Raw genomic sequence first — 57099 nt, forward strand, 5'->3', positions numbered from 1 at the left:
CACGGCGACAGCAGGGTGATGGTGGTGGTGTGTTTGGAGACAGCCAGTTTACCAGCACCCTGTCTGTCAACTTCCACTTTCCCAGGATCCCGCGAAGAACCTAAAAAAAGCCGACCCCGGGGGTCGGCTTTTGCACGGTGCGAGTGGGCGGGTCGCCTTAGAACTCGGCGGTGCGGGGAGTACGGGGGAAGGGGATCACGTCGCGCACGTTGCCCATGCCGGTCACGTAGACCACCAGGCGTTCGAAGCCCAGACCGAAGCCGGAGTGCGGCACGGTGCCGTAGCGACGCAGATCGCGGTACCACCAGTAGTCTTCCTTGTTCAGGCCCATCTCGGCCAGACGGGCATCCAGCACCTCGAGACGCTCTTCACGCTGGGAGCCGCCGATGATCTCGCCGATCCCCGGAGCCAGTACGTCCATGGCGGCAACGGTCTTGCCGTCGTCGTTGAGGCGCATGTAGAAGGCCTTGATGTCTTTCGGGTAGTTCTTCACCACCACCGGGGACTTGAAGTGCTCCTCGGCCAGGTAGCGCTCGTGCTCGGAGGAGAGATCGATGCCCCAGGAGACCGGGAACTCGAAGCTCTTGCCGCAGTTTTGCAGCACGTCGATGGCGTCGGTGTAGTCAATCTGGGCGAAGTCGGAGGCGACGAAGCGCTCCAGACGGCCGATGGCGTCCTTGTCCACGTGCTGGGCGAAGAACTCCAGATCGTCGCGGCGCTCGGTCAGCACGGCGTTGAAGACGTACTTCAGCATGGCTTCGGCCAGGGCGGCGTTGTCTTCCAGATCGGCGAAGGCCACTTCCGGCTCCACCATCCAGAACTCGGCCAGGTGGCGGCTGGTGTTGGAGTTTTCGGCGCGGAAGGTCGGGCCGAAGGTGTAGACCTTGGACAGGGCGCAGGCGTAGGTTTCGACGTTCAGCTGGCCGGACACGGTCAGGAAGGTCTCCTTGCCGAAGAAGTCCTTGTCGTAGTCCACCTTGCCTTCGGGGGTGCGCGGCAGGTTTTCCATGTCCAGGGTGGAGACGCGGAACATCTCGCCGGCCCCTTCAGTGTCGGAGGCGGTGATGAGGGGCGCCGCGATCCAGAGGTAGCCCTGTTCGTGGAAGAAGCGGTGAATGGCCTGGGAGAGGCAGTTGCGCACCCGGGTCACGGCACCGACGATGTTGGTGCGGGCACGCAGGTGGCCCTGCTCGCGCAGGTACTCGATGCTGTGGCGCTTGGCAGACATGGGGTAGGTGTCCGGATCTTCGACCCAGCCCACCACCTTGACCTCGGTGGCCTGCAGTTCGAACGCCTGGCCGCTGCCCTGGGACTCGACCACGGTGCCGGTCACTTCGACGGAGCAAGCTGTGGTCAGACGTTGCACTTCATTCTCGTAATTGGCCAGGGTATTGGGGGCGACGGCCTGCACCGGATGGAAGCAGGAGCCATCGGAAACGGCCAAAAATGAGATCCCCGCCTTGGAATCGCGGCGGGTCCGGATCCACCCTTTCACAGTCAGGGTGGTGCCGACCGAATACTTACCGGCCAGCACATCAACTACGGATGCGTGCGTCATCGAAATATTGTCTCCAGCTTGTTCTTGCAGCGCTATTTGCAACACTAGGGGTCTGGCCCGGGCGCAGTTGGCCCACCATGGCAGACTAAGCCGTTCATCTTACCCGCGCAGGTTTGATAAACAAGCAAAAATGTCGGACCCTTGCGGGGATTTCCCCATGCATCGTGCATGGATCATGGCGGCTGGACGGGGGTGAGGGTGAAGGAGCGCAGGCGGGGGCCGGATGGCTGGATACGGGTGTTGCAGGGGCTGGTGATCCTCTGCTGGGGCGGCTTTGTCGCCCTGCTCTCCCTCTATCACTTCGCCCGGCCAGAGGTGGCTTACGGCTTTCTGGTCTATGGGGGCGTCAAGGTGCGCCAGAGCTGGGACCCCCTGCTCACCCCCTGGCTGGAGCGCGGGCTCTGGGGTTGCTGCCTGCTGACCCTAGTGGTGCTGGTGCTGGCCCGTGGCCGCAGCCGTCGGCAGGAAGATGCCCGCCACGTCAATCTCTTCATCCTGCTGCTGATCCTGGTGGCCTGCCTGCTGCTTTACTACCGGGGCTGAGGGCCGTCGCCGTCATCCTTCCCCTGAGAGGCGGGGCGCTTGCCTATCTGGCGCTCCACGCTGTCGAGCATCTGGTTGTAGGCGAGCGCCACCCGGCCAATCTCGTCCCCTTCATCCCCCTCCAGCCTGTGGCCGAAGTCGTTGCGATCGGTGGCCTCCTCCATGGAGCGGGTCAGCTGGTTGAGGGGGCGGACTATCCAGGTGCGGATGACCCAGAGGGTGAGCAGGAGTCCCAGCCCGAAGATGAGGGTGAGGCTCAGGGCCGAGGTGAGGATGTTCTGCTCCACCCGGGTAAACAGGGTGTCGAGGGAGTAGTCAAAACGCACCGCCCCCAGCACGGTGTTTTCCGGCACCTGGTGGCAACTGGTGCAGTCGGTACCGCGAAAATCCTTTCTGGCCAGCAGCGGGCGGGTCACCACCAGCCGGCTGTGCATGCCGTCATGCTCTACCTCCAGGCTCCCCTTGCCCGCCAGCGCCAGGGCATCAAACCTGTCCTTCGGGGCTTCGTCGTCACGGCCCGGCCCGTACTGCTTGTTGACCGCCGCCCCGCGCACGATGCGGGCATCTTCCACGTGGGCGTGATCGAGAAACTTGGCGCGCAGGGTGTCGCGGGCGTCCATCTTGCCGGTCAGCATCAGCATGTTGAGGCCGTCGAAGTAGGCCTCGGTCTGCTCGCGGCTCTGTTCCTTGATGAGGGTCAGGATGAGGTCACGCTCGCGCACCGCCTGATAGGCCGCGGAAAACACCAACACCATGGAGAAGATGAAGAGCAGGAAGAAGTTGATCTTGGCAGCAATGGAGAGGCGCATGGGACTGGTACATCTGTTGGGTAAAACCCGCGCAGTCTACTCTCCTCGCCGGACGGGTTTTGGTGTCTTGCTCACATTCTGATGAAAAAGCGCCAAAAGGCCCTGCGTTCTCATGCAGGGCCCGTTCAGCCGGACTCAATATTCGCCGCTGGTGATGGCCTCGTGGATGGCGCCGGTCAATACCCGCAGCTCTTCAGGGGTGATGACGAAGGGGGGCATCAGGTAGATGAGCTTGCCAAAGGGACGGATCCAGGCGCCCAGCTCCACGAACTTGCGCTGGATGCGCGCCACGTCCACCCGCTCCTTCATCTCCACCACCCCGATGGCGCCGAGCACCCGCACATCCGCCACCGCCCGGTGCAGGGTCAGCTCCACCAGTTCGGTTTTGAGTTGGTGTTCGATGGCTTGCACCCGCGCCTGCCACGGGGAGGCGAGCAGCAACTCGATGGAGGCGTTGGCTACCGCACATGCCAATGGATTGCCCATGAAGGTGGGGCCGTGCATGAAGACGCCCGCCTTTCCGTCACACACGGTGCGAGCCACATGCTCTGTAGTGAGCGTGGCCGACAGCGTCAGGTAGCCGCCGGTGAGCGCCTTGCCCAGGCACATGATGTCGGGGCTGATCCCCGCCCAGTCGCAGGCAAAGAGCTGGCCGGTGCGGCCAAAGCCGGTGGCGATTTCATCTGCTATGAGCAGCACGCCGAACTCGTCGCACAGGGCGCGCACCCACTGCAGGTAGCGGGGGTGGTAGAAGCGCATGCCGCCGGCCCCCTGGACGATGGGTTCGAGCACGATGGCGGCAATTTCCTCGTGATGATCCGCCACCAGGGTGGCCAGCTCCACCACGCTCTGCTCGTCCCACTGGGCGTGGAAGCGGCAGCTTGGCGCTTCGACGAAATGGTGCTCGGGCAGGAAGCCCTGGTAGAGCTCGTGCATGCCGCCATCGGGATCGCACACGCTCATGGCGCCGAAGGTGTCGCCGTGATAGCCGCCCCGAAGGGCAACGAATTTGGCGCGGGGCGTCCCTTTGGCATGCCAGTACTGCTGGGCCATCTTGAGGGCCACCTCCACCGCCACCGAGCCGGAATCCGCCAGAAAGACCCGATCCAGCCCCTTCGGGGTGATTTCCACCAGTTTGCGGCAGAGCTCGACCGCCGGGGCATGGGTCAGGCCGCCAAACATCACGTGGGACATCTTGCCGAGCTGGGCGGTGGCGGCCGCGTCCAGTTCCGGCACCTGATAGCCGTGAACGCAGGCCCACCAGGAGCTCATGCCATCCACCAGCTCGCGCCCGTCCGTCAGGGTGAGGGTTACCCCTTTGGCGCTGGCCACTTCATAGCAGGGCAGGGGATGGGTGAGGGAGGTATAGGGGTGCCAGACGTGGTGCAGGTCGAATTCTTGGTTGGTCATTTAATGTTCTGTTGTCAATTGATTTGATCTGGTCGGTGTTGACAGTCTACGCGTGCTCTCTACACTAGCCAACAATTTCAGCCACTTGGCTTCGCGCACGCCCTGGCGTCGCGCTGTCCAGCTGGCGGGTCTTGCGGCGAACGCTCTCTTGAGCGCGGCGCAGGATCCCACCAATAACAACCGGAAGCCATGTATGAATGCTCTCACCGCGGGCGCCCACGCCCTTCGTCACGACTGGACCCTGACCGAGGTTCAGGCCCTGTTCGCCCTGCCATTCAACGATCTGCTGTTCCAGGCCCAGACGGTGCACCGCGCCCATTTCGACCCGAACGAGGTTCAGGTAAGCACCCTGCTCTCCATCAAGACCGGGGCCTGCCCGGAAGATTGCAAATATTGTCCCCAGAGCGCTCGCTACCACACCGGGCTCGAGACCGAGCGGCTGATGGAGGTGGAAAAAGTGCTGGAGCGGGCCCGGGAGGCCAAGGCCAACGGCTCGTCCCGCTTCTGCATGGGGGCGGCCTGGCGCAACCCGAAAGAGAAGGACATGCCCTATATCCTGCGCATGATTGAAGAGGTGCGCGGGCTCGGTATGGAGACCTGCATGACGCTGGGGATGCTGACCGCCGATCAGGCGGCGCGTCTCGGGGCTGCGGGGCTCGATTACTACAACCACAACCTCGACACCTCGCCGGAGTTCTACGGCGACATCATCACCACCCGCACCTATCAGCACAGGCTCGACACCCTGGAGCATGTGCGCGGTGCCGGCATGAAGGTCTGCTCCGGCGGCATCGTCGGCATGGGGGAGCAGGCGAAAGATCGGGCGGGCCTCCTGATGGCGCTCGCCAATCTGCCGCGCCACCCGGAGAGCGTGCCCATCAACATGCTGGTCAAGGTGAAGGGAACGCCCCTGGAGAACCAGGAGAACCTGGACCCGTTCGAATTTATCCGCACCATCGCAGTGGCGCGCATCATGATGCCGGCCTCCCACGTGCGCCTTTCCGCCGGGCGGGAGAAGATGAACGAGCAGATGCAGGCCATGTGCTTTATGGCGGGGGCAAATTCGATATTTTATGGCTGCAAGCTGCTGACCACTCCCAATCCGGACGAGAACAGCGACATGCAGCTGTTCAAGCGCCTCGGCATTCGCCCCGCCCAGCGGGCCCAGAAGCCGGATCAGGTTCAAGAGGAAGAGCTGCTGGCCGAGGTGAGTCGCCAGAGCGAGTCCAGCGAGCTCTTCTACGACGCCACTCGTCCCCGCGCAGAAGCCGTCCGTACATGATGACGCCTGTTGTCACCGGCCCCTTTGCACTGGGGCAGGCCCTGGCCGAGCGTGAGCAGGCCGCCCTGCTGCGCCGCCGCACCCCGGTAGAGGTCGCGAGCGGCGGGCGGATCCGGGTCGGGGGGCGGGACTACCTCAACGTCTCTGGCAACGACTACCTGGGGCTCGCGGGCCATACCGCCATCAAGGCCGCCTTCGCGGCGGGCGTGGCGCAATATGGCGCGGGCGCGGGCGCCTCGCCCCTGGTGACCGGCTACAGCCGCGCTCACCAGCAGCTGGAAGAGACGCTGGCCGACTGGCTCGGGGTGGAGGCGGTGTTGCTGTTCAACTGCGGCTTCTCCGCCAACCAGGCGGTGCTCAAGGCCCTGCTCGGCAAGGAGCATCTGCTGTGGCAGGACAGGCTCAACCATGCCTCCCTGCAGGAGATGGGCAGCCAGCTCCCCTGCAGGATGAAGCGCTTCGGCCACAACGACATGGCGGCCCTTGAGCGTCAACTCGAGCCAAACCGGGGCCTGATCGTCTCGGAAGGGGTGTTCAGCATGGACGGGGATCAGGGGCCCTGGGCTGAACTTGCAACACTCGCAGCCCTAAGCGGCAACTGGCTGATGATCGACGATGCCCACGGTATTGGGGTGCTTGGGGCCGAGGGGCGCGGCACCCTGGCGGCCCAGGGGGTGAACCCGGCCAGCGTGCACATCCAGATGGGGACCTTCGGCAAGGCGCTCGGGGTGGCCGGCGCCTTTGTGGGTGGCAGTCGCGAGCTGGTGGAGTACCTGGTCAATTTTGCCCGCCACTATGTCTACAGCACCCATATGCCCCCCGCCCAGGCGTGCGCCGTGCGCCAGAGCATCGAGCTGGTACGCGTAGCCAACGAGGCCCGTGCCCACCTGGCTCGCCTTGTCGCCCGGTTCCGGCAGGGGGCGCAGGCGCTCGGCTGGCGGCTTGGGGCAAGCGATACCCCCATCCAGCCGCTGCTGGTGGGGGAGAGCGTCGCTGCTCTGCAACTGGCCGAGCGGCTGCGGGAGTGCGGTGTCTGGGCCGGCGCCATCCGCCCACCCACGGTGCCGCTCGGCACGGCGCGCCTTCGCATCACCCTGTGCGCCGCCCATGGCGAAGATGACGTGGATCGCCTGCTCGAGGCCCTGGGACCCCGCCCATCCACTGACGAGAGAGGGGGCACCCATGGTGCATGAGCGTTTCCAGTCGGTGGACAAGGCACAGCTCGCCCGCCGCTTCGGGGCGGCGGCCCGCCACTACGACGCCCACGCCCGCTTCCAGCAGGAGGTGGGGCAGTCGCTGCTGGCGCGCATGGACGAGGGGGGCGTGAAAGAGGTGCGCTCAGGGGCCGGGCTGGATCTGGGCTGCGGCACCGGTTTCTTCCTGCCTGCCCTGGCGCCGCGCTGCGAGACGCTGACCGGGCTGGATCTCGCTCCCGGCATGCTGGCCCAGGCGGCCCTTCGCGGCAGCGGAGCCCGCCTGGTGTGCGGCGACGCGGAGGGGCTGCCCTTTGCCGACCAGAGCCTGGACTGGGTTTTCTCCAGCCTGGCCCTGCAGTGGTGCGAGCGGCCGGCCCAGGCCTTTGCCGAGCTCAACCGGGTGCTCAAACCCGGTGGCCAGGTCTTCTTCTCGACCCTGCTTTCGGGGTCACTGTGGCAACTGCGGGAGGCCTGGCGGGCCGTGGATGGTCGTGACCATGTCAATCGCTTCCTGACGTTGCCCCAGTTGCAGCAGGCGGCCCGTGACGGGGGCTTCGAGGCCCCGGCACTCTGCCCGCTGACCTGGTCCCTCGCCTACCCGGCGCTCAGCGGACTGCTGCGCGACCTCAAAGGGATAGGTGCGAGCCAGGTCAACGACGAGCGGTCTGCGGGCCTGGGTCATCGCCAGCGCCTGGTGCGACTGGGGGAGGCCTACGAGCGCCACCGTCAACCGGACGGCCTGCTGGCCGCCAGCTACGAGGTCTGCTTCGGGCGCCTGGTGCGGCGCTGACACAAAAAGACCCGGCGCACCCACCCCTTCAGCGGCAGGACGCGCGCCTGCCTTTCACCATGGATATCGGGGTGCCTCTGCGCCCCTGCACTGCATCGAGGAATCATCATGGGGACATCCTATTTCATCACGGGCACGGACACCGACGTGGGCAAGACCCTGGTGGCTCGCACCCTGTTGCTGGCGCTTGCCGCCAGAGGCATTCGCTGCGCCGGGTACAAACCGGTGTCGGCGGGCTGCACCCGCACCCCGGAGGGGCTTCGCAATCTGGATGCCTTGCTGTTGCAGCGGGCGGCCACGGTTGCGCTGCCCTACGAGCAGGTCAATCCCTATGCCTTCGAGCCGCCCATCGCCCCCCATATCGCCGCCCGTGAGCGGGGGGTGAGCATCCCCTTCGAGGGGCTGTCCGCCGGCTTGCGGGAGATTGAGGGAGCTGGGGCCGATCTCGTCATTGTCGAAGGGGCGGGGGGCTGGTTCCTGCCGTTGGATCATCAGCGTCTGCTCTCGGAGTGGGTCGCCCAGGAGCGGCTGCCGGTGATCCTGGTGGTGGGGGCCAGGCTGGGCTGCCTCAACCATGCCCTGCTCACCGTCAGCGCCATTCGCCAGCAGGGGTTGACCCTGGCGGGCTGGGTCATCAACCGGGTGGATCCGCACATGAGCCGCTACGAGGAGAACCTGGACACCTTGAAAGCCATGTTGCCGGCCCCATTTCTGGGGGAGCTCCCCTTCGTGGACGCGGTGAATGAGGTGGATTTGCACCACTGTCTCGATGTGTCGCCCTTGCTCTGAGGCCAGACATTCAGCAAACATTCATCGAGTCTGTCTATTATCTGGGGCAAGTGTGGTATCGGTCGCCCCTGGGGCGCCCCGAACCATGCATCCATATCTCACAAGGAGTCAATATGAAGCGAATTATGCTATTCCTGGTGACCAACCTGGCCGTCATGCTGGTGCTGGGGGTGGTACTCAATATCCTGTTCTCGGTTCTGGGGATCAACAAGTCCAGCATTTCCGGTCTGTTGGTATTCTGCGCCGTGTTCGGTTTTGGGGGTTCCTTTATCTCCTTGCTGATGTCCAAGTGGATGGCCAAGCGCAGCTATGGCGTCCAGGTCATCGAGCAGCCCCGCAACGAGACCGAGCACTGGCTGGTGAGCACTGTTGCCCGTCAGGCCCGTGAGGCTGGCATCAAGATGCCGGAAGTGGGGATCTACGACTCCCCCGAGATGAACGCCTTTGCCACCGGCGCCCGCCGTGACGACTCCCTCGTCGCCGTCTCCTCCGGTCTGCTCTACAGCATGAGCCGCGACGAGGCGGAAGCCGTGCTGGCCCACGAGGTGAGCCACGTGGCCAACGGCGACATGGTGACCTTGACCCTGATCCAGGGGGTGGTGAACACCTTCGTGATGTTCTTCGCCCGCATCGTGGCCGGCGTCATCAGCAACTTCTTCAGCTCCAACAACGAGGAAGAGAGCAGCAGCACCGGCGGTTTCGCCTACATGATCACCGTGTTCGTGCTGGAGATGGTGTTCGGCGTGCTCGCCTCCATCATCGTCATGTGGTTCAGCCGTCAGCGCGAGTTCCGTGCCGACGCCGGTGCCGCCAAGCTGGCCGGCCGCGACAAGATGATTGCCGCGCTCCAGCGTCTCGCCCGCGGTGCCGAGCCGCAGATGGAGGGTTCCATGATGGCGTTCGGCATCAACGGCAAGCGCTCCATGAGCGAGCTGTTCATGAGCCACCCGCCCATCGAGCAGCGCATCGCCGCCCTGCGTGGCTGATAGCCAGTCATCTAAAGAAAACGGCTGCCCTCGGGCAGCCGTTTTGCATTCCGGGGACGGGGTTTTGCCCCCCGATCACCCTATTTGATCACCAGATCCGTCAGGGGCACGGCGCAGCAGGCGAGGATCTTGCCCTCGGCACGCTCGGCGGCGCTGATGGCGGGGGCATCGGGGTGATCCACCTCGCCCGAGACCAGAGTCTGCTTGCAACTGCCGCAGATGCCGGCACGGCAGCTCCAGGGCAGCTCTACCCCCTGCTTGTTGGCCTGATCCAGCACGGTGCCCTGGTTGTTGCCCGCAAACACCCGCTCGCCGATACGCAGTTGCACCGCCTGATGGGGGCGGGCCACCGAGAGCAGGGCCCCGCCAAAGCTCTCCTGGCGGATGCGCCCGGCCGGTACGCCGAGGGCGGTCAGCCGGTTGGCTGCATCGGCCATGAAGCCGTGAGGGCCGCAGATGAACACCTCCCGCTCCTGCAAACCTCGGATCCGGCCCAGGTGATCGTCTTTCAGACGGCCGCTGAGCCCCTGCCAGTGTTTGTCAGGCTGGCTCAGGATCAGGGTGAGGGTCATTCCCTGCTGCGCCATGGCGTGCAGCTCGCTGGCGGCAGGAATGTCTGCCTCGCTGCGGCACAGGTGCATGAAGTGGACGTCATCGAGCTCCCCCCGTAGTGCCAGAGTGCGGGCAATGGAGAGCATGGGGGTGACACCGGATCCCGCCGAGAGTAGCAGCAGCCTGCGCTCGGACCCTAAGTGAAACTCGCCGGCCGGGGGGGCGGCCAGCAACCGGTCGCCCACTTTCAACTCATGGTGCAGCCAGGGGGAGAGGCGGCCATCGGCCAGCTTCTTGACGCTGATGCTGTAACGCTCGGGCCGCTCCGGCGTGGAGCTCAGGGTGTAGCGGCGTTGAACCCGTGTGTTTTTGATATCGAGGCTGATGGGCAGGTGCTGGCCAGGCAGGTAGTCGGGCAGGGGCTCGCCGTCGGCGGCCTCGAACCAGAAGGTTTCCAGATCCCGGGCCAGGGGTTCCCGGGCGACGCACACCAGCTCCCGCTTTTTCGGGGCCGCGTTGGGGTAGACCGGCGCCCGGGCCTGCTCCAGCACCTCGATCTCGCTGCCCGCTTCAATCCACCCCTCGTTCAGGGCCACCAGATTCTGGCCGAAGTAGACCTCACCATCTTCGCCACGGCGGTAGCGGGTGAGGGTGGCCAGCGGCTCTTTCAGGGCATTGAAGCGCTCCGTGCCTGCCTCCACCGTGGTCATGATGCAGCGGCTGCACGGCTTGTCCACCCGAAACTCCACCTCGCCGATGCGGATCCGTTTCCAGCCGTCCTCCTCGAAGGGGCGGGTGCCGCTCGCCACCAGGTTGGTACGAAATTGGCTCATCTGGTGCAAGGCATCGGATCTCAGGTTGAGATCCTCAAGGGAAGCCTGGCTGATGAGCAGCAAGGGGTAGCCGTCCGCAAAGCTCACCCGGGTGCCGGTCTTCTCCCGAAAACGATCGGATGCCTCCCCGAGCCAGAGCAGGCGCACCGGCTCCCTCGCCACCCGGCTCAGCCACTCATCGGCGTCGGGCCCGGTGTGCAGGGCGGTAAAGCGATCCCCCCAGACTCCGGTGTGCTGAGGGGCGCGACTGAACGCCGCCTCCATGAGGGCAAGGGGGGGCAGACCCGGATAGCGCAGTTGCAGCCCCCCCTCGACGGGGGTGGCCACCACCTGCTGCAACTGGGGATGGGTGCGGGCGGTGATAAAGGTGCCATCCGGTTTGACCACCATGTAGCGGCGATCCCCGGCAAGTCCCTCCTGGGTCACCCGGGCGCGCTCCAGCGGCATGCCTGCCGTCGATTTGATGGGGTAGAGATGTATGCTGGCGAGGGTCGGCATGTCCTGGTCCTTGTGCTGTGGCGATTCCTGTGAAGAGGGGAAGATAACGATTCCTGTCCCGGGCGGCAATCTTCTCCTGCTGCCCATGTCGAGGGCGGCGAGGGGGCTCGGGCGACAGGCCCGAATGGCTGCGGGGTGTGACGGGGATCCGGTTGTGAAGGGGGCGACCCATAAAGCGCAACATTTATTGATCCTGATCCACCATGTCGTACAAAAAACGGCCCATCATCGGGCCAGCTTCCAGTTTCTGACGCTTTCGCTTCTTCCCTCTCCGGCCACCGTCTGCCCAGGCAACACGGTATCAAGCGCATTCGGATGGGGCCTGTCACACAAAAAGAAGAAAGCAATGTATGAGCAAACAACTGGATATGACCCCACAGCCGGATCTCTCCCAGAAAACGGGAACAGGCCCGGTCCGCACCCGGCTGCCCGTCTGGCGGCCGGCCCTGCCACCTTGCAACCACGCCTGCCCGGCTGGCGAGAACATCCAGGCCTGGCTCGCCCTGGCCGAAGCGGGCCGCTTTGAGGCGGCCTGGCAACGACTCATCGAAGAAAATCCCCTGCCTGCGGTCCACGGGCGGGTCTGCTATCACCCCTGCGAAACGGCCTGCAACCGTGCCCAGGTGGATGATGCCGTCTCCATCCACGCCATCGAGCGCTTCCTTGGCGACGAGGCGCTGGCCCGGGGCTGGCTGCCTGTGCCACCTGCCCCTGCCAGCGGCAAGAAGGTGCTGGTGATCGGTGCCGGTCCCTCCGGCCTCTCCTGCGCCTGGCACCTCAATCGGCTCGGCCATCAGGTGGAGATCCGCGAGGCAGGGCCGCTGGCGGGCGGCATGCTGCGTTTCGGCATTCCCGCCTACCGCCTGCCTCGCGATGTGCTGGATCGGGAGGTGGCCCGCATCGTCGCGGCCGGTGTCACCCTTACCCTCAACCACAAGGTGGAGGATGTGCTGTGCGAGCGCGACCAGGGGGGCTTTGACGCCGTCTTCATGGCCATCGGTGCCCATCTGGCAAAGCGGGTCGATATTCCGGCCCGGGAGGCGGGCAAGATCCTCGATGCGGTGAGCTTCCTAGAACAGGCGAGTCTGGCCGAAGAGAAAGGACTGCCACCGCCAAAACTGGGACGGCGGGTGGCCATCTACGGCGGCGGCAACACCGCCATGGATGCGGCCCGTACCGCTCGTCGCCTCGGGGTCGAGGAGGCGATGATCATCTACCGCCGCGACCGGGACCATATGCCGGCCCACGCTTTTGAAGCCGATGAGGCCGAGGAGGAGGGGATCAAGATCAACTGGCTGCGCACCATCCGCCAGCTCGACAGTACCAACATCGAGGTGGAGGTGATGGCGCTGGATGCTGAGGGCAAGCCGGTGCCCACCGGCAAGTTTGAAACCCTCGAAGCAGACTCCCTCATTCTGGCGCTGGGTCAGGAGGTCGACCTCTCGGTGCTGGAGAGCATCCCCGGCGTGCGGGTCAACAAGGAGGGAGTAGTACAGGTTGGCGAGAACCTGATGACGGATGTGCCGGGCCTCTTTGCCGGTGGCGACATGGTGCCCTCCGAGCGCACCGTCACCATCGCCACCGGCCACGGCAAGAAGGCGGCGCGCCATATGGATGCCTGGCTGCGCGGTCGCCTCTACCACAAGCCGCTCTCCTATTCATTGGTGGGGCCCGAGCAGTTGCAGCTCTGGTTCCAGACCCATGCGCCGGCCAGCAGCCAGCCGGTCAAACCGCCCTCGGCGCGGGACGACTTTGGCGAGATCATCGGCGGACTGGATGAGGTGGCCGCCCGCTACGAGGCGGCGCGTTGTTACTCCTGCGGCAACTGCTTCGAGTGTGACGGTTGCTATGGCAGCTGCCCCGAGCAGGCCATCGCCAAGCTGGGGCCGGGTCTGGGGTATCAGGTGGATGCCGAGCGTTGCACCGGCTGCGGTGCCTGCCACGACCAGTGTCCCTGCCACGCCATCGAGCTTCGCCAACCGGAGGAGTCCCAATGAAACATGAATTGATCATGGTCGACGGCAACGAAGCCGCGGCCCGGGTGGCGTACCAGCTGAGCGAAGTGTGTGCCATCTACCCTATTACCCCGAGCTCGACCATGGCCGAACTGGCCGATGCCTGGGCGGCACAGGGGCAGACCAACCTGTGGGGCAACATCCCCACCGTGGTAGAGATGCAGAGCGAAGGAGGAGCGGCTGGCACGGTACACGGCGCCCTGCAGGCGGGGGCGCTCGCCACCACCTTCACCGCCAGTCAGGGACTGATGCTGATGCTGCCCAACATGTACAAGATCGCCGGTGAACTGACTTCGGCGGTGTTCCATGTGGCGGCCCGATCCTTGGCGGCGCAGGGGCTGTCGATCTTTGGCGACCATCAGGACGTGATGGCGGCGCGCAGCACCGGCTTTGCCATGCTCGCCTCCGGCTCGGTGCAGGAGGCGCAGGACCTGGCCCTGGTCGCCCACAGTGTCACCTTGCAGTGCCGGGTGCCCTTTATCCACTTCTTCGACGGGTTCCGTACCTCCCACGAGGTGAACAAGATCACCGCGCTGCACAAAGATGAGATCCGGGCGCTGATCGACAACGACTGGGTGCGGGCCCACCGTGCCCGGGCGCTCAACCCGGATCATCCGGTGATGCGTGGCACCGCCCAGAACCCGGATACCTATTTCCAGTCCCGCGAGAGCGTCAACCCCTTCTACGAGGCGGTGCCGGCCCGGGTGCAGCAGTGCATGGAGAGCCTCGGTGAGCTGACCGGCCGCCACTACCGGCTGGTGGAGTATCACGGCGCCCCGGATGCCACCGACGTCATCGTGCTGATGGGCTCGGGGGCCGCCACCGCCCGCACGACGGTGGATTGGCTCAACCGGCAGGATCGCAAGACCGGGGTGCTGGTCATTCGCCTCTATCGCCCCTTCCCGGTACAGGCGCTGCTCGATGCGCTGCCCGCGAGCGTGCGGCGCATGGCGGTGCTGGATCGCACCAAGGAGCCGGGTGCCGGTGGCGAGCCGCTGCTGCTGGATGTGCAGAGCGCGCTGATCGACGGTTTGCAGCGCGGCCTTATCAAGCGGCTGCCCTGGCTGAGCGGCGGTCGCTACGGCCTCTCTTCCAAGGAGTTCACCCCCGCCATGTGCGCGGCCGTGTTTGAGGAGCTGGCCTCCGATGCGCCGCGCCCCCGCTTTACCGTGGGGATTGTGGATGATGTGTCGGGCCTCAGTCTGGCCTGGCACCCCATCGGCGATCTGGAGCCCGCCAGTCGGGTGCGGGCGCTCTTCTTCGGCCTCGGTGCCGACGGCACGGTGGGCGCCAACAAGAACAGCATCAAGATCATCGGCGAGCTGGAGGGCTTCCACGCTCAGGGCTACTTCGTCTACGACTCCAAGAAGTCGGGCTCGCGCACCGTCTCCCACCTGCGCTTTGGCCCCGAGCCCATCGATGCCCCCTGGCTTGTCGAGCAGGCGAGCTTTATCGGCTGCCACCAGTGGGGCTTTGTCGAGTCAGTGGATCTGCTGGAGCATGCCGCCGAAGGGGCGACCCTGCTGCTCAATGCTCCCTATGAGCCTGAGCGGGTCTGGGCCGAGCTGCCCGAGCGGCTGCGTGCCCGCATCCGCGCCCTCGATATCCGGCTCTATTGCATCGATGGGGATCGGGTGGCCGAGCGCAACGGCATGGGCAATCGCATCAACACCATCATGCAGACCTGCTTCTTCGCCCTGGCTGGCATCTTGCCGCGGGATGAGGCGATTGCGCTGATCAAGGAGAGCATCGAGAAGAGCTATGCCCGCAAGGGGCCCGAAGTGGTCGAGCGCAACTTCGCGGCGGTGGACGACACTCTGGCTCATCTCCATCAGGTGGCCATCCCGGCCGGTGAGGAGCAGATCAGCGACTATCCGCTGCCACTGGCACCGGGTGGCAGCGAATTTGTCCAGCGGGTCACAGGCCCGATGCTGGCGGGGCGCGGCGATCGCATCCCGGTCTCCATGCTGCCGGTGGATGGCACTTACCCCACCGCCACCAGCCGCTTCGAGAAGCGGGATATCGCCTGCGAGATCCCCATCTGGCACTCCGATATCTGCATCCAGTGCGGCAACTGCGTCTTTGTTTGCCCCCATGGGGCGCTGCGGGCCAAGTTCTACCATCAGGACTGGCTGGCAACGGCCCCCGAGGCAGCGCAGTCGGTGCCCGTCACCGCCAGGGGTTTCCCCGACAGCCGCTACACATTGCAACTCTATCCGGAGGATTGCACCGGTTGTGGCCAGTGCGTGCAGGCTTGTCCGGTGCGGGCCGGAGCGGATGCCCGCCATCAAGGCGAGAGTGCAGAAGGAGAGAGCCATGAAGGCGAGCGTGCCATCGTCATGATGGACAAGGCGCCCCATCTGGCTGGCCAGAAACAGGCGCTGTGCTGGTTCGAGAGCCTGCCGTGGCCTGCCCGCGAGCGGGTGGACTTCTCCACCGTGCGCGGCACCCAGTTCCTCGAACCCCTGTTCGAGTTCTCCGGTGCTTGCGCCGGCTGTGGCGAGACCCCCTATCTCAAGCTGCTGACCCAGCTGTTTGGTGATCGCATGCTGGTGGCCAACGCCACCGGTTGCTCCTCCATCTACGGCGGCAACCTGCCGACTACCCCCTGGGCCAAAAACGGTGAAGGGAAGGGGCCGGCCTGGTCGAACTCATTGTTTGAGGACAACGCCGAGTTCGGCTTTGGTTTTCGCCTCACCGCCGATCAGCACCACGGTCAGGCAGTGGCAGCCTTGCAGGCGATGAAGGGGGAGATCGGGGAAGCGTTGGTCGAGTCGCTGATCAGCGCCCCGCAGCGGCTGGAGTCGGAGATCCGCGCCCAGCGGGGCCGAGTGGCGCAAGTGCGGGAGCGGCTGGAAGAGGTGAAATCCGGCAAAGCTCGCGAACTGCTCTCCTTGATTGATCAGCTGGTGCGCCGCTCGGTCTGGATAGTGGGCGGCGATGGCTGGGCCTATGACATCGGCTCGGCGGGGCTCGATCATGTGCTCGCCTCCGGCCGTGATGTGAACGTGCTGGTGATGGATACCGAGGTCTACTCCAACACCGGCGGTCAGATGTCGAAATCGACCCCGCTCGGTGCCGTCGCCAAGTTTGCGGCGGGGGGCAAGACCCTGGCCAAGAAGGATGTAGCCTTGCAGGCCATCTCCTACGGCAACGTCTATGTTGCCCGCATCGCCTTTGGGGCCAATCCGCAGCAGGCGCTGCAGGCCTTGCGTGAGGCCGAAGCCTATCCGGGCCCGTCCCTTATCATCGCCTACAGCCACTGCATCGCCCACGGCCTCGACATGGAGCAGGGATTGGCCCAACAGAAGCGTGCGGTCGATTCGGGCCACTGGCCGCTGATGCGCTACAACCCGGTACTGCGCAGCGCCGGGCAGAACCCCTTCAGCCTCGACAGCCTGCGCCCCTCCATCCCCCTTGCCGAATATCGGCAGCAGGAGACCCGTTATAGGGTGCTGGCCCAGAGCCATCCACAGGAGGCCGAGCGGCTGATGCAGGTGGCGCAACAAGTGGCGTGGCAGAAGTGGGCCACCTACGAGGAGATGGCCACCCGCGAGGCCAGCCATTTCCATCCGCCGGTGTGATCATGGGATGAAACAGGTAAGACAAAGCGGGCCATTGGCCCGCTTCGTTTTCCGGTGCCAAGGGAAGTGGCCGTTGCCGCGCCTTGGGGCGGCCAACAAAAAGCCCGGCGTCGGGCCGGGCTGGCAGGATAAGTTGCTTATCCAGGTATTCGTCGAGGCGTCTAGTGTGGATGTTGTTTGAGGATGTCGTATATCTCCTCTTTCAGTTTAAGTTTCTGTTTTTTCAGATCCTTCACCTCGGAGCTGTAGTCGCTGGCGTGGTGTTTCTCCAGCTTTCTGATCTCCGCATCCAGGTCGTTGTGCAAGTCAAACTTCTTCTGGAAATGGACATCACTGCTCTTCAGTTTCGAGATGAGATCTCTGTACTCCGGAAACATGTAATGAAGCCTCCTTGTTGTCGTTTGATTGTGCCTGCAAGACCAAAGTACCCCTTACTGCCGGGGAGAAACGTGATCCCGATCCAATTCGGGGCCACGGATTTGCTGCATGGGAAGGGCGATTTTTAACTGTTTGAATTACAAGATGATTGCCTGCTGACCCAGGGGCAGCAGAGGAAAGAAGCGGGATCCGCTTCACATTCGGGAGAGGGGGTCTGCAACGGGGCGGGCAACAGAAAGGGGCGCGAGGCCCCTGACTGGAAACGGGTGAGCCGTTTACTCTTTTTTCTTTTTCTTCTCGGGCAGGGGCTTGCCGTCTCTGGCAATCACCTTGCCTGCCTCGAAACCGATCTGCGCCGCCAGCTCTTCCAGATCCGGCGCCTTGGCCTCGTTGCCGATGGCGTACTGGTAGTTGGCGATGGAGATCTTCTCCGCCACCGGTGTGCCCGGCACGATGGGTTCGCGCCAGCCCTGACCGATGTGGGCCACCAGGGTGCCGTTCATGATGAGCTCGCCGACGATCTCCTGGGTGGGGATGCCCTTGCCGTAGGTGAGGCCCTGCGGGTGCTTCTTGCCAACCAGGGGCTCTTGGCTTGCGGGCATCAGCTTGGTGCGGATCAGCCACTTGGGCGATTTGGTCTTGCCCACCGCCTTGCCGGTCTGGTACTCGTTGATCTTGATGGTCTTGATCATCTGGGCCGTGAACTCCTTGGTCAGGGCCTTCTGGGCTTCGCTGGTCTCGTCGATGACGATGGGGGCCACATACCAGGTCTGGGGAGCCTGCGCCTTGGGAGTCGCCGGGGCGGTTTGCGCCATGGCGAGCGGGCTGAGCAGGATGGCCGTCAACAAGAGTCCGATTTTCTTCATGGTGATTCCGCTTATGTTTCGACAAGAATTTTGTTTTGCCAGCGACGACTGCGCCAGCGCCAGAACATGGCCAGACCGCGCACCCACTCGTCGCAGGTGAGGGCCAGCCAGATGCCTACCAGGCCATAGCCCTGCATGATACCAAGGAAATAGGCCAGGGGAACGGCAATGCCCCACATGGAGACGAGCGCCATGTAGAGTGGGAAACGGGCATCCCCGGTGGCGCGCAGGGCGTTGATCACCACCAGATTGAAGGTGCGACCGGGTTCGAGGATGAGGCTGATGAGGAAGAGCTGCGCCACCTGGGTGATGATGTCGGCGTCGTCGGTGAACAGGCTGATGATGGCGCGGCCGTTGAGGGCGGCGGCGATGGCGATGGCGGCGGTGACGATGAGGCCGAGTTTCAGGCTCTTCATCAGTTGGCGATAGGCCTGATCGAAGCGTCGGGCCCCCGCCAGGTGGCCGATGATGATCTCGTTGCCAAGGCCGATGGAGAGGCCGAACAACAGGATGAACAGGCAGATCTGGAAGAAGTAGGACTGGGTCGCCAGCGCCTTGTCGCCGAGCAGGCCGACGAAGGCGGTCACCACCATGAACTGCAGCATCCAGGAGAGGTTCTCCCCCGCCGCCGGCAGACCGATGTGCAGCACCTTGTCCAGCATGGCGCGGCTTGGGCGGACGATCTCGGGCAGACGCAGCCGGATGCCGGTCTTGCGCGCCACCAGCCATACCAGCAGCGCCACCCCGACGATGCGCCCCGCCACCGTGCTGATGGCGACCCCGGCGACCCCGAGCTGGGGCAGGCCGAACCAGCCATAGAGCAGCAGCAGGTTGCCGACGAAGGTGATGAGGTTGACGATGAGGGTCACGTACATGGCCTGGCGGGTGTGGCCGTGGGCACGCAGGGTGGCGGCCAGACAGAGGGCCGCCGCCTCCGGCAGCAGGCAAAGCCCGATGATCTGCAGGTAGAGGCTGCCGTCGCTCATCAGGTGGGCAGGCAGGTTCATCAGCGCCAGCATGGTGCCGGCCCCCGCCATGACGCCGACCGCGGCCACCAGTCCCACCAGCAGGTTGAAACCGATGGCGGTGTGGATGACGACGCGGGCTTTTTCCTTGTCTCCCGCCCCCAGATACTGGGTGATCACCACGCTGGTGCCGATGCTGACGAAGCTGAACAGGGTGATGGCGAGATCGAACACCTGGTTGCCCACCGCGAGGGCCGCCACCCCCTGATAGGAGACGTGGCCCACCATGAAGGTGTTGAGGGCCCCGGTCAGAAAGTGAAGGGCCAGATCGATGAACAGTGGCCAGGTCAGGGCGAAGAGGGAGCCCGGGCCTGCGTGGGATTGAGTCTGCATGGGATATCCAGGTGCTGGCGATGGCCCTCGTCAGGGCCAACTGGAGGGGCATTTAACACCAAGCGGGGGCGGGGTGCAATCCTGGTCGCAGGAGGAGGGGCCTGTGACCGGGGGATGTCTCTCAGACCGGCGTGGCGCCGGCCTCCTGCTCGCTGGGGCGGGTGAGGCGCGCCGAGTCGGGCAGGTCGTCATCGTGCGGCCAGCGGGTGAGCAGGGCATCCGTGGTGCTCTCCACCCCCTCGTCGTCCCGGAACACCGGCTCCCGGTAGCAGCGGGTCATGCGCAAGGCCTGGTACATGTCGGGGCAGAGGATGATGCCATCCTCGCCAACCCGGATCCCCGCCTGTTTGAACCACTGGCTCATCTGGCCGTGCCGACCGGCCATCACCATGTGGATGCCGCGCCGCTTGAGCTCCTTGTGCAGCTCTCCCACCATGCTCATCACGCTGATGTCCTGATGGGTGAAGCAGGCCACCGCATCCACCACCAGGCACCTGGGATTGTGGGGATCCTGCACCAGCAGTGCCAGCACCCGCCGCTTGAAGTAGGGGGCGTTGAAGTAGGTGAGCGGGGAGTTGAAGCGATAGACCAGGATGCCGGGAATCGCCTTGGCCTGCTCGTTGTCCCCCAGGGTGCGCACCACGCCCTCGTCGTCCATGCCGAGCAGCTGGTCGGTGGGGCGCATCACGTTGCGCAGGAACTGGAACAGCCCCAGCAGGACTGCGAGGGTGATGCCCGGAATGACCCCCATGGTGAGCACGCTGACAAAGGTCACCAGGGCGAGCCAGAAGGCGGCGCGGTCCGAGTCGCGCAGGGCCAAGAGGCCGCGAAAATCCGTGAGCGACAGGGAGGCCATCACCAGCACCACGCCGAGGGCGGCGGTGGGAATGTATTGCAGCGGTGCCGTCAGGTAGAAGGTGACCAGGGCGATGACGGCGGCGGCGATGATGGAGACCAGCTGGCTTTTGCCGCCGTTGGCGTCGTTCACCGCGGTGCGCGAATCCGCCCCGCTGATGGCAAACCCCTGGGAGGCGGCCGCCGCCAGGTTCGCCATGCCCAGCGCCCTAAACTCCTTGTCCGCATCAATCTCGTAGCCATTCTTGGCGGCGAAGCTGCGGGCGGTGAGCATCATGGAGACGAAGCTCACCATGGCGAGGTTGAGGGCGGGCAGCACCAACTCACGGATAAGCCCGGGGGGAAAGTCCGGCATCTGGAAGGCGGGCAGCCCCGAGCCGATGGTCCCCAGGGTGGCGATGTCGACACGGCCGAGATTGAACAGCCACACCAGGGCCGCCGTCACCACCATGGCCACCATGGAGGAGGGCCAGGCCGGTCTGTAGCGCTTGGCCAGCAGCAGGGTGAGCAGGGCGGTCAGGCTCATGGCCAGGGTGGGCAGATGGGTCTGGGTAATGTAGCTGGTGCCGTTCAGGATCCGCTCTATCAGGTAGCGCTCGCTGAAGGTGAAGCCGAAGATCTTGGAGAGTTGGCCCACCATGATGGTGATGGCCACCCCGTTGAGCAGCCCCATCAGGATGGGGCGGGAGAGAAAGTCTGCCAGCACCCCCAGTTTGAAGCGGCTGGCGATGAGGCACCAGAAGCCGGTCATGGCGGTCATGGTCATCACCAGTTGCCAGTGACGGGTGGGATCCCCGGCGGCGAGCGGCGTTACCACGGCGGCGATCACCGCGCAGGTGGCGGCATCCGGACCGACGATGAGCTGACGGGAGGTGCCAAAGAGGGCGTACACCACCATGGGCAGGATGCAGGAGTAGAGGCCGACGATGGCGCCCACCCCGGCGAGCTCCGAATAGGCGATGGCCACGGGCAGGGCCACGGCCGCGACCGAGAGGCCAGCGCGAAGATCCGGCATCAGCCAGGCCCGCTGGTATTGCAGCAAGGCGGCGAGCCCCGGCAGCCAGCGCTCGAGAGAGAAGAAGTCGCGCATTATTTAACCCATTGAGTTACAAACATCTTTTTCTTAGTGTGCCCAAGGTTGTCGATCCTTTGCAATCCGCTCATGGCCAGTTCACCACAAGGTCAGGCCAGATGCGTTGCCACTCCTTGGCCCTGACCCGTTCGCTAAAGATACGGCTCTCCTGGCGACAGCGCGGATTGGGGCTCACCACCAGGGACCAGTTGGGGGCAAAGCCGTAGGGGGCCAGCCACTCGAACGCATCATCTGCCAGCAGGCGGACCCCGATGCAGGTGGGTATCTCCACCCAGTGGCTGAGGGCCGACAGCGAGCTGGCAAAAGGAGGCACCTGCTGGCGCAGATGCATGCGGGCCTGGTTGCGCACCTCCCACTGCTGGCCCGGCATCCTGGCGGCGAGCCAGGCTTCGTGATCGGCCTCCTTCAATCCAGTCGGATCAGCGCTGTCCAGATAGATAAGATCGATGTCGTTGAGCGGGGTGGGCTCGGCCTTGTGATGGAGGTGATCCCAGATGAGGTTGCGCACAAACCCCGCCCCCAGGGCCCAGTCGGGCAGGGCCAGCTCCCGCGCAGCCCGGAGGCAATCCATGCGCGGGTGATCAGCCCGCAGCAGGGCCTCGGTGCAGGCCCGCAGGTGCGCCTCCCGCAGCGCCCCGGCTTCAACCGGCATTGCGGCGCAACCAGACGTCGATGTAGCTGCAGCTCGGCACTATGGTGAGCCCCTCGGAGAGGGTCCACTCGTAGAAGCGGCGGGCCAGCTTGTCGGCAATCCCCTGTCCGCGCAGCTCGGGGGGAACCTGGGTGCTGTAGGCGTCCACCGTGGTGGCGTCCAGCCGGCGATAGGCAAGGCGGGAGAGCTTGCCGTCCACGGTGCAGACAAACTGCTGCTGATCGGCCTGGTGAAGGATGTCGCTCATCGGGAGTCCTCTCTGGGTGAATGGGAAGATCAGAACATGGCGGACAGGGTTTGCCAACGCCATTCTTTGCGCCCATGGCGGGCTCGCTTACACTGGCCGGCCTGCGAATGGTCGCAAGGCAAGGTATAGAACATTGAGAGAGGATGGATCCGTCATGGCCTTCGCCACCCTGGACGATCTGATAGGCAACACCCCGCTGCTGGCGCTGCGCCGCATCAATCCGCACCCCGGCGTCACCCTGCTGGCGAAGCTGGAGGGCAACAACCCCGCCGGCTCCGTCAAGGACAGGGCGGCGCTGAACCTCATCAGACAGGCAGAGGCGAGTGGTCACTTAGCGCCAGGGGCCCGGCTCATCGAGGCCACCTCCGGCAATACCGGCATCGCGCTGGCCATGGTGGCGGCGTCCCGGGGTTACCGGATGCGGCTCATCATGCCGAGCAACATGAGCCAGGAGCGGCGCGACGCCATGCAGGCCTACGGCGCCGAGCTGGTGCTGGTGGAAGAGGGTATGGAAGCGGCGCGAGACCTCGCCCTGGCCATGCAGGCGCGGGGGGAAGGACTGGTGCTCGATCAGTTCAACAACCCCGCCAACCCGGATGCCCACTACCGCTCCACCGGCCCCGAGATCTGGCGCCAGAGCGGCGGGGCGGTCACTCACTTCGTCTCGGCCATGGGCACCACGGGCACCATCATGGGGGTCTCCCGCTACCTCAAGGAGCAAAACCCGGCGGTGGCGGTGATCGGCCTGCAACCGGCCGAGGGGAGCCAGATCCCCGGCATTCGCCGCTGGCCCGAGGCCTACCGGCCCGCCATCTTCGAGCCTGCGCGGGTCGATGGGGTGCTGGATGTGACACTGGAAGAGTCCCTCGTCATGATGCGCCGCCTGGCGCGGGAGGAGGGGATCTGCTGCGGTGTCAGCTCGGGTGGCGCCGTGGCCGGGGCCTTGCGGGTGGCGGCGGAGATCGGGCAGGGGGTGGTGGTGGCGATCATCTGCGATCGGGGGGATCGCTATCTCTCCACCGGGGTCTTCACCCCCGATGTCTGACGGGCAAGGGGCCTGCTACTCCCAGGCCCGCTCCAGCAGGGCCAGCAACTGGTCCCTGTCCGCATCCTTGCGGTTGTAGAGCAGGGCGCCGTCGTTGATGGCGAGATCCCGGATCCCGGGCAGCAGCGCCTTGTCGGTGAGGCCCGCCTCCCGCAGGGTGCGGGGCAGCTTGACCGTCTGCCACAGGGTATCGCGCAGTGCCTGCAACGCCTCGATGGTGGCCTGGGGTCTCCCCTCGGCCGGGGTCGCGGCAAAGCGCTCCGGCCCCACCAGGGGCAGCAGCAGGCGGGCCAGCTCGGGGTCGATGCCGGGCCGGTTGTAGTCGAGCACGGTGGGCAGGAAGAGGTTCATACAGAGGCCATGGGGCAGGTGGCAGCGCGCCCCCAGACTGTGGCCAAGGGCGTGTACCAGCCCCACCATGGAGTTGGAAAACGCCATGCCCGCCAGGGTGGAGCCCTCCGCCAGTTGCAGCCGCAGGCCCTTGTCCGTCGGGTGGGCCAGCACCCTGGGCAGGGCGGTGGCAATCTTCTCCACCGCCATCAGGGCCAGGGCGTCACTGACCGGGTTCTTGCCGTTGCCGATGAAGGCCTCGATGGCGTGGGTCATGGCATCCATGGCGGTGGCGGCGGTGATGGGCAGCGGCAGCCCCTGGGTGAAGCGGGGATCCAGCACCGCCAGCCGGGGCAGCAGGAAGGGGGAGGTGAAGGGCACCTTGCGCCCGCTCCCTTCGTCCTTGATCACTGCCACCAGCGTCACTTCGGAGCCGGTCCCCGCCGTGGTGGGGACCACCGCCAGGGGGTTGAGGGGACGGGTCAGGCAATCCGCTCCGGCATAGTCGAGCAGTCGCTCGCCCCCCAGGGTCGCCAGTATGTTCACCGCCTTGGCGGTGTCGATGACGGAGCCGCCGCCAAGGGCGAGCAGGCTGTCACAGCCCAGCTCCCGGTAGTGGCGGGCGATCCGCTCCACCACGGCGGTGGAGGAGTCCGCCGGGATCTCGTCCCAGATGGCGGCGACCGGCAAGGCCCCTTCGGCCATCACATCGGCCAGCAGGGTGGCGAGCCCGCTGCCGCTGACCCCCATGTCGGTGAGAAGCAAGGGGCGGCCAGCTCCCAATCCCCTCAGGGCATCCGGCAACTGCTCCAGTGCCTGCTCCCCCGCCATCAGCTTGACCGGGCAGAAAAAATCGTAATAACGGCTCATCCCGTTCTCCTCGTGTTCAACCGGTCAGAAGACCCAGATAGATGTGGCAGGCCCGCGCGAGCTTGCGATGCGGGTCCGGGTAGTGGCGAAGCAGGGGCCGCGCGATGAAGGCGGGCAGGATCAGGCTCTGCAACTGCTCAAGCGCTCGCACCAGGTGCATGGCCGCGTCGAGATCCCCATCCACCAGCAGCCGGTTTTCGCAAAAGGCCTGGTTGATGCCGAGGCGAAAACTGAGGGCGCGAAAGGCGACGGCGGGATGCTTGAAGCGCACCCGCAGGGGGTGGGGGCCGTCATGGGCACAGGTCGAGTGCGCCCTGCCAGCCTCCTCACCGCAGTGCCAGCGCCCCGCGAACTTGTAGAGACTCAGCCCCCGGGTCATGCCGTTTACCTCCAGCCTGATGGTGAGGCCGTCCGGCAGGGGGGCAAGCTCGCGGCGCACCGCCTCGTCGACCCGGGCGGCGCGGCACAGGGTGCGGCCGATGATCCAGAGCAGGCTGCCAATCCAGAGGCGCCTGCCGGTGGCAAGCAGGGCGTCAGGGCGCATGGGAACCTCCACTGATGGCGGACCAGAAGAGGGCGAAGGCGCTCTCCTGCCAGTGGGGGTCTTCTCCCAGTTCAGGCTGATCGACAAAGAGGGAGGCGCAGGCCAGAAACTGGCCCTGGCACACCTCCAGCATCAGGGCAGGCGGGGCCGACATCAGCTCGCCGCTGGCCTGGCCCCGGGCGAGCAGGCCCGGCAGAAAATGCAAGGTCTCAGCCAGGATCTGGCTGCGCAGGGGGCGGGCCAGCAGGGGGGAGTGGAAAAAGCCCAGCACGAACCTGAGCTCACGGGGGTGGGCCTGCATCCAGCCCATGGCCTGGTGCCAGTAGTGGCGGGCCTGCTCCTGGAGCGGCAGGGCGGCATCGGCCTCGGTGATGGCGGCGCCAAGGCGTGTCTTGATCTCCTGGTAGAGGCACTGGATCAGCACCTTCTTGCTGGGAAAGTGATGAAACAGGGTGCCATTGGCCACCCCGGCCGCCTTGGCGATGCGAGCGGTGGCGGCGCCCTGCAGGCCATCCTCCGCGCACAGGGCCAGGGCGGCATCCAGGATCTGGCGGCGTTTGTCGGTCATGGTCTCTCGCATCTCGCCTCCTAGCGCAGGAACAGGGCCATCATCAGCCGCTGGTACCAGCGCCGATAGGGGGGGTGAATGAGGGAGCCTGTGCTGAAGCGCCCGCGGCGCAGCACGGTCTTGGCCTTGGAGAAGGTGAGAAACCCCTCGCGGCCGTGATAGTGGCCCATGCCGGAGGGACCGATGCCGCCGAAGGGGGCATCGTCCGCCGCCACCTGGAACAGACTCTCGTTGATGGCCATGCCCCCAGCGTGGGTCTCCCGGATGAGGCGGCGCTGCAGCGTCTCGTCCAGGCTCATCAGATAGAGCGCCAGGGGGCGGGGGCGGGCCGCCACATAGGCCAGGGCCTCCTCGATGTCGTCATAGGGCACCAGGGGCAGCAGGGGGCCGAAGATCTCCTGCTGCATCACCTGGCAGTGGCCGGGCACCTCGGTCAGCAGGTGGGGCACCAGCTTGCGGGTGGCGTCATCCCGGGCGGGCGTGACGCAGGGGTGGATCTGGGCGCCGGCCTGCCTCGCCTCCTCCAGCCAGGCGGTGAGCCGCTCGTACTGGGGAGCGTTGATGATGGCGCCATAATCCGGGCTCTCGAGCCCTTTGGGGTAGAGGCGGCGAAAATGGGCCTGATAGGCCTCGATAAAGGCCTGCTCCTGCCCCCTCGGCAGCAGTACGTAGTCGGGGGCCACGCAGATCTGGCCGGCGTTGAGGCTCTTGCCGAAGATCATCCGCTCTACCGCCAGGGCCAGGGGCATGTCGGGGGCGATGAGACAGGGGCTCTTGCCGCCGAGCTCCAGGGTGAGAGGGGTGAGCTGGGGGGCGGCCGCGGCCATCACCAGCCGACCCACCGCCGTGGAGCCGGTGAAGATGAGATGGTCGAAGGGGAGGGCGCTGAAGGCGGCCGCGATCCCTGCATCCCCCTCGATGACCACCACCTCGTCACTGCCGAGGGCCTCATCGAGCAGGATGCGCAGCACGGCGTTGGTGTGAGGGGTGAACTCGGAGAGCTTGATCATGGCGCGGTTGCCGGCGGCGAGGGCGCCGATGAGGGGCCCGAGGCTCAGCATCACCGGGAAATTCCAGGGCACCATGATGCCGACCACGCCGAGGGGCTGATAGTGCACCTCGACCCTGGCGGGGGCCAGCAGCAGGCCGGAATGACGGCGCTCCGGTTTCATCCACCCCTTGAGCCGTTTCAGGGTGTAGTTGATCTGCATGACGCAGGGGAGCACATCGGCGATCAGGCTGTCGTAGTCGCTGCGCTGGCCGTAGTCCCGGGCCAGGGCCTGACACATTGCCTGTTTGTGGCGCAGCAGCCCCTGCTTGAGGGCGTCAAGTCTGGCGCGGCGGGACGCCAGATCCGGCATGGGAGTGGCCTGGCTGGCCTGCCTGAGCCGATGCAGTTGCTCGGGGAGGGAGAACTTGTCCGGTGAGGCGGGGGTGACGGTGGTGTCCATGGCATGCTCCGCACGAAAAGTGACCGACTGATTAGTCGGTCCAAATCTAGCGATTCGTTGCCGACTTGTAAACCGGGCGGGGGCAGAGGGTGGCTGCCAGTGGGGAGCGTTGTCCGGAACTGTGTCCGGGCTCCCATTTTTGAGGCATTCGGATTGGTCTTATATCCAATAAGGGGTAATTGTGGGGCACCAACTCGGAGGGAGAACCGCACATGACCAGGGAATTGCATAGCCTGCTGGCCCGGCTGGATGACGTGATCGCGCGCATGCCGGACAGTTTCAACACCTATGAGTTTGCCCAGAAGCTGGCGCTGCAACATCAGCAGGAGTATTTCGCCGCGGGCCACTCCCTGGCGGGCCAGGAGAAGAACCTGCTGCGCCTGCTCCACGAGAAGATTGCCCTGGCGCTGGCGAGCCATGAGGACGTCATCGAGGGGGCCCTGCTGCCCTGCATGACCCCCTGGGGAGAGCGCGCCACCTCGCCCCGCTGGCACCGCAAGCACTGACCCGGCAACAACATGAAAAGGCCCCGAGGGGCCTTTTCATGTTTGGGGTCGCACCTACTGGACCAGCCTGCGGGCCTGCCAGTAGCGGCTGTTCCAGTAGACGTTGTCGAGGCGCGAGCGGATCACGCCCTTGCTGGTGGAGGCGTGGATGAACTCACCTGCCCCGGTGTAGACCCCGACGTGGTACTGCTGCCAGCCGGTCTTGAAGAAGACCAGGTCCCCGTGCTGGAGACGGTATCTGTCCACCGGGCGGCCGAGGCTCGCCTGGGATTCCGTGGTGCGGGGCAGGGTGAAGCCCAGCACCTGGCTGTAGGCGAGCTGGGTGAAGGCGGAGCAGTCGAGACCGGCGCGGCTGGTACCGCCCATGCGATAGGGCACGCCGCGCCACTGCTGATAGAAGTTGTCGAATGCGCCGCTCTGGCGCACGGGAGGGGGAGGCTCCGGCGTGCTGGAGCAGGCGGCGAGAAGCAGGACCAGCAGGGGCAGCAGCAAGGTGCGAAACATCTCAACTCCTTGATAGGGCACGGGGTTCATCATAGACGATGATCCTGCCTGGAACCTGAATGACAACGGCATTGACGAGTGGCCGCCTGTGGGGGCAGCCACTGGATCACCCCGCCGGTTTGGGGGTAATGAGCGGCGTCAGCAGCTCGGCAATCTTGTAGAAGGTCTGCACCCGGGTGGTGCTGGGACGCCACACCAGGCCTATCTCCCGATAGGGTTTCTCCCCGGGCAGGGGGATGGCCACCAGGTCCGTGTTGTCGAGGATGCCCGCATCTATGGCCATCTGGGGCAGGAAGGTGGTGCCAAGACCGGCCCCCACCATCTGCACCAGGGTGTGCAGACTGGTGGCGGCGAACGGGTTGATCTTGCTCTTGTCCCGCAGCCGGCAGGCGCTCACCGCGTGCTCCGTCAGGCAGTGCTCCCGCTCCAGCAGGAAGATGCTCTGGTTGGGCAGCTCCTTGTAGTCGAACGGCATGTGCAGGCCCGCAGCCATGTGGGAGGGCATCACCATGTGGAAGGGATCCTGGCCGACGGTCTTGCTGTGGAAGCCGCCGATCTCCACCGGCAGCGCCAGGATCAGCAGATCGAGCTGCCCCTGCTCCAGCTGCTTGAGCAGATTGGTGGTGGTGTCTTCCCGCAGCAGCAGCTCCAGATCCGGATAGGCCTTGCCGCACACCTGCAGCAGCTTGCTCAGCAGGAAGGGGGCGATGGTGGGGATGCAGCCCAGGCGCACCGTGCCGTGCATGACGCCCCCCTGCTGCTGCCCCAGCTCCATCAGATCCCGGGCGTCGGAGAGCAGGTTGCGCGCCCGCGCCACGATTTCCATGCCGACCGGCGTCATGATGAAGCTCTTGTGATCCCGCTCCACCAGTTGCAGGTTCATCATGTCCTCCAGAGTCTGGATCCCGGTACTCAGGGTCGACTGGCTGACATGGCAGGCCTTGGCGGCGCGGTTGAAATTCTTGTGCTCGTCCAGAGCGACCAGATACTGGAGCTGCTTCAGGCTGGGCCAACGTTGCATAGGAGAAACCCGATCGATGCTATCTATTTGATTTGATTAATCTACCATCGAGAAGCCCCGTTGTCGCCGACAAATCGGTGCCCCCTGGCAGGCGCACTGCTTCACGCACATGGGGTGGCCTGCGCCGATGGGCTGGTCACCCCTCATTGGTCAGGAGCTTATCCCCTTGTGCCGCGCCATTGAAGGGGTGCCGCCATGGGATGTGACGGGGATCGGCCTTCGGGCGGGGCGCCCTGCGCGCAGGGGCGGCCATAAAAAAACGCGCCGGTGGGCGCGTTTTTGCAGAAGGGGGGCGGACTATTCGTCGAAGATACCGAAGTGATCCTTGGCGAAGTTGACCCGCTGCTCCACGTTCATCTTGACCTGACCCAGCTTCTCGATGGTCTTGAGGTTGGGCACCAGGCCGCGACCGTTGGCGATCTGGATGGCAAGGCCCGGACGGGCGTTGAGCTCCAGCAGCATGGGGCCGCGGAACTTGTCCAGCACCATGTCGGTCCCGATGTAGCCAAGACCGGACATCTCGTAGCAGGAGGCCGCCAGGTTGAGCAGGGTGTCCCAGTGGGGCACCTTGAGATCGTAGAGATCCAGACCGGTGTCCGGGTGGTGGCGCAGAGGGTTGCCAAACTGCACCGCCCGCAGGGCGCGACCGGTACGCAGGCACAGACCCACCCCCACGGCGCCCTGGTGCAGGTTCGCCTTGCCGTCGGAAGCCGAGGTCGAGAGGCGCATCATGGCCATCACCGGGAACCCCTTGAAGATGATCACCCGGGCATCGGGGACCCCTTCGAAGGAGTAGCCGTCGAACACGTCGTCGAAGTTGATGAGCCCTTCCACCAGCGCCACGTCGGGCTTGCCGCCGAGGGAATAGAGCCCTGCCAGGATGTTGGAGACATGGCGCTCCAGATCCTGGCCGTTGGCGGCGCTGCCGTTGGGCTTGTAGAAGAGGCCGTCCTCCTGGCGCAGGATCACCAGGATCCCCTTGCCGCCGGAGCCGCGGGCCGGCTTGATGCAGAAACCCGGCCAGTCCTTCACCAGCTCGGTGATGCGAGTCACGTCGTGCTGCTCGCGGATGGTGCCGATGAGTTCAGGCACCGTCACCCCCGCATCCAGCGCGATGCGCTTGGTCTTGAGCTTGTCATCCACCAGCGGATAGAGGCGGCGCGGGTTGTAGCGGCTGATGTAGGAGTGGTTGCGCTTGTTCATGCCGAGGATGCCTGCCTGGGACAGGCTCCACGGACTGGTGTATTTCTGCCAGAACCACATCTGTTACTTGTCCTTACCCGGGGTGGCACCAGACTTCATCTCGTCCACCAGCGGCTTGAAGCGCTTGAGCTCGCTCAGCTTGTAGCCGGTGTAGTTACCCATCAACAGCACGGTCGCCATCAGCACCAGCTGCAGGCCGAGGAAGTTGAAGGTGAGGTGACGAATGAGCTCGTTGTCCATGGCCAGGTAGGCGATGACCGCCACCAGCAGGGAGCCGCCGCCCTGGCGGAACACCTCTTTGGGACCCTCTTCTTCCCACAGGATGGACATGCGTTCGATGGTCCAGGAGAGAATGATCATCGGGAAGAAGGTGATCTTCATGCCGTCGGTCAGCCCCAGCTTGAAGGCGAACGCCGAGAAGATGCCGATCATCGAGATCACCATGATGATGATCGCCGATATTCGGGCGACCAGCAGCAGGTTCAGCCTCGAGAGGTAGGAGCGGATCACCAGGCCGGTGCCGACGATCAGCAGGAAGCCGATGAGGCCGGTGACCAGCGAGGTCTGGATGAAGGCGACCGCGATCAGCACCGGCATGAAGGTGCCGGAGGTCTTGATCCCCACGATGACCCGCAGGAACACCACCATCAGCACGCCGATGGGGATGAGCAGCAGACCCTTGAACAGGGCTTGCTCTTCCAGGGGCAGGCTGTGGATGGAGAAGTTCATCATCTCGGATTTTTCGAACTTCTGGGCCAGGGCCACGTTGACCGGTTGCTCCTGCTCGATCATCGAGAAGGTGACGCGGGAGTTGTGACCGCCGGTGACGTCCAGGAGGGCGCCGGAGTTGTACTCCCACAGCAGCAGGTTGGCCGGTTGACCCTGTTCACCGCTTTGCGGGTTGAACAGCTTGTAGTCGGTCGGGCTGTTGAAGACCTGCAGGTAATCCACCAGCTCCTGACGGCGACGGCCATCTTCCAGGCTGAGGGCGTGAACCACCCGGGCCGGGACGTCCGCGTTGTTGAGCAGCTCGGCAATCAGATTGGCGCGGCTCTTGTGGGACTTGAGCAGCTCGGCGTTCTGTTCCTGCTTCTCGATCTCCTTGATGATCTCGCGGGTCAGGGTGTAGCCGTCGGCGGAGCGCTCCTGGGCGCGCTCCAGGATCTGCTTCATGGCCGTGGCGTAGGGCTCGCTCTCGATCTGCTTCTCGATGGCGGGCGGCTGCGGGTTGGCGGCGGGCTTGGCATGGGCATCGGCCATCATGTCGACCCGGTAGTAGAGCTCCTGACGGCCGGAGGCGGTGCGGATGGACCACTCGGCGCGGGCATCCCCGTCTTTTTCCACGAACGACAGGCCATAGCCCGGGCTCGCGGCGTTCTCGTTCATCAGGGTGAAGCCGGGCTGGGTGCCCGGAATGGCCAGGGAGGCGATCACCGGCTCGCCGGTGGCCTCGAACTCGAGCTTGGCTTCGATGGACCAGATCTGGCGCTTTTCACCCGGCGTGAGCGGGACGTCCAGCGCGATGTGATGATAGAAGGTCATCCCCAGGCCGACGATGTAGAGCAGGGCGACCAGCAGATAGAACGGCTTACGGGAAACCATGGATTATTTCACATCCTTGAGCTTGGGTTTGGGTTGGATATATTCGCGGGCCACGTCGACCACGGCGATGTCTTTGAGGAATTCACGGCCCAGCAGCACGGGGAAGGTCATGTCGCTGCGGTCCTTCAGGGTAAATTCGGCCTTCTCGGTCATGTCGCCGATGCGCACGGCGAGGCGGACCACGGGGCGACGGTCGAGATCGTCGGCGGAAGCCTGACGGACCCGCACGTGACGCACCAGGGGCGCTTCAATCTGGATCTTGTCGTCCATCTCCTGGTGGCTCAGGAAGAAGCGCACCCAGTTCTTGCCGTTGCGCTCGAAGATGGTGATCTCCTGAGCGCTGATGGAGGAGGTGGTGGCGCCGGTGTCGACCCGGGCCTGGAAGGCGTCGTTGGCGGCGTCAACCCAGATCCACTCCGCTTCACCCACCAGCAGCTTGCCATCGACGGTGTGGCCCTGGCTCGGCGCCGGGCACTTCTCGGTGGGAATGGGCATGGCCTTGGGCGGCTCGGGAGGCAGGGTAGCCAGCTTGCTGTCGACTTTCTTCACGGACTCTTTCATGTTGGTGACATCGGTGTTGAGCTGAACCAGCAGGTGCTGTTGCTGCACATACTGCTTCTGTTGCTGTTCCATGGATGTTTGCAGACGTTGCTCGCTCAACGAGATCTCGTTGCGCAGCTCGGCCAGCGTCAGGGTCGGGGCCGGGGGGGCTTTTTCCATACTGACACACCCGCCGAGACTGAGCAGGGAGAGCAGGGTCATTCCTTTTAATTTGCTTTTCATGTCATTCATTTAACTGTGCTTCCTGGAATTGGGTCAGTGTAACTTCCACAGCCGCTATCGGCTAGTCTTTGGCCTTTCTGGCGATCAGTACGGCACGTTTGGGTGCCGGGTATCCTTCGACCGTGAGTGCAGGATTGTGTGGATCCAGATAGTCACTCAGGGACTCGTTAATCATCCAGTCGGTACGACGCTGTTCGTCGGTGCTGGTCATATTCTCGTCGACGATGCGCACCTCGGTGAACCCGCAGCGCTCGACCCAGCGTGTGAGGGCCGCGCTCGAGGGGAGGAACCAGACGTTGCGCATCTTGCCGTAGCGATCGGAGGGCATCAGCACCTGGTTTTCGTCGCCGTCCACCACCAGGGTCTCGAGCACCAGCTCCCCATCGTCTTTGAGCTGGTTGCGCAACTGCTCGATGTGCTCGATGGGGGACTTGCGATGATAGAGCACCCCCATGGAGAAGACGGTGTCAAAGGCCCGCAGCGCCGGCAGCTCCTGGATACCGAGGGGCAGCAGGTGGGCGCGCTGGTCGTTGTCCATGAAGTGGCGAATGGCTTCGAACTGGCAGAGGAACAGCGGGCTCGGGTCGATGCCGACCGCCAGTTTCGCCCCTTCCCCCACCATGCGCCAGAGGTGGTAGCCGCTGCCGCAGCCCACGTCCAGCACGTAGCGGCCCTGGAGCGGGCTGATGTGGGGCAGCACCCGATCCCACTTCCAGTCGGAGCGCCACTCGGTGTCGATGTGGATGCCGTGCACATGGAAGGGGCCCTTGCGCCAGGGCATGAGCTGGCGCAGCAGGCTCTCGGTCTTCTTGCGCTCACCCTCTCCCAGGCTATCGGGGCCGCCGATGGCGACCCGCTCTTTGAGCTCGATCCGGCCGGGGGCCACGACGGGCAGCTTGGCGAGGGCGCGGTTCCAGCGCGGCAGATCCCCGTGCAGGTTGTCGTGCTGCCAGGCGTGCAGCTGGGCGGGCAGGGTGTGCAGCCAGTGGCTCAACCTGTTCTTGGCGATCAGTTGATAAAAATGGGCGAAATCGATCATGGCTTAGTTGGTGTCGCTGGCTTTGATGGCAATCATGGAGCCGAAGTTGAAGCACTGGAACCAGAGGTCCAGGTGGGTGAAGCCGGCGTCCCGCAGGCGCGCCTGATGGACCGCCAGGGTGTCGGTGCGCATCACGTTCTCAAGGGCGGTGCGCTTCTGGCTGATTTCCAGCTCGCTGTAGCCGTTGGCCCGTTTGAAGTCGAGGTGCAAGTCGATGAGCAGCTCGTTGACCTGCTTGTCATCGAAGCGGAACTTCTCGCTCAGGATGAGGATGCCGCCGGGGCGCAGGCCGTCAAAGATGCGCGCGATGAGGGCGGCCCGCTTCTCGGGGGCGACGAACTGCAGGGTGAAGTTGAGCACCACCACGGAGGCGTTCTCGATGGGGATGTCGCAGATGTCCGCCTCCACCAGCTCCACCGGCACCTCGGACTTGAAGCCCGAGAGGTGAGCGCGGGCCCGCTCGATCATGGGGTGGGAGAGATCCACCGCCGTGATCTGGCAGCCGGGCTGGGTGACGTGGCGGCGCATGGCCTGGGTCGCGGCGCCGAGGGAGCAGCCGAGATCGTAGAGGCGGCTCTGGGGCTGGGCGTAGCGGGCGGCCATCATGCCGATGGCGGAGATGATGTTGCTGTAACCGGGCACCGAGCGCTGGATCATGTCGGGGAAGACGTCGACGACCTGCTCGTCAAAGCAGAAGTCTCCCAGACGGGCAATGGGGGCGGCAAAAATCTGATCGTGCATGCTGACGCAACCTGACAGCCGGTGTGGTGGGCGGCTGTTTTATTCAATTGAATCTTGGGTGGACGGGCATCGAAATGGCGTCGTCACCGGTTGACGAACGGGGTGGCTTGCTCCGGGATCCTTCGGGCTGCCCCTGTTCGCAACGGGCCATGGTCCGGGCCCTCAGGGTGCCGGGCTGGGGTGGGCAACGCATTGCCATGCACCCAGGCCCGGGACCTTACTTGGGGCGCTAGTGTAGAGGAAAGGCGGGCGTTTGTCTTGACGCCAACCCCGGTGGGACCACAAAAAAAGCGGCTTTTTTTGGGGATGGAGAAGGGGCGGGGAGGGGGCCGCTCAAAAGGGCAGCACCCCCTGGCGGGCGCGATCGTTTTCTCCCGGCCAGGGGGCCATCTCCTGGCCGAGCAGGCGGCTGATCTGCCGTGCGAGTTCGGGGGCCCGGGCATTGTCGGCGGTGTGAACAAAGAGGTAGAGATCCTTGCCCTCCTGAAGCCATTGTTTCCAATGTGGCAACCATGGTGGCAAAAATGGGTGATTGTCCTCGATTTGAGGCAAACCAATCAGGCGCACCACCGGGGCACCCCCCGTGGCCAGCAGATGGACCGGCAACCTGGGTTTCTTGCCCTGGGCATCGATCATGGCGGCCGTGGTGGCGGGCACCGAGAAGAGCGGGCGGCTGTCGAGCATGATGCGATTGATGCCCCGCGCCATCAGCATCCGGTTGAGGGCCCGTTCCGCCTCCCCCTTGGCGAAGAAATCGGGGTGGCGCACCTCGAGGGCATAGGTGAAATCCTGGGGCAGCCGCGCGAAGAAGGCATCCAGACGGGCCAGCCCCTCTGGCCCGAAGCGGGCGGGCAGTTGCAGCTTGAGCAGCCCCAGCTTGTCATGCAGGGGGGCCAGCAGGCGGATGAAGGCCGTCACCTGTTTGTCCGCGCTCACCAGATCGCTCTGGTGGCTGATCTCCTTGGGAAACTTGAAGCTGAAGCGAAAGTGGTCGGGGACCGCATCGGCCCAGCGCTGCACCGTCTCCGGGGTCGGCGAGGCGTAGAAGGTGGTGTTGCCCTCCACGGAGTTGAACACCCGGGCATAGTCGGCGAGGTGCTCGGCGGGCCTGGCATTCATCCCCAGCAACTGGCCGGGCCAGGCCGGGTGTGACCACTGGGGCAGGCCCAAATAGAGGCTCATGATGGTTCCTGTCGGCAGGTTGGCGCACTTTTGCCCTCCTTTTTGCGCCAGAACAACAAAAAACAGGGTAAAGGGGGCTGCGGGCCATTTTACCCAAATGGAGGTTTTCCTCTATAATGCCAACCCTTTTGTTTGCCACATTGTCGTAATGCGCGCGACCGAGCCCCCGGGTGACGATGATCGCGGCCCGGCAGTGGCCAGACAACGACGCCAGCCGATACCCCGGCGCCCACTCGTCATCCCGGTCGGGAGCGGGGGCATGCCTGGGGCGGCGGCAAGAATCCGGCTCGGGGAGCCGGATGACCCGAGACAGATTTCAAACCGGGCAAGAAGCAGGATCTGGCCAGCTGTGAGACAGACGGTGCTTGCCAGTCGTGCCCGGCGACCCAGGATGAACCGTCTCTCTACCATTTCGAAGGAAGAAGTCCATGCGCTCTATCTATTGCGGACAGGTCAATGAGGCCCATGCCGGGCAGACCATTACATTGTGCGGTTGGGTCCATCGTCGTCGTGATCTCGGCGGCCTCATCTTTATCGACATGCGCGACCGCGAGGGCATCGTGCAGGTGTTCTTCGATCCGGACAAGCCGGACGCCTTTGCCCTGGCCTCCGAGCTGCGCGGCGAGTTCTGCATCCAGGTGACCGGCGTGGTGCGTACCCGCCCCGACTCCCAGCGCAACAGCGACATGGCCACTGGTGCCATCGAGGTGTTCGCCCACGAGCTGACCATCATCAACCGTGCCGAGCCGCTGCCCCTTGACTTCAACCAGGTCAACAGCGAAGAGGTGAGCCTCAAGTACCGCTACCTGGACCTGCGTCGTCCCGAAATGGCCAAGTACCTGAAGACCCGTGCCAAGGCCAGTGCCTTCGTGCGCCGCTTCATGGACGAGCACGGCTTCCTCGACATCGAGACCCCGATGCTGACCAAGGCGACCCCGGAAGGGGCCCGTGACTACCTGGTGCCGAGCCGCGTGCACAAGGGCAAGTTCTACGCCCTGCCGCAGTCCCCCCAGCTGTTCAAGCAGCTGCTGATGATGTCCGGCTTCGACCGCTACTACCAGATCGTCAAGTGCTTCCGCGACGAAGACCTGCGTGCCGACCGCCAGCCGGAATTCACCCAGATCGACGTGGAGACCTCCTTCATGACCGCGCCCCAGGTGCGTGAAATCATGGAAGAGATGATCCGCAAGCTCTGGCTGCACATCCTGAACGTGGACCTGGGTGACTTCCCCATCATGACCTTCGACGAAGCCATGCGCCGCTTCGGCTCCGACAAGCCGGACCTGCGCCTGCCGATGGAGCTGGTGGACGTGGCAGATCTCTTGACCGAGGTGGAGTTCGCCGTGTTCGCCGGCCCCGCCAAGGATCCGAAAGGCCGTGTGGCGGCCCTGAAGGTACCGGGCGGCGCGGAGCTGTCTCGCAAGCAGATCGACGAGTACACCAAGTTCGTCGGCATCTACGGTGCCAAGGGCCTGGCCTGGATGAAGGTCAACGAAGCCGGGAGCGGCCTCGAAGGGGTGCAGTCCCCGGTGGCCAAGTTTCTCTCTGACGCCATCGTGCGCGAGATCCTGGCCCGCACCGGCGCGATGGATGGCGACATCATCTTCTTCGGCGCCGACTCCAAGAAAGTGGTGTGCGATGCCATGGGCGCCCTGCGCCTGAAGGTGGGCCGCGATCTGGGCCTGGTGGAGAACGTCTGGAAGCCCCTGTGGGTCATCGACTTCCCCATGTTCGAAGAAGATGGCGAAGGCGGCCTGGCGGCCATGCACCACCCCTTCACCGCCCCGAGCAACCTGGGCCCGGCCGAGCTGAAAGCGAACCCGGTGGGCGCTTACGCCAACGCCTACGACATGGTGATCAACGGTTACGAAGTGGGTGGCGGCTCTGTGCGTATCCACAACAGCGAGATGCAGTCCACCGTGTTCGACATCCTGGGGATCACCCCGGACGAGCAGCGCCTGAAGTTCGGCTTCCTGCTGGATGCCCTGAAATACGGCACCCCGCCCCACGCCGGCCTGGCCTTCGGTCTGGACCGCCTCAGCATGCTGCTGACCGGCACCGACAACATCCGGGATGTCATCGCCTTCCCGAAAACCACGGCGGCCGCCTGTCTGATGACAGACGCCCCGAGCTTTGCCAACCCGGCCCAACTGGGCGAGCTGGCGATTGCGACCACCGTCAAGGGTGACGAATAAGCCGTTATCGGCAACAAAGGCCGCAGCGATGCGGCCTTTCCCGTTTCCCCCTGGGCGCAACCAGTGTTACTGAAATTTCCAACTATAACGGAGAGTCCCTATGGCAGGTCACAGTAAATGGGCCAACATCAAACACCGCAAGGCGGCGCAAGACGCCAAGCGCGGCAAGATCTTCACCAAGCTGATCCGCGAAATCACCACCTCCGCGCGTCTGGGTGATGCCGATCCTGCCAACAACCCCCGCCTGCGTGCGGCGGTGGCGGCAGCCCTGACCAGCAACATGACCCGCGACACCATCAACCGCGCCATCGCCCGTGGGGCCGGCGGCGGTGACGGTGAGCAGCTCGAGACCATCGTGTACGAAGGGTACGGCCCGGCCGGTTCCGCCGTCATGGTGGAGTGCCTGACCGACAACCGCAACCGTACCGTGGCCGAAGTGCGTCACGCCTTCAGCAAGTGCGGCGGCAACCTGGGGACCGACGGCTCCGTGGCCTATCTGTTCACCAAGAAGGGGGTGCTGACCTTCGTGGGCGCCGATGAAGACGCTCTGATGGACGCCGCGCTGGAAGCCGGTGCCGACGACGTGGTGACCGAAGAAGATGGCACCATCGAGGTCTACACCACCCCGAACGACTTCGGCACCGTGCTGGACGGTCTGGAAGCTGCCGGCTTCAAGCCCGAGAGCGCCGAAGTGACCATGATCCCCTCCACCGAGGCGGAACTGGATGCCGAGACCGCGCCCAAGCTGATGCGCCTCATCGACATGCTGGAAGATCTGGACGACGTGCAGGAGGTGTACCACAACGGCTCCATCTCCGACGAGATCGCCGCGACCCTGTGATCCCCCAGAGCAAAGGGGAGGGCGATCACAACGGTCCTCTTCCCCGGCTCCGACGAGATCGCCGCGACCCTGTGATCCCCCAGAGCAAAGGGGAGGGCGACCACAACGGTCCTCTTCCCCTGCTCCGACGAGATTGCCGCGACCCTGTAATTGTCTCTCGTGACCCTGTTCAGGTTCGCGAACACACAGGTGCGACACCTTGTTCACCTTCGCAAAAACGGCAGCCCGGGCTGCCGTTTTTTTATGTGCCAGACCGCGCACCTCCTCCTTGTGGTTCGATTTCCTCTCTTAATGTTCGCTTAAGTTTGCCGTCCTAGGATGACCCCGTATCTGGACCTCCCTGGCTCTTGTCCTGTTTATCAGGGCCAAGTGTCGGGATGGTCACCACGAAGCCTGCTGGCAGGTTGTTAGTTCCACTGGTTTGTCGGAGTCTCTCTATGCGTCTCACTCTGGGAGTGATGAAGGTCAATCTGTTGCTGGTGCTGCTGTTTGCACTGGTCTTCAACTGGCCCATTTTCCTGCACTTTTATCGCATTCTCAGCGCCCTTGAACACGTCAAGGCGGGGTTTGTCCTCTCCATTCCCCTGGTACTGGTGGCGGCCCTCAACGCGGTGTTCCTGCCCTTTACCTTCCGTTATCTGCTCAAGCCCTTTTTCGCCTTGCTCATCCTGACCGGCTCCCTGGTCAGCTACGCCATGCTCAAGTACGGGGTGATCTTCGACATGGGCATGATGCAGAACATCATCGAAACCAACAGCGGGGAGGCGGGCTCCTACCTCAACGGCTCCGTGGTGCTCTGGTTCCTGCTGACCGGCCTGCTGCCGGTGCTGGTCCTGCTGTGGGTGAAGATTGAGTATCCCCGTCCCTGGTACAAGGGGCTGGGTCTGCGCCTCGGTTCCATCGCCCTCTCCTTGCTGTTTCTGATGGGGGCTGCCGCCCTCTATTACCAGGATTACGCCTCGGTCGGGCGCAACAACAAGTCCCTCGGCAAGGAGATAGTGCCCGCCAACTATGTGCACGGGCTCTACAAGTACGCCAGGGATGTGGTCTTCGCCACTCCCATTCCCTACCAGCAGATCGGCACCGATGCCAGGGTGATCGGCCAGCATGAGAAGCCGACCCTGATGTTCCTGGTGGTGGGGGAGACGGCCCGCAGCCAGAACTACTCCCTCAACGGCTACAAGAAGGAGACCAACGGCTTCACCGAGAAGGAGGCCAATGTCGTCTCGTTCAGGAACGTGCGCTCCTGCGGCACCGCCACTGCGCTCTCCGTGCCCTGCATGTTCTCGAACATGACCCGGCGTGGCTATGACGAGGCTAGGGCCCAGTCCCAGGACGGCTTGCTGGACGTGCTGCAACATGCCGGGATCTCGGTGCTCTGGAAGGAAAACGACGGCGGCTGCAAGGGGGTGTGCAAAAACGTCCCCACCATCGAGATTGAGCCCAAGGCATTCCCCGCATACTGCTCCGGTAATGCCTGTCATGACGAGGTGCTGTTGCAGGGGCTGGATCAGCAGATCGCCGACATGCAGGGCAAGCAGGGCAGCAAGCTGGTGGCCTTCCACCTGATGGGCAGCCACGGTCCGACCTACTATCGCCGCTACCCGGCCGCCGATCGCGTCTTCCTGCCGGACTGCCCGCGCAGCGACATCGAGAACTGCAGCAACGAAGAGCTGGTGAACACCTATGACAACACCATCCGCTACACCGACAAGGTGCTGGCCCAGCTCATCGACAAGCTCAAGAGCCTGGAGAGCCAGTACAACGTGGGGCTGGTCTATCTGTCGGATCACGGTGAATCCCTCGGCGCCATGGGGCTCTATCTGCACGGCACCCCCTACAAATTCGCACCGGACGATCAGACCCGGGTGCCGCTCCTGACCTGGTTCTCTCCCCAGTTGCAGGCAGACCGTCAGCTCAATCTGGATTGCCTGCAACAGGAGGCAGCCAGCAAGCGCTTCTCCCACGACAACCTGTTTCACTCCATGCTCGGCATCATGGACGTGCAGACCCAGGTCTATGACGGCAAGCTGGATCTGTTCAAGCCGTGCCGGGCAGGGTGAACCACGGCGTCCAATTACGCCGCTACGGGGCTAATCGAACCTACGCTCTGTTCAAACCTTGTAGAGCGGGGTGAACCGGCGAAAACAGACCATAAAAAAACGGCAGCCACTGGCTGCCGTTTTCGTATCCGAAGGGGTGGGCCTACTTCTGCTCCATGATGATCTGCAGCAGATCCCCTTCCAGCAGGGAGCGCTTGACCAGGGCGAAGCCGCCGATGGTGGGCTGGTTCTGGAAGCGCGCCTTCACGATGGGCAGGCCGCGATGGAAACTTGGCAGAGACTGGTGTTCGACGCAGCGGCGGATGGCCGGGATCAGGATCTCTTCGGCGGCGGTGATTTCACCGGCGATGAGCACCTTCTGGGGGTTGAACAGGTTGACCGTGATGGCGATGGCGCGCCCCAGGTGCTCCCCCACGTTCTCGATCACGCTGCGGGCCAGCTCGTCACCGGCCACCGCCGCCTTGCACACCTCCTGGATGGTGATGTGCTTCTCTTGCAGCGAACTCAGGTGACCGCGGCTGATGAGCTCCTTCACCTTGTCGACGATGGCCTCGTTGGAGGCGATGGTCTCGAGGCAGCCGAAGTTGCCGCAGTGGCAGCGCTTGCCGAGCGGTTCGACCTGGATGTGGCCTATTTCACCGACGTTGCGGTTCTGGCCGAGAAACACCTTGCCCTTGGTGATGATGCCAGATCCCGTCCCTTGGTGGACACTCACCAGGATGGAGTCCATGCAGTCGCGGGACTCGCCGAAGAAGTGTTCGGCCAGCGCCAGCGAACGGGTGTCGTTGCCCACGTAGCAGGGGAGGTTGAAGTGGTGCTCCAGGAGCTTGGCGAGCCCCAGGTTGCGGATCTGGTAGGTGGGGGTGTAGATGACCATGCCGGATTCCGGGTTGACCAGACCCGGCATGGTCAGCGCGATGCTGATGAGGTTGCGGCTGCGATCCTGATTGGCGTCGATGAAGGCGCCAATCTCCCGCAGCAGCATGTCCACCACGGGTTGCTGCTCGATCTCGGTCACCTGGGTGATGTGTTGATCGAGCTCCTTGCCGTCGAGGTCATACAGGGAGAGCTGCAGGTAGCCGCGACCCAGCTTGGCGGACACAAACTGGAAGCGATGCTTGATGGTGGTCAGGGAGATGGCGCGGCGCCCGCCAGTGGAGGCTTGCGGCGAGGTTTCCCTGATGAGACCGTGCTCGATCAGTTGCCGGGTTATCTTGGTCACGCTGGCCGGGGCCAGCTGACTCAACTCGGCAATTTTGACCCGCGAGATGGGCCCCTGCAGGTCAATGAGGCGATAGACGACCGCACTGTTTACCTGCTTGATAAGATCTACGTTTGCTATTTGTCCGCCAGTCATAGTGTCACTGTGTTGTGTAGTGTCCGTTAACCACGGTCCCGCAGACCGCGAAGGCCTGATCAAAGACGGTGAGGTTGGCAATTTTTCCGACCTGGATACTACCGAGACGCGAGTCCCATCCAATGGCGCGAGCGGGGTAAAGGGTGGCCATTCTCAGTGCTTCGTCGAGCGGCAATCCGACCTGTTTGACCAGATTTTCCACCCCTTCGATCATGGTGAGGGCGGAGCCGCCGAGTGTACCATTCTCATCGACGCACTGACCATCGCGGAAATAGACGGTTGCGCCGCAAAAATCAAATTTCTCAAAGCCTTCCGGTGCACCTGCCGCCGCGGTGGCATCGGTGACCAGCACCAGCCGCTCCCCCAGCATCCTGTGCGCCAGGCGCACGTTGGCCCAGTGTACGTGGTGGCCGTCGACGATGATGCCCGCATAGACATCCTTGCGATCGTAGATGGCACCGACCACGCCGGGCTCGCGACCGTTCAGGGTCGGAGTCATGGCGTTGTAGAGGTGGGTGGCAAAGCGCATGCCGTTGTCAAAGCCCGCCATGGCCTGGTCGTAGTTGGCGGCGGTGTGGCCGGCGGAGACCAGGATGCCGGCTTCCACCAGACGGCGGATGTGCTCGGGCTTGTTGCGCTCCGGCGCCAGGGTGATCTTGGCGATGGCGTCCGCGTTGTCGCAGAAGAAGTCGATCATCTCGTCGGCGGGCTGGCGGATCTGTTCGGCCGGGTGGATCCCCTTGCGCTTGAGGTTGGTATAGGGCCCTTCCAGATGGACGCCAAGCACCTCGTTGGGGTGGGCGGCCATGTAGTCGCGGGTGACGGCGACGGCCTGCTTCATGTCCGCATCCGGGCTGGTGATCAGGGTCGGCAGGAAGCTGGTGGTCCCGGATTTCAGGTTGGCCGCCTGCATGGTGGCCAGGGTGTCCGTGGTGATGTGACCGTTGAACATGACGCCACCGCAGCCGTTGAGCTGCACGTCGATGAAGCCGGCGCTGAGGTTGGCGCCCTGGAGGTCAATCTGCTCGATGCCGGCGGGCAGTTCTGCCTGGCGGGAGATGGCGACAATCTTGTCGCCATCGATGACCACGCCATAACCGGTCAGCACGCAGCTGCCGGTGTAGAGAGTGCAATTAGTCAGAGCGTACATGGGGGCTCCTCAGAGGTGTTTGATGTTGTCGGCTTCCAGTTGCTGGAAGTAGCGCACCGTCTTGACCTTCAACTCCATGGTGGAAGGTTCGTCGCACACCACAATCCCTTTCGGATGCAGTTGCAGGGTGGAGATGGTCCACATGTGGTTGACGCTGCCCTCCACGGTGGCCTGCAGGGCCTGGGCCTTGGCGTGACCGACCACCAGGATCAGGATCTCTTCGGCGTCCATCAGGGTGCCGACACCCACGGTCAGGGCCAGCTTGGGCACCTGCTCCATGTCGCCGCCAAAGAAGCGGGAGTTGGCGATGCGGGTGTCTTCGGTCAGGGTCTTGACCCGGGTACGGGAAGCCAGGGAAGAGGCCGGTTCGTTGAAGGCGATGTGGCCGTCATTGCCGACGCCGCCCATGAACAGGTGGATTTTGCCGTAGGACTTGATCTTGTCTTCGTAGCGCTGGCACTCGGCCACCAGATCCTCGGCGTTGCCATTGAGGATGTTGATGTTTTCCGGGCGAATGTCCACGTGATTGAAGAAGTTGTTGTGCATGAAGCTGTGGTAGCTCTCCGGATGTTCCTTGGGCAGCCCCACGTACTCGTCCATGTTGAAGGTGACCACGTTCTGGAAGCTCACCTCGCCGGCTTTATGCAGCTCAATCAGGCGCTTGTAGGTGTTGAGCGGGGTGCCGCCAGTGGGCAGACCCAGCACGAAGGGACGCTCGGCAGTGGGTTTGAACGCATTGATGCGGTCAACGATGTAACGGGCAGACCAGAGACCCACCTGGCTGGCAGACTTCAACGGGATCAGGCGCATTCTATATACCTCAGTACGGTTGCCGCACAGGGAGTGACGGCAAGGGACCAGACACGGATTCAAGTTGTTTTATAGCGTAAATAAAGATTGCGAACTAAGCCACATCTATCGGCTACCTTTATCTCTGTTGAGTGATAATGATCACGAAAGCTGGTTTATTAATTTGCGCAGCGAAATAAAACACATAGACTGCCAATCAAGCCTTGATGGCTTATGCGTCGAACGTGATAAGCACTTAATTTCTAGAAAAACACCAACTAAGGAGAGGAACCGTGAACATTCTCGGTTATTTGCAAAAGATCGGCCGTGCCCTGATGGTGCCGGTAGCGGTATTGCCTGCCGCCGCGATCCTGATGGGGATTGGCTACTGGATTGACCCGAACGGTTGGGGTGGCGGAAGCCCTCTGGCTGCGTTTCTGATCAAGGCGGGCGCCGCCATCATCGACAGTATGCCCATTCTGTTCGCCGTCGGCGTCGCTTACGGCATGTCCAAGGATAAAGACGGTTCCGCCGCGCTGGCCGGTCTGGTCGGCTTCCTGGTGGTCACCACCCTGCTGAGCCCGGGCGCCGTGGCCCAGATCAAGGGTATCCCGGCCGACCAGGTGCCGGCAGCCTTTGCCAAGATCAGCAACCAGTTCGTCGGCATCCTGTGTGGTGTCATCGCCGCCGAGCTGTACAACCGCTTCAGCAGCGTGGAGCTGCACAAGGCGCTGGCCTTCTTCTCCGGTCGTCGTCTGGTGCCGATCGTGACCTCCGTGGTGATGATTGTCGTCTCCTTCATCCTGATGGCCGTCTGGCCGGTCATCTACGGTGGCCTGGTGAGCTTCGGTGAATCCATCGTCAGCATGGGTTCCACCGGCGCCGGCATCTATGCCTTCTTCAACCGTCTGCTGATCCCGGTCGGTCTGCACCACGCCCTGAACTCCGTGTTCTGGTTCGACGTGGCCGGCATCAACGACATCCCGAACTTCCTGGGTGGCCAATCCTCCATCGACGCCGGCAAGGCTGTCGTGGGTGTGACCGGCATGTACCAGGCCGGCTTCTTCCCCATCATGATGTTCGGTCTGCCGGGTGCCGCACTGGCCATCTACCACAGCGCGAAGAAAGAGAACAAAGAGAAGGTTGCGTCCATCATGATCGCTGCCGCCTTTGCCGCCTTCTTCACCGGGGTGACCGAGCCGCTCGAGTTCTCCTTCATGTTCGTGGCGCCGATACTGTACGTCATCCATGCCCTGCTGACCGGTATCTCCGTGTTCATCGCAGCCTCTATGCACTGGATCGCCGGTTTCGGCTTCAGCGCCGGTCTGGTGGATATGGTGCTCTCCAGCCGCAACCCGCTGGCGACCCAGTGGTACATGCTGCTGGTACAGGGTCTGGTCTTCTTCGGCCTCTACTACGTGGTCTTCCGCGCCGTGATCGCCAAGTTCAACCTGAAAACCCCGGGTCGTGAAGATGACGAAGCCGTGCCGGTACAGGCTCAAACCACCGACCGCACCGAGCTGGCCAAGCAGTATCTGGAAGTGCTGGGTGGTCAGGAGAACCTGGTGACCATCGATGCCTGCATCACCCGTCTGCGTCTGACCCTGAAAGACCGCAGCATCGTTGACGAGCGCAAGCTCAAAGCTCTGGGCGCGGCCGGTGTGGTCAAGCTCGGTGAGCAGAACCTGCAGGTGATTCTGGGCCCATTGGCCGAGATCATCGCCGGTGAGATGAAAGCCCTGCGTTAATCGAGCGACTCGCTCACCTCAAGTCTAAGTCCATTGTTGACATAACTAAGGGCCCCGCCTCGGGGCCCCATATAAAAAAAGCCAAGAAAATCCAACCTTTACTTCAAATGAGAGCAGCAGTTATGAACTTGAAACATTCTCTGTTAGCCATTGCCATGTCTACCGTTTTCGCCGGTCCCGCACTTGCAGCCGATGCTGCCAGGCAAGCGGTGGTCGACGCCCTCGCCAGCAACCTCGTCGTCAAGTACGAAGTCGTCACCAATGACGGTGCCGGCGCCGGTCTTGACTGCCAGGCGCTGGGCTCCGAGTGGGCGAGCTGCGGCGTTGCCAAGCTGCACCTGACCAATACCGGTGCCGACGTCACCTCCAAGGACTGGAGCATCTATGTCTCCTCCATCCGCCGCATCCAGCGGGTGGACAACGACCAGTTCACCATCACCCACCTGACCGGCGACCTCTATCGTTTGACGCCGACCGAGAAGTTCCAGGGCTTTGCCAAGGACGCCACGGTCGAGGTGCCCCTGGTGGTGGAATACTGGGTATTGTTTGAATCTGACATCATGCCGAACTGGTATGTCGCCAGTGAAGGGGCCGAGCCGAAAGTGCTGGCCAGCATGAGCAACATCGACGATGCCAGCACCTACGAGAAGCCGATGCCGGCCGATGGCTGGAAGCGCACCAAGGATGACAACAACATCCTGATGAACAGCGAGACCCGTTTCGCCGCGAACCAGACCAGCACCCTGCTGCCTGCCGGCAAGATTGACGACCGCATCCTGCCGAGCCCGATGAAGCAGGTGGTCAAGGCCGGCCCGCAAGTCGACTTCTCCACCATCAAGCTCAATGCCCTTGACCTGCCAAGCGATCGCGCCGAGGCCCTGAAGGCGCAACTGACCAAGCTGGGTGTTACCCTCTCCGACACCGGCTACCCGGTCACCATCAAGCTCGGCAGCAAGCTCAAGCAGGCCGAAGGCTACGACATGACCATCGGCAAGAAGGGCACCGTCATTCAGGGGCACGACGTTGACGGCGCCTTCTGGGGCGCCCAGTCCCTGATCTCTCTGCTGGGGGTTGACGACAAGCTGGTGAGCCAGATGAGCGTCGAGGATGCGCCGCGCTTTGAATACCGCGGCATGCAGACCGACGTGGCCCGTCACTTCCGAAGCCCCGAGACCATGAAGAAGCTGGTGGATCAGATGTCCGCCATGAAGCTCAACGTGCTGCACCTGGGGCTAACCAATGATGAAGGCTGGCGTCTGGAGATCCCGGGCCTGCCGGAGCTGACCGACGTCGGCAGCCAGCGTTGCCATGACGAGTCCGAAACCAAGTGCCTGATGCCGCAGCTTGGCTCCGGCCCCACCAGCGACAACCAGGGCTCCGGTTTCTACAGCAAGGCGGACTACATCGACCTGGTACGCTATGCCAAGGCCCGCGGTGTGACCGTGATCCCCGAGATCAACATGCCGGCCCACGCCCGTGCCGCCGTGGTCTCCATGGAGGCGCGCTACAAGCGTCTGATGAGCGAGGGCAAAGAAGCCGAGGCCAACCAGTTCCGTCTGACTGACCCGGCTGATACCTCCAACGTCACCTCGGTGCAGTTCTACGACAAGATGTCCTTCATCAACCCCTGCCAGCCGGGTGCCGCCACCTTCGTGGCCAAGGTGATGGACGAAGTGGCCCAGATGCACCAGGCCGCCGGCCAGCCGCTGACCGCCTGGCACTACGGTGGTGACGAGGCGAAGAACATCATGCAGGGCGGTGGTTACCAGGATCCGGCCGTCACCAAGAAAGAAGATCTGGTGGCCTGGAAGGGCAACGTCGACTCCAGCAAGCAGGACAAGCCGTTCGGCAAGTCCCCCATGTGCCAGAAGATGATCGACGATGGCAAGATCAAGGACGTGGCCGAGCTGCCGGTCTACTTTGCCAAGGAAGTGAGCGAGATGGTCAAGGGCCACGGCTTCTCCACCCTGCAGGCGTGGGAAGATGGCCTGAAGTACGCCACGGATGCCAGCGTATTCGCCACCGACAAGACCCGGGTCAACTTCTGGGAAACCCTCTACTGGGGTGGTTTCAACGAGGCGATGAAGTGGGCGCACAAGGGCTATGACGTGGTGCTCTCCAACCCGGATTACCTCTACTTCGACTTCCCGAACGAGGTACACCCGGCCGAGCGCGGCTACTACTGGGCAACCCGCTTCAACGACACCCGCAAGGTGTTCGCCTTCGCCCCGGAAAACCTGCCGCAGAACGCCGAGGCCTCGGTTGACCGCGACGGCAACGCCTTCGTGGCCAAGGGTGACCAGGATCCGGTCAAGTTCAAGGGGATCTCCGGTCAGCAATGGAGTGAAACCGTGCGCACCGATGCCCAGTACGAATACATGGTCTATCCGCGCATCTTCTCCGTGGCCGAGCGCGCCTGGCACAAGGGCGGCTTCGAGCTCGATTACGTGAAGGGTCGCGAGTTCTCCGGCACCACCAAGCACGTGAACAAGGCCACCCTGAACAAGGAGTGGAACCAGTTTGCCAACGTGCTGGGTCAGCGCGTGCTGCCCAAACTGGACCAGGCCGGGGTGGAATATCGCCTCTCCGTACCGGGTGCCAAGGTGGTGAACGGTGTGCTGGAAGCGAACGTGGATCTGCCGGGTCTGCCCATCCAGTACAGCCTGGATGGCAAGAGCTGGAGCGCCTACGACGCTGCCGCCAAGCCGACCGTGGATGGCAAGGTCTACCTGCGTACCACCAGCTTCGATGGCAAGCGCACCAGCCGCGTCACCGAGCTGAACTGATAGCTAGCCTTCAATCCATAACGCAAGGTGGGTCGCAAGACCCGCCTTTCCCAAGATCGATGGCCATCGGGTTTGGGAAAGGTTGACTCTGCGTGTGAACCTTTGTTGTGTGTGTTTTGTCTGTTTTTCATCACTTGAGACCCCGCCCCGTGCGGGGCTTTTTTTGACCAGGATCTCTGCAATTTCTCCCGTTTCGCCGTTTTTGGTGCGCCAATGACCCGAATTGGCCAAATTCAGGTTGAGGCAGGGCGCGTAATGAGGGATCATACCCGGCTTGACGGCGGGGGTATGAGGGTGCCAGCCGGCACAACGTCCGCCAGTGACGCATTTTTGAGGTGAGCCATGAGTCAGGCGAACAGCCCAACTAACTTTATTCGTCAGATCATTGATGAAGATCTGGCCAGCGGTAAGCACAGCAGCGTGCATACCCGTTTCCCGCCGGAGCCGAACGGTTATCTCCATATCGGCCACGCCAAATCCATCTGCCTGAACTTCGGCATCGCCCGCGACTATCAGGGTCAGTGCAACCTGCGTTTCGATGACACCAACCCGGCGAAGGAAGACATCGAGTTCGTGGAGTCCATCAAGCAGGACGTCCAGTGGCTGGGCTTCCAGTGGAGCGGCGAGATCTGCTACTCCTCCGACTATTTCCACAAGCTGCACGGCTACGCCATCGAGCTCATCGAGAAGGGACTGGCCTATGTGGACGAGCTCTCCCCGGAGCAGATGCGCGAATACCGCGGCACCCTGACCGCTCCTGGCAAGAACAGCCCGTTCCGCGATCGCAGCGTGGAAGAGAACCTGGCCCTGTTCGCCAAGATGAAAAACGGTGAGATGGCCGAAGGCTCCGCCTGCCTGCGCGCCAAGATCGACATGGCATCCCCCTTCATGGTGATGCGCGATCCCGTCATCTATCGCATCAAGTTTGCCCACCACCACCAGACCGGTGACGAGTGGTGCATCTACCCGATGTATGACTTCACCCACTGCATCTCGGACGCCCTTGAGGGGATCACCCACTCCCTGTGTACCCTGGAGTTCCAGGACAACCGTCGCCTGTATGACTGGGTGCTGGACAACATCAGCATCGACTGTCACCCCCGTCAGTACGAGTTTTCCCGTCTGAACCTCGAATACACCGTCATGTCCAAGCGCAAGCTGAACCTGCTGGTGACCGAGGGGCACGTGAACGGCTGGGACGATCCGCGCATGCTGACCGTCTCCGGTCTGCGCCGCCGTGGTTACACCCCGGCCTCCATCCGCGAGTTCTGCAAGCGCATCGGTGTGACCAAGCAGGACAACATCGTTGAGATGAGCATGCTGGAAGCCTGCATCCGCGACGATCTCAACGAGAACGCCCCGCGCGCCATGGCCGTGCTGCACCCGGTGAAGGTGGTGATCGAGAACCTGGCGGCGGACGAGGTGCTGACGGCGCCAGCGCACCCGAACAAGCCGGAGATGGGGACCCGTGAGCTGCATTTCTCCCGCGAAATCTTCATCGACGAGGCTGACTTCAAAGAGGAAGCCAACAAGCAGTTCAAGCGGCTGGTGCTGGGCAAGGAAGTGCGCCTGCGCAACGCCTACGTCATCAAGGCCGAGCGGGTCGAGAAGGATGCGGACGGCAAGGTCACCTGCATCTACTGCTCTTACGACCCCGAGACCCTGGGCAAGGATCCGGCGGACGGTCGCAAGGTGAAAGGGGTGATCCACTGGGTCAGCGCCACTCACTCCCTGCCGGCCGAAGTGCGTCTCTATGACCGTCTGTTCAAGGTGCCGAACCCGGGCGCCGAGGATGACTTCGAAGCGGCCCTGAATCCGGAATCCCTGGTGATCATCGAAGGGGCCCGGGTGGAGGCTTCCCTGAAGGATGCCAAGCCGGAGTTTGCCTACCAGTTCGAGCGTGAAGGTTACTTCTGCGCCGACAACAAGCTCTCCAGCGCCGAGCACCTGGTGTTCAACCGCACCGTGGCCCTGCGTGACGTCTGGGGCAAGGCCGAGGCCTGATAGAAGAGGGCAGGGGAGACCCTGCCGCTTCTGGTCCGGATTGCGGACACAAAAAAGCCAGCATCATGCTGGCTTTTTTATTGCGCCGACCCGGCCGAATCAATCGTCGTGCTTGCAGTCACCGTTGGCGCAGTGGCCATACAGGTAAAGGCTGTGGTTGGTCAGGCGGATGTTGTGCGCCTTGGCGATGTCGCGCTGGCGCTGTTCGATCACCTCGTCGGAGAACTCGATCACCTTGCCGCAGTCGAGGCAGACCAGGTGGTCGTGGTGCTCCTGGGTGGCGAGCTCGAACACCGACTTGCCCCCTTCGAAATGGTGACGGGTGACGATACCGGCATCATCAAACTGGTTGAGAACGCGATAAACGGTAGCGAGACCAATCTCCTCGCCCTGATCGATCAGCCGTTTGTACAGATCTTCCGCACTGGTGTGCTGGCAGTCCGGCTGTTGCAGGATTTCCAGGATCTTGACACGGGGCAAGGTGATCTTGAGCCCGGCCTTTTTTAACGCTTGGTTGTTGTCTGCCATTTCTATTTATTCGCATTCTCGAAGGTGTGGTTATTCTGATTGACTGCCGCTGTAATGGCAACCACGAACTCGCTTGGCCTGTCATTATAGGTCGTAGCCAAGTTAAAAATAAACCCAGCAATTCAAGGGCTTTAGATCATCAAGCCCGTCATGGGAATATTCAGGCCCGCTTGCTCGACCAGAGAATGTTGATACTATGTGACTTCTTTATAGTCTGGTCGGATGAGATCCATGGATTGGCTTTTCGGCAATGCCGCCTGGGTGCGCTGCGCCCTCAACGCCTGGCCCCCCTTCTGGGGCGCAGGCATCAAGATAGAAACCCTGAGCCCCGATTTCCGCTTCTGCCGGGTGACGCTCAAGTCCCGCTGGTGGAACAAGAATGCCAACCGGACCCAGTTCGGCGGCAGCATGTTCGCCATGACGGATCCCATCTACCCGTTGATGCTGATGGGCTATTTCAAGAACCGCTACTACGTGTGGGACAAGGCGGGCAGCATCAATTTCATCAAGCCGGGCAAGGGCAAACTGGTGGCGGAGTTCACCCTGAGCGACGCCAAGCTGGCATCGATCGTGGCGGCGACCGAGGGGGGAGAGAAGCACTTTCCCGAGTTCGAGGTGCAGGTGCAGGATGGTCAGGGCGAGCTGGTGGCCCAGGTGAAGCGCACCCTCTATGTCAGATCCAAGCCCCAGCACAGGGGTGGCTGAATGCCTGCTGCAGATGCAACAAGGGCCCCGTCGGGGCCCTTGTTGCATGAAGAGGGAGGGAGATCAGATCACTCCAGCTCGCCCAGGCACATCTCTTCGTGCAGCTGTTTGCACCAGCCCTTGACACGCTCGGCTGTCAGTTCGGGTTGGCGATCTTCGTCGATGCCCAGGCCCACGAAGTGTTTGTCATCCACGAGCGCCTTGGAGGCTTCGAACTCGTAGCTGGCGGTCGGCCAGTGGCCGATGATGATGGCGCCCTTGGCTTCGACGATGTCACGCAGGGTGCCCATGGCGTCGAGGAAGTACTCGGCATAGTCTTCCTGATCGCCGCATCCGAAGATGGCCACCAGCTTGTTGTTGAAGTCGATCTCTTCGAGTTCGGGGAAGAAGTCGTCCCAATCGGCCTGGGCTTCGCCGTAGTACCAAGTCGGGATGCCGAACATCAGCAGATCGAAGCTGTCGATATCGGCCTTGCTGCTCTTGGCAATGTCACGGACTTCAATCAGTTGTTTGCCCAGTTCTTTCTGGATCATCTTGGCGACAGCTTCGGTATTACCGGTATCGCTGCCGAAAAACAGACCTACACTAGCCATAGTGTTTCGTTACCCGTATCTGGTGTTGATGCTTGACGGTTCAGATTGCGATGCCTGCTGCATGAGCAGACTCGATCTGTTGCTTCAGGATAGATTGGATCAGCTCGGCTCGGCTGACGTTCTGTTGCAGCGCAAGTTGGTTCAGGCGCTCCAGCAACTCGGCTTCCACCTTTAACTCGACCCGTTTCAGCCCGTTCTCACGATCGCGCTTGAGCTGGTTGCGCTTGTTGATCTTGAGCTGGGTCTCGCGGGGGAGTGGATTGGTCTTTGGCCTGCCGGGGCGCTTCTCAGTTGCGAACAGATCCAGTGTTGTTCGATCAGTTTGCTGTTTGGCCATACATCACAGATGAAAAGTAGTTAGCCGATCCCTGAGCCTTCCCAGCCCATTTCGATCAGCCCCTTGGCGACAAAACCCGCGCAACCCAGAAACAGCACCAGCCAGACGATGAAGCGGCCGAAGCGGGGCACATTGCCCCGTTTGAGCACGTCCTGAATGGCCAGACCAATCAGCAGGAAGATGGCCACGAAGAACAGTTTCAGGCCCAGACTCTCGATGAGATCGATGTGTTCACTCAGCATGGATTGCGCGCACTCCTTAAGACGGGCGCACTATATCACAAAGGATTTGAAACTGTTAACCGCCTGTCGACAGGAAATCCACAACCAGTTTGTTGAACAAAACCGGCTTTTCCGCGTGCAACCAGTGGCCGGTGCCGGCGATGACGCGGGCCCTGGCGGCCGGGAACTGGGCCATCGCGGCCCCGGTGTATTCGGGCAGCATATAGTCGGAGTCGCCCCCCTTGATGAAGAGTGTCGCGCCTTCGAAGCGGCGTTCATCGTCGGGCCAGCCCATGATGTTGGCGTAGTTGCGCTCAAGGGCCGGCACGTTGAAACGCCACCCCCATCCAGACTCCCCTTTGGCGAAGGATTTGAGCAGGAACTGGCGCACCCCGGCGATCTCGATGTGCTCGGCCAGCATGGCTTCCGCCTCGCTGCGGCTCTGGGGGGGCGTGGCCAGCGTGGCATTGAGCCCGGCAAACACGTTCTTGTGGCGGGCGTGGGGATAGGCCACCGGGGCGATGTCCGCCACCACCAGCTTGCTGACCCTGTGAGGGGCCTGCTTGGCGACCTGCATGGCGACCTTGCCCCCCATGGAGTGGCCCACCAGGGCCACCTGCTCAAGTCCAAGATGGTCCAGCAGGGCCAGGATGTCCGCCGCCTGGGCCGGGTAGCTCATCTCGTCCGAGTGAAAGGAGGCGCCGTGATTGCGCAGATCGACGCTGATGACCCGGTATTGTTCGCAGAGGGGGCGCGCCAGCAGGCCGAGGTTGTCCAGGCTGCCAAAGAGGCCATGGATCAGCACGACAGTCGGGCCTTCGCCCTGATCCTTGAAGTTCAATCGTGGGTATTGTTGCAAAATGACACCTTATCGGTCGTGGGCTCTATCGCCATAATTTTTAACACACTGAAAGAAAAGGATTTCATTCCTGGTGGGGGATTTTTTTGTGGTTTTTTTTCAAAAATATCGCCCCGGGATCGGCTATCAGTGCGGGGGATCACACACTTGGCCCGTCATTATGCCGTATTCTCAAGGAGATTCATGCACATCTGTCCGCCCCTTGCTTGGGCTGCCGGGTCTGCCTATGTATAATCGCCGCATCCGAATTTCGACGAGTCCAGCGCATCCCTATGAAAACCATCGAGCTTGATGACGATCTCTACTTCTTTATCGCGAGCCAGACCCGGCACATCGGCGAGAGTGCGTCCGATATCCTGCGTCGCCTGCTGGAGCAACCCGCCCAGGCCGGCACGGCAACCGTGGCGGCCGCGCCTGCGATGCAACCGCAACCCGTGGCAGATGCCCTGGGGCTGGAGGCGTTGCTGGACTCCGGCGAGCTTCAGAAAGAAGAGAAGTCCATCAACCGCTTCATGCTGGTATTGAGCACCCTCTATCGGGACAACCCGGAAGGCTTCACCCAGGCGACCGAGATAAAAGGGCGCAAGCGCGTCTACTTCTCCCGTGACCCGGAAGCGCTGCGTGCCAGTGGCAGCACCACCAAGCCCAAGCCGGTACCGGAGACCCCGTTCTGGGTGATCACCAATACCAATACCAGCCGCAAGCAGAACATGGTGGCCCAGCTCATGAACAGCATGGGTTATGACGAGGATCTGACGGCTCGGGTGTGCGGCGCCGTTTAACCCATCAATGACTTCAGGCCTTGCCGGGCAAGGCTCAGCTCAAGGAAAACGCCATGGCACAGCATTCCCACGCCGGTCAGCCGGCTCGTCTTTGCGATCTGACCAACATTCCCCGTCTGGTCAGCGCCTACTACCTCAACAAGCCGGACATGAGCCGCCCTGAGCAGCGGGTCGCCTTCGGCACCTCCGGTCACCGCGGCAGCGCCCTGCACAGCGCCTTCACCGAATCCCACATTCTGGCGGTGACCCAGGCGCTGGTGGAGTACCGCCAGCAGGCCGGTATCACGGGGCCGCTGTTCGTCGGCATGGATACCCATGCCCTGTCCGAATCCGCCTTTGCCAGCGCGGTGGAAGTGCTGGCGGCCAACGGTGTCGAGACCCGCATTCAGGCTGGCCTCGGCTTCACGCCGACCCCGGTCATCTCCCATGCCATCCTGCGCCACAACGCAGGCAAACCCGTGGCCCAGGCGGACGGCGTGGTGATCACCCCGTCCCACAACCCGCCGGAAGATGGTGGCTTCAAATACAACCCGCCCCACGGCGGTCCTGCCGAAGGCGAGATCACCAAGTGGGTGGAGGATCGCGCCAACGCGATCCTGGAAGCGGGCCTGGCCGGCGTGAAGCGGATGCCGTTTGCCGAGGCCCTCAAGAGCCCGTTCGTGGTGGAACACGACTATGTCACCCCTTATGTGGATGATCTCGAAAACGTGCTGGATCTGGCCGCCATCAAGCAGGCTGGCATCAAGATCGGCGTGGATCCGCTGGGTGGCTCCGGCGTCGCCTACTGGGACGTCATCGCCAGGCGCTACGGTCTGGACATCGAGGTGGTGAACTACAAGGTCGATCCGACCTTCTCCTTCATGACCCTGGACAAAGACGGCAAGATCCGGATGGACTGTTCCAGCCCGTTCGCCATGGCGAGCCTGATTGCCCTGAAAGACAAGTTCGACATCGCCCTTGGCAATGACCCTGACTACGACCGTCACGGCATCGTCACCAAGGCGGGCCTGATGAATCCGAACCACTATCTGGCGGTGGCGATCCAGTATCTGTTCACCCACAGAACCGGCTGGCCCAAGGGGGCGGCCGTCGGCAAGACGCTGGTCTCCTCTTCCATGATCGACCGGGTGGCCGGCGAGATCGGTCGCACCCTCAAAGAGGTGCCGGTCGGCTTCAAGTGGTTCGTGGACGGTCTCTACAGCGGCGAGTTCGGCTTTGGCGGCGAGGAGAGCGCGGGTGCCTCCTTCCTGCGCAAGGACGGTACCGTCTGGACCACCGACAAGGATGGCTTCATCCTGGCGCTGCTGGCGGCCGAGATCCTGGCGGTGACCGGCAAGGATCCCCAGGCCCACTACGATGCGCTCGAAGCCAGATTCGGCCGCTCCAGCTACCGCCGCATCGATGCCCCGGCCAACAGCGCCCAGAAGGCGGTGCTCTCCAAGCTGGATCCGGCCCTGGTGGAAGCCTCCACCCTGGCTGGCGAGCCCATCCTCGCCAAGCTGACCAAGGCGCCGGGCAACGATGCCGCCATCGGCGGCCTGAAAGTGGTGACCGAGAACGGCTGGTTCGCGGCGCGCCCCTCCGGTACCGAGTCCATCTACAAGATCTACATGGAGAGTTTCAAGGGGGAGGCGCACCTGGACCTCATCCAGCAGGAAGCCCAGCAGATTGTCTCCGCCGCCCTGGCCAAGGCCGGCGTCTGACCCTTACGGCAACAACCCATGTGAAAGAGGAGCCCTGGTGGCTCCTCTTCTTTTTGTGTCGGGTTGACTGCGGATCAGCCGTTGTCGACGCTGCCGGTGGCGGCCTTGCGGTTCTGCCAGCGCTTGAGGAAGGAGCGGGCCGGCAGCTTCATCAGGAAGAGAGAGAGCAGGATGATGCCGATGCCGAGCCACTGACGGCCATCCAGGGTTTCTCCCACCATCAGCACACCGCAGGAGACCGCCACCATGGGGTTGGTGAGGGCCAGCATCCCCATCACCTCCGGGCCATGGCGTTTGAGTCCCCAGAGCCAGGCCCAGTAGGCCAGAGCCGTATTGAGGATCACCAGCCAGATAAGCCCGGGAGTGGCGTCAGCCCGGGGCAGGGGCATGGGGCCGGTCAGCCACCAGGCCAGCGGGATCAGCATCAGGCCGCCCAGCAGCAGCTGCCAGGCGGTCAGGGCCAGCAGATCGTCCACCGGCCAGCGTTGCATCCAGCGGCTCGACTGGCCGATGAGCAGGGTGGCGAGCAGGGCGCACGCCACGCCGACGGGATCCAGATTGGCAGAGGGATTGAGCAGCAAGAGCACCCCGACGAGCCCCATCACCCCCAGCAACAGCCACTTGATCGTCGGTCTGACACCGTCTTGCAGCCAGGCCAGCCCCATCAGGATGAGGGGCAGCGTCGCTCCCAACGTACCCGCCACGGCGCCGGGCAGGCGAAACGCCGCCACGAACAGCAGGGCGAAGAAGGCGGT

At 63.4% G+C, this 57099-nt stretch carries 50 protein-coding genes (1 of these 50 only partly in view); 19 read left to right on the top strand and 31 right to left on the bottom strand.

Going from position 1 to position 57099, the window contains the following annotated elements; translation table 11 throughout:
- Positions 1 to 157 precede the first annotated feature (157 nt).
- Positions 158 to 1558 (bottom strand): asparagine--tRNA ligase, encoded by a 1401-nt coding sequence (gene asnS / locus PG883_RS07390; protein WP_039039869.1) that lies wholly within the window; start codon positions 1556 to 1558, stop codon positions 158 to 160.
- Positions 1559 to 1798: 240 nt separating this feature from the next.
- Between asnS and PG883_RS07395 the strand changes: the two genes are divergently transcribed.
- Positions 1799 to 2101 carry a hypothetical protein gene (locus PG883_RS07395; protein WP_010674063.1) on the top strand — a complete coding sequence of 101 codons (303 nt, stop codon included), beginning with the start codon at positions 1799 to 1801 and terminating at the stop codon, positions 2099 to 2101.
- On the opposite strand, the gene PG883_RS07400 is transcribed toward PG883_RS07395, so the two are convergent.
- Together PG883_RS07400 and bioA are read right to left on the bottom strand one after the other, a co-directional pair.
- Positions 2089 to 2910: a HAMP domain-containing protein gene (locus tag PG883_RS07400; protein WP_039039868.1), complete on the bottom strand. Its 822-nt coding sequence runs from the start codon at positions 2908 to 2910 to the stop codon at positions 2089 to 2091. The two genes, PG883_RS07395 and PG883_RS07400, sit on opposite strands and share 13 nt — an antisense overlap.
- 135 nt (positions 2911 to 3045) lie before the next feature.
- Entirely contained in the window at positions 3046 to 4320 is a 1275-nt protein-coding gene (gene bioA, locus PG883_RS07405; protein WP_113977945.1) for an adenosylmethionine--8-amino-7-oxononanoate transaminase, read from the bottom strand.
- Positions 4321 to 4513: 193 nt separating this feature from the next.
- Between bioA and bioB the strand changes: the two genes are divergently transcribed.
- The 5 genes from bioB to htpX all read left to right on the top strand — a co-directional run bounded on the left by bioB (position 4514) and on the right by htpX (position 9363).
- Positions 4514 to 5602 carry a biotin synthase BioB gene (gene bioB, locus PG883_RS07410; RefSeq protein ID WP_113977947.1) on the top strand — a complete coding sequence of 363 codons (1089 nt, stop codon included), beginning with the start codon at positions 4514 to 4516 and terminating at the stop codon, positions 5600 to 5602.
- The gene (bioF, locus tag PG883_RS07415; RefSeq protein ID WP_113977948.1) at positions 5599 to 6795 is read left to right on the top strand and encodes an 8-amino-7-oxononanoate synthase; all 1197 of its coding nucleotides are present in this window, start codon (positions 5599 to 5601) and stop codon (positions 6793 to 6795) included. The genes bioB and bioF overlap by 4 nt, the downstream gene beginning before the upstream one ends.
- Positions 6785 to 7588, top strand: a complete 804-nt coding sequence (gene bioC / locus PG883_RS07420) for a malonyl-ACP O-methyltransferase BioC (protein WP_113977950.1) — start codon at positions 6785 to 6787, stop codon at positions 7586 to 7588. Before bioF ends, bioC begins: the two co-directional genes overlap by 11 nt.
- Positions 7589 to 7696: 108 nt before the next feature.
- Positions 7697 to 8377 (top strand): dethiobiotin synthase, encoded by a 681-nt coding sequence (gene bioD, locus PG883_RS07425; protein WP_113977952.1) that lies wholly within the window; start codon positions 7697 to 7699, stop codon positions 8375 to 8377.
- A gap of 113 nt (positions 8378 to 8490) precedes the next feature.
- Positions 8491 to 9363 (top strand): protease HtpX, encoded by an 873-nt coding sequence (gene htpX / locus PG883_RS07430; RefSeq protein WP_010674070.1) that lies wholly within the window; start codon positions 8491 to 8493, stop codon positions 9361 to 9363.
- An 80-nt stretch (positions 9364 to 9443) separates the two neighbouring features.
- Here htpX and PG883_RS07435 read toward each other — a convergent pair whose 3' ends face one another.
- Positions 9444 to 11246, bottom strand: coding sequence for a hybrid-cluster NAD(P)-dependent oxidoreductase (locus PG883_RS07435; protein WP_113977953.1), 1803 nt, complete (start codon positions 11244 to 11246; stop codon positions 9444 to 9446).
- A 350-nt stretch (positions 11247 to 11596) separates the two neighbouring features.
- On the opposite strand from PG883_RS07435, the gene PG883_RS07440 reads away from it, so the two are divergent.
- Positions 11597 to 13243, top strand: coding sequence for an NAD(P)-binding protein (locus PG883_RS07440; protein WP_113977955.1), 1647 nt, complete (start codon positions 11597 to 11599; stop codon positions 13241 to 13243).
- The gene (gene nifJ / locus PG883_RS07445; RefSeq protein ID WP_113977957.1) at positions 13240 to 16845 is read left to right on the top strand and encodes a pyruvate:ferredoxin (flavodoxin) oxidoreductase; all 3606 of its coding nucleotides are present in this window, start codon (positions 13240 to 13242) and stop codon (positions 16843 to 16845) included. Before PG883_RS07440 ends, nifJ begins: the two co-directional genes overlap by 4 nt.
- Positions 16846 to 17006: 161 nt before the next feature.
- On the opposite strand, the gene PG883_RS07450 is transcribed toward nifJ, so the two are convergent.
- The 6 genes from PG883_RS07450 to PG883_RS07475 all read right to left on the bottom strand — a co-directional run bounded on the left by PG883_RS07450 (position 17007) and on the right by PG883_RS07475 (position 22294).
- A complete protein-coding gene (locus tag PG883_RS07450) occupies positions 17007 to 17222 on the bottom strand; it encodes a YdcH family protein (RefSeq protein WP_005313020.1) in 216 nt (71 codons plus the stop codon).
- Between the two features lie 276 nt (positions 17223 to 17498).
- Complete coding sequence (locus PG883_RS07455; protein WP_039039859.1) at positions 17499 to 18089, bottom strand: hypothetical protein; 591 nt, start codon at positions 18087 to 18089, stop codon at positions 17499 to 17501.
- Positions 18090 to 18100: 11 nt separating this feature from the next.
- Complete coding sequence (locus tag PG883_RS07460; RefSeq protein ID WP_113977958.1) at positions 18101 to 19447, bottom strand: MATE family efflux transporter; 1347 nt, start codon at positions 19445 to 19447, stop codon at positions 18101 to 18103.
- Between the two features lie 121 nt (positions 19448 to 19568).
- Positions 19569 to 21392 carry a SulP family inorganic anion transporter gene (locus PG883_RS07465; protein WP_041212698.1) on the bottom strand — a complete coding sequence of 608 codons (1824 nt, stop codon included), beginning with the start codon at positions 21390 to 21392 and terminating at the stop codon, positions 19569 to 19571.
- A gap of 70 nt (positions 21393 to 21462) precedes the next feature.
- On the bottom strand, positions 21463 to 22047 hold the full coding sequence (locus PG883_RS07470) for a nucleotidyltransferase family protein (RefSeq protein WP_113977960.1): 585 nt from the start codon (positions 22045 to 22047) through the stop codon (positions 21463 to 21465).
- On the bottom strand, positions 22037 to 22294 hold the full coding sequence (locus PG883_RS07475) for a GNAT family N-acetyltransferase (RefSeq protein ID WP_113977962.1): 258 nt from the start codon (positions 22292 to 22294) through the stop codon (positions 22037 to 22039). The genes PG883_RS07470 and PG883_RS07475 overlap by 11 nt, the downstream gene beginning before the upstream one ends.
- 154 nt (positions 22295 to 22448) lie before the next feature.
- Here PG883_RS07475 and cysM point away from each other — a divergent pair, with 154 nt between their 5' ends.
- Entirely contained in the window at positions 22449 to 23339 is an 891-nt protein-coding gene (cysM, locus tag PG883_RS07480) for a cysteine synthase CysM (protein WP_113977963.1), read from the top strand.
- A 15-nt stretch (positions 23340 to 23354) separates the two neighbouring features.
- On the opposite strand, the gene PG883_RS07485 is transcribed toward cysM, so the two are convergent.
- Genes PG883_RS07485 through PG883_RS07500 form a run of 4 tightly spaced genes read right to left on the bottom strand, consistent with a single transcriptional unit; the run spans position 23355 to position 27102 of the window.
- Complete coding sequence (locus PG883_RS07485; RefSeq protein WP_210537948.1) at positions 23355 to 24539, bottom strand: iron-containing alcohol dehydrogenase; 1185 nt, start codon at positions 24537 to 24539, stop codon at positions 23355 to 23357.
- Between the two features lie 16 nt (positions 24540 to 24555).
- A complete protein-coding gene (locus PG883_RS07490; protein WP_210537947.1) occupies positions 24556 to 25083 on the bottom strand; it encodes a hypothetical protein in 528 nt (175 codons plus the stop codon).
- A complete protein-coding gene (locus tag PG883_RS07495; protein WP_223924472.1) occupies positions 25073 to 25663 on the bottom strand; it encodes a TetR/AcrR family transcriptional regulator in 591 nt (196 codons plus the stop codon). The genes PG883_RS07490 and PG883_RS07495 overlap by 11 nt, the downstream gene beginning before the upstream one ends.
- 8 nt (positions 25664 to 25671) lie before the next feature.
- The gene (locus PG883_RS07500) at positions 25672 to 27102 is read right to left on the bottom strand and encodes a coniferyl aldehyde dehydrogenase (RefSeq protein ID WP_210537946.1); all 1431 of its coding nucleotides are present in this window, start codon (positions 27100 to 27102) and stop codon (positions 25672 to 25674) included.
- 212 nt (positions 27103 to 27314) lie between these two features.
- Here PG883_RS07500 and PG883_RS07505 point away from each other — a divergent pair, with 212 nt between their 5' ends.
- On the top strand, positions 27315 to 27608 hold the full coding sequence (locus tag PG883_RS07505; RefSeq protein WP_041212706.1) for a hypothetical protein: 294 nt from the start codon (positions 27315 to 27317) through the stop codon (positions 27606 to 27608).
- 54 nt (positions 27609 to 27662) lie between these two features.
- Here PG883_RS07505 and PG883_RS07510 read toward each other — a convergent pair whose 3' ends face one another.
- From PG883_RS07510 to PG883_RS07545, 8 genes are all read right to left on the bottom strand, one after another.
- The gene (locus PG883_RS07510) at positions 27663 to 28112 is read right to left on the bottom strand and encodes a C40 family peptidase (RefSeq protein WP_143237323.1); all 450 of its coding nucleotides are present in this window, start codon (positions 28110 to 28112) and stop codon (positions 27663 to 27665) included.
- 106 nt (positions 28113 to 28218) lie between these two features.
- Positions 28219 to 29133, bottom strand: coding sequence for a hydrogen peroxide-inducible genes activator (locus PG883_RS07515; protein WP_010674086.1), 915 nt, complete (start codon positions 29131 to 29133; stop codon positions 28219 to 28221).
- A gap of 297 nt (positions 29134 to 29430) precedes the next feature.
- Entirely contained in the window at positions 29431 to 30396 is a 966-nt protein-coding gene (locus PG883_RS07520; protein WP_039039849.1) for an alpha-L-glutamate ligase-like protein, read from the bottom strand.
- 3 nt (positions 30397 to 30399) lie between these two features.
- Positions 30400 to 31938: an inactive transglutaminase family protein gene (locus PG883_RS07525; protein ID WP_010674088.1), complete on the bottom strand. Its 1539-nt coding sequence runs from the start codon at positions 31936 to 31938 to the stop codon at positions 30400 to 30402.
- Positions 31939 to 31941: 3 nt separating this feature from the next.
- The gene (locus PG883_RS07530) at positions 31942 to 32730 is read right to left on the bottom strand and encodes an ATP-dependent zinc protease family protein (RefSeq protein WP_039039848.1); all 789 of its coding nucleotides are present in this window, start codon (positions 32728 to 32730) and stop codon (positions 31942 to 31944) included.
- 52 nt (positions 32731 to 32782) lie between these two features.
- Positions 32783 to 33760 (bottom strand): tRNA 5-methoxyuridine(34)/uridine 5-oxyacetic acid(34) synthase CmoB, encoded by a 978-nt coding sequence (gene cmoB, locus PG883_RS07535; protein ID WP_201900786.1) that lies wholly within the window; start codon positions 33758 to 33760, stop codon positions 32783 to 32785.
- A gap of 3 nt (positions 33761 to 33763) precedes the next feature.
- Complete coding sequence (gene cmoA, locus PG883_RS07540; RefSeq protein ID WP_128274261.1) at positions 33764 to 34501, bottom strand: carboxy-S-adenosyl-L-methionine synthase CmoA; 738 nt, start codon at positions 34499 to 34501, stop codon at positions 33764 to 33766.
- Positions 34502 to 34834: 333 nt separating this feature from the next.
- Positions 34835 to 35683, bottom strand: a complete 849-nt coding sequence (locus PG883_RS07545; RefSeq protein ID WP_010674092.1) for a DUF72 domain-containing protein — start codon at positions 35681 to 35683, stop codon at positions 34835 to 34837.
- Between the two features lie 428 nt (positions 35684 to 36111).
- Between PG883_RS07545 and aspS the strand changes: the two genes are divergently transcribed.
- From aspS to PG883_RS07560, 3 genes are all read left to right on the top strand, one after another.
- A complete protein-coding gene (gene aspS, locus PG883_RS07550) occupies positions 36112 to 37878 on the top strand; it encodes an aspartate--tRNA ligase (protein WP_045525291.1) in 1767 nt (588 codons plus the stop codon).
- 100 nt (positions 37879 to 37978) lie between these two features.
- Positions 37979 to 38719, top strand: coding sequence for a YebC/PmpR family DNA-binding transcriptional regulator (locus PG883_RS07555; RefSeq protein ID WP_010674094.1), 741 nt, complete (start codon positions 37979 to 37981; stop codon positions 38717 to 38719).
- Positions 38720 to 39156: 437 nt separating this feature from the next.
- Positions 39157 to 40782 carry a phosphoethanolamine transferase gene (locus PG883_RS07560; RefSeq protein WP_041212708.1) on the top strand — a complete coding sequence of 542 codons (1626 nt, stop codon included), beginning with the start codon at positions 39157 to 39159 and terminating at the stop codon, positions 40780 to 40782.
- A 142-nt stretch (positions 40783 to 40924) separates the two neighbouring features.
- On the opposite strand, the gene nagC is transcribed toward PG883_RS07560, so the two are convergent.
- From nagC to nagB, 3 genes are read right to left on the bottom strand one after another with little or no spacing between them, the layout of a single operon-like run.
- A complete protein-coding gene (gene nagC / locus PG883_RS07565) occupies positions 40925 to 42139 on the bottom strand; it encodes a DNA-binding transcriptional regulator NagC (protein ID WP_010674096.1) in 1215 nt (404 codons plus the stop codon).
- A 4-nt stretch (positions 42140 to 42143) separates the two neighbouring features.
- The gene (nagA, locus tag PG883_RS07570; RefSeq protein ID WP_039039842.1) at positions 42144 to 43289 is read right to left on the bottom strand and encodes an N-acetylglucosamine-6-phosphate deacetylase; all 1146 of its coding nucleotides are present in this window, start codon (positions 43287 to 43289) and stop codon (positions 42144 to 42146) included.
- A 9-nt stretch (positions 43290 to 43298) separates the two neighbouring features.
- The gene (gene nagB, locus PG883_RS07575) at positions 43299 to 44099 is read right to left on the bottom strand and encodes a glucosamine-6-phosphate deaminase (protein ID WP_010674098.1); all 801 of its coding nucleotides are present in this window, start codon (positions 44097 to 44099) and stop codon (positions 43299 to 43301) included.
- A 272-nt stretch (positions 44100 to 44371) separates the two neighbouring features.
- Here nagB and nagE point away from each other — a divergent pair, with 272 nt between their 5' ends.
- The 3 genes from nagE (at position 44372) to glnS (ending at position 50616) form a co-directional block, all read left to right on the top strand.
- On the top strand, positions 44372 to 45826 hold the full coding sequence (nagE, locus tag PG883_RS07580) for an N-acetylglucosamine-specific PTS transporter subunit IIBC (protein WP_143237325.1): 1455 nt from the start codon (positions 44372 to 44374) through the stop codon (positions 45824 to 45826).
- 122 nt (positions 45827 to 45948) lie between these two features.
- The gene (locus PG883_RS07585) at positions 45949 to 48612 is read left to right on the top strand and encodes a beta-N-acetylhexosaminidase (protein ID WP_223924473.1); all 2664 of its coding nucleotides are present in this window, start codon (positions 45949 to 45951) and stop codon (positions 48610 to 48612) included.
- Positions 48613 to 48954: 342 nt separating this feature from the next.
- Complete coding sequence (gene glnS / locus PG883_RS07590) at positions 48955 to 50616, top strand: glutamine--tRNA ligase (RefSeq protein ID WP_041215537.1); 1662 nt, start codon at positions 48955 to 48957, stop codon at positions 50614 to 50616.
- Between the two features lie 99 nt (positions 50617 to 50715).
- Here the strand turns inward: glnS and fur are convergent, their stop codons facing one another.
- Positions 50716 to 51144: a ferric iron uptake transcriptional regulator gene (gene fur / locus PG883_RS07595; protein ID WP_010674102.1), complete on the bottom strand. Its 429-nt coding sequence runs from the start codon at positions 51142 to 51144 to the stop codon at positions 50716 to 50718.
- Between the two features lie 231 nt (positions 51145 to 51375).
- Here fur and PG883_RS07600 point away from each other — a divergent pair, with 231 nt between their 5' ends.
- On the top strand, positions 51376 to 51849 hold the full coding sequence (locus PG883_RS07600; protein ID WP_010674103.1) for a DUF4442 domain-containing protein: 474 nt from the start codon (positions 51376 to 51378) through the stop codon (positions 51847 to 51849).
- Between the two features lie 68 nt (positions 51850 to 51917).
- Here PG883_RS07600 and fldA read toward each other — a convergent pair whose 3' ends face one another.
- Genes fldA through PG883_RS07620 form a run of 4 tightly spaced genes read right to left on the bottom strand, consistent with a single transcriptional unit; the run spans position 51918 to position 53841 of the window.
- The gene (fldA, locus tag PG883_RS07605) at positions 51918 to 52442 is read right to left on the bottom strand and encodes a flavodoxin FldA (RefSeq protein ID WP_010674104.1); all 525 of its coding nucleotides are present in this window, start codon (positions 52440 to 52442) and stop codon (positions 51918 to 51920) included.
- Between the two features lie 40 nt (positions 52443 to 52482).
- Positions 52483 to 52779 carry a LexA regulated protein gene (ybfE, locus tag PG883_RS07610; RefSeq protein WP_005325670.1) on the bottom strand — a complete coding sequence of 99 codons (297 nt, stop codon included), beginning with the start codon at positions 52777 to 52779 and terminating at the stop codon, positions 52483 to 52485.
- Between the two features lie 20 nt (positions 52780 to 52799).
- Positions 52800 to 53021: a DUF2788 domain-containing protein gene (locus PG883_RS07615; RefSeq protein WP_010674106.1), complete on the bottom strand. Its 222-nt coding sequence runs from the start codon at positions 53019 to 53021 to the stop codon at positions 52800 to 52802.
- A 55-nt stretch (positions 53022 to 53076) separates the two neighbouring features.
- Positions 53077 to 53841 carry an alpha/beta fold hydrolase gene (locus PG883_RS07620; RefSeq protein ID WP_113977976.1) on the bottom strand — a complete coding sequence of 255 codons (765 nt, stop codon included), beginning with the start codon at positions 53839 to 53841 and terminating at the stop codon, positions 53077 to 53079.
- Positions 53842 to 54131: 290 nt separating this feature from the next.
- Here PG883_RS07620 and seqA point away from each other — a divergent pair, with 290 nt between their 5' ends.
- Entirely contained in the window at positions 54132 to 54641 is a 510-nt protein-coding gene (gene seqA, locus PG883_RS07625) for a replication initiation negative regulator SeqA (protein WP_042017344.1), read from the top strand.
- A gap of 53 nt (positions 54642 to 54694) precedes the next feature.
- A complete protein-coding gene (gene pgm / locus PG883_RS07630) occupies positions 54695 to 56344 on the top strand; it encodes a phosphoglucomutase (alpha-D-glucose-1,6-bisphosphate-dependent) (protein ID WP_010674109.1) in 1650 nt (549 codons plus the stop codon).
- Positions 56345 to 56418: 74 nt separating this feature from the next.
- Here pgm and PG883_RS07635 read toward each other — a convergent pair whose 3' ends face one another.
- Positions 56419 to 57099, bottom strand: the 3' portion of a protein-coding gene (locus PG883_RS07635) for a DMT family transporter (protein ID WP_113977977.1). Its footprint extends 201 nt past the window's final position; only the last 681 of its 882 coding nucleotides appear in the window; its start codon lies off the right edge, out of view; the stop codon is at positions 56419 to 56421.

Source organism: Aeromonas sp. QDB25 (assembly GCF_027707725.1).
In the GTDB taxonomy this organism is placed as follows: Bacteria; Pseudomonadota; Gammaproteobacteria; order Enterobacterales; family Aeromonadaceae; genus Aeromonas; species Aeromonas caviae.

Bases quoted from the DNA above. Each gene is read 5' to 3' on its own strand.
- seqA (WP_042017344.1), top strand. From the start codon at position 54,132: ATGAAAACCATCGAGCTTGATGACGATCTCTACTTCTTTATCGCGAGC.
- nagC (WP_010674096.1), bottom strand. From the start codon at position 42,139: ATGACTGGCGGACAAATAGCAAACGTAGATCTTATCAAGCAGGTAAAC.
- nagA (WP_039039842.1), bottom strand. From the start codon at position 43,289: ATGTACGCTCTGACTAATTGCACTCTCTACACCGGCAGCTGCGTGCTG.
- bioD (WP_113977952.1), top strand. From the start codon at position 7,697: ATGGGGACATCCTATTTCATCACGGGCACGGACACCGACGTGGGCAAG.
- PG883_RS07525 (WP_010674088.1), bottom strand. From the start codon at position 31,938: ATGGTTTCCCGTAAGCCGTTCTATCTGCTGGTCGCCCTGCTCTACATC.
- PG883_RS07400 (WP_039039868.1), bottom strand. From the start codon at position 2,910: ATGCGCCTCTCCATTGCTGCCAAGATCAACTTCTTCCTGCTCTTCATC.
- PG883_RS07485 (WP_210537948.1), bottom strand. From the start codon at position 24,539: ATGAGCCGTTATTACGATTTTTTCTGCCCGGTCAAGCTGATGGCGGGG.
- PG883_RS07450 (WP_005313020.1), bottom strand. From the start codon at position 17,222: ATGTTTCCGGAGTACAGAGATCTCATCTCGAAACTGAAGAGCAGTGAT.
- PG883_RS07515 (WP_010674086.1), bottom strand. From the start codon at position 29,133: ATGCAACGTTGGCCCAGCCTGAAGCAGCTCCAGTATCTGGTCGCTCTG.
- PG883_RS07585 (WP_223924473.1), top strand. From the start codon at position 45,949: ATGAACTTGAAACATTCTCTGTTAGCCATTGCCATGTCTACCGTTTTC.
- PG883_RS07490 (WP_210537947.1), bottom strand. From the start codon at position 25,083: ATGCGCCCTGACGCCCTGCTTGCCACCGGCAGGCGCCTCTGGATTGGC.
- PG883_RS07470 (WP_113977960.1), bottom strand. From the start codon at position 22,047: ATGCCGGTTGAAGCCGGGGCGCTGCGGGAGGCGCACCTGCGGGCCTGC.
- cysM (WP_113977963.1), top strand. From the start codon at position 22,449: ATGGCCTTCGCCACCCTGGACGATCTGATAGGCAACACCCCGCTGCTG.
- cmoA (WP_128274261.1), bottom strand. From the start codon at position 34,501: ATGCACGATCAGATTTTTGCCGCCCCCATTGCCCGTCTGGGAGACTTC.
- PG883_RS07545 (WP_010674092.1), bottom strand. From the start codon at position 35,683: ATGAGCCTCTATTTGGGCCTGCCCCAGTGGTCACACCCGGCCTGGCCC.
- PG883_RS07440 (WP_113977955.1), top strand. From the start codon at position 11,597: ATGAGCAAACAACTGGATATGACCCCACAGCCGGATCTCTCCCAGAAA.
- PG883_RS07615 (WP_010674106.1), bottom strand. From the start codon at position 53,021: ATGCTGAGTGAACACATCGATCTCATCGAGAGTCTGGGCCTGAAACTG.
- bioA (WP_113977945.1), bottom strand. From the start codon at position 4,320: ATGACCAACCAAGAATTCGACCTGCACCACGTCTGGCACCCCTATACC.
- PG883_RS07495 (WP_223924472.1), bottom strand. From the start codon at position 25,663: ATGCGAGAGACCATGACCGACAAACGCCGCCAGATCCTGGATGCCGCC.
- PG883_RS07530 (WP_039039848.1), bottom strand. From the start codon at position 32,730: ATGAATGACATGAAAAGCAAATTAAAAGGAATGACCCTGCTCTCCCTG.
- PG883_RS07560 (WP_041212708.1), top strand. From the start codon at position 39,157: ATGCGTCTCACTCTGGGAGTGATGAAGGTCAATCTGTTGCTGGTGCTG.
- PG883_RS07465 (WP_041212698.1), bottom strand. From the start codon at position 21,392: ATGCGCGACTTCTTCTCTCTCGAGCGCTGGCTGCCGGGGCTCGCCGCC.
- ybfE (WP_005325670.1), bottom strand. From the start codon at position 52,779: ATGGCCAAACAGCAAACTGATCGAACAACACTGGATCTGTTCGCAACT.
- bioC (WP_113977950.1), top strand. From the start codon at position 6,785: ATGGTGCATGAGCGTTTCCAGTCGGTGGACAAGGCACAGCTCGCCCGC.
- htpX (WP_010674070.1), top strand. From the start codon at position 8,491: ATGAAGCGAATTATGCTATTCCTGGTGACCAACCTGGCCGTCATGCTG.
- PG883_RS07600 (WP_010674103.1), top strand. From the start codon at position 51,376: ATGGATTGGCTTTTCGGCAATGCCGCCTGGGTGCGCTGCGCCCTCAAC.
- pgm (WP_010674109.1), top strand. From the start codon at position 54,695: ATGGCACAGCATTCCCACGCCGGTCAGCCGGCTCGTCTTTGCGATCTG.
- PG883_RS07505 (WP_041212706.1), top strand. From the start codon at position 27,315: ATGACCAGGGAATTGCATAGCCTGCTGGCCCGGCTGGATGACGTGATC.
- PG883_RS07460 (WP_113977958.1), bottom strand. From the start codon at position 19,447: ATGCAGACTCAATCCCACGCAGGCCCGGGCTCCCTCTTCGCCCTGACC.
- glnS (WP_041215537.1), top strand. From the start codon at position 48,955: ATGAGTCAGGCGAACAGCCCAACTAACTTTATTCGTCAGATCATTGAT.
- PG883_RS07455 (WP_039039859.1), bottom strand. From the start codon at position 18,089: ATGAAGAAAATCGGACTCTTGTTGACGGCCATCCTGCTCAGCCCGCTC.
- fur (WP_010674102.1), bottom strand. From the start codon at position 51,144: ATGGCAGACAACAACCAAGCGTTAAAAAAGGCCGGGCTCAAGATCACC.
- PG883_RS07510 (WP_143237323.1), bottom strand. From the start codon at position 28,112: ATGTTTCGCACCTTGCTGCTGCCCCTGCTGGTCCTGCTTCTCGCCGCC.
- PG883_RS07435 (WP_113977953.1), bottom strand. From the start codon at position 11,246: ATGCCGACCCTCGCCAGCATACATCTCTACCCCATCAAATCGACGGCA.
- aspS (WP_045525291.1), top strand. From the start codon at position 36,112: ATGCGCTCTATCTATTGCGGACAGGTCAATGAGGCCCATGCCGGGCAG.
- asnS (WP_039039869.1), bottom strand. From the start codon at position 1,558: ATGACGCACGCATCCGTAGTTGATGTGCTGGCCGGTAAGTATTCGGTC.
- cmoB (WP_201900786.1), bottom strand. From the start codon at position 33,760: ATGATCGATTTCGCCCATTTTTATCAACTGATCGCCAAGAACAGGTTG.
- PG883_RS07475 (WP_113977962.1), bottom strand. From the start codon at position 22,294: ATGAGCGACATCCTTCACCAGGCCGATCAGCAGCAGTTTGTCTGCACC.
- PG883_RS07555 (WP_010674094.1), top strand. From the start codon at position 37,979: ATGGCAGGTCACAGTAAATGGGCCAACATCAAACACCGCAAGGCGGCG.
- fldA (WP_010674104.1), bottom strand. From the start codon at position 52,442: ATGGCTAGTGTAGGTCTGTTTTTCGGCAGCGATACCGGTAATACCGAA.
- PG883_RS07520 (WP_039039849.1), bottom strand. From the start codon at position 30,396: ATGTGGTTCTGGCAGAAATACACCAGTCCGTGGAGCCTGTCCCAGGCA.
- nifJ (WP_113977957.1), top strand. From the start codon at position 13,240: ATGAAACATGAATTGATCATGGTCGACGGCAACGAAGCCGCGGCCCGG.
- bioB (WP_113977947.1), top strand. From the start codon at position 4,514: ATGAATGCTCTCACCGCGGGCGCCCACGCCCTTCGTCACGACTGGACC.
- bioF (WP_113977948.1), top strand. From the start codon at position 5,599: ATGATGACGCCTGTTGTCACCGGCCCCTTTGCACTGGGGCAGGCCCTG.
- nagB (WP_010674098.1), bottom strand. From the start codon at position 44,099: ATGCGCCTGATCCCGTTGAAGTCTGCCAGCCAGGTGGGTCTCTGGTCT.
- PG883_RS07500 (WP_210537946.1), bottom strand. From the start codon at position 27,102: ATGGACACCACCGTCACCCCCGCCTCACCGGACAAGTTCTCCCTCCCC.